The 57,671-nt window shown below is 54.4% G+C and carries 43 protein-coding genes (2 of these 43 cut by a window edge); 24 read left to right on the top strand and 19 right to left on the bottom strand.

Annotation, left to right across the window (positions count from 1 at the left end):
- The 6 genes from QQ91_RS18625 to QQ91_RS18600 all read right to left on the bottom strand — a co-directional run.
- Window positions 1-2,612: the 5' portion of a cation-translocating P-type ATPase gene (locus QQ91_RS18625; RefSeq protein ID WP_166277223.1), read on the bottom strand. The gene continues 190 nt to the left of window position 1, outside the view; 2,612 of the gene's 2,802 nt are visible here — the first part of the coding sequence; the start codon lies at window positions 2,610-2,612; the stop codon falls past the left edge of the window.
- 289 nt (window positions 2,613-2,901) lie between these two features.
- On the bottom strand, window positions 2,902-5,022 hold the full coding sequence (locus tag QQ91_RS18620; RefSeq protein ID WP_166277220.1) for a putative bifunctional diguanylate cyclase/phosphodiesterase: 2,121 nt from the start codon (window positions 5,020-5,022) through the stop codon (window positions 2,902-2,904).
- A 7-nt stretch (window positions 5,023-5,029) separates the two neighbouring features.
- On the bottom strand, window positions 5,030-6,136 hold the full coding sequence (locus tag QQ91_RS18615; protein WP_166277217.1) for a sensor histidine kinase: 1,107 nt from the start codon (window positions 6,134-6,136) through the stop codon (window positions 5,030-5,032).
- Between the two features lie 156 nt (window positions 6,137-6,292).
- On the bottom strand, window positions 6,293-6,682 hold the full coding sequence (locus tag QQ91_RS18610; RefSeq protein ID WP_166277215.1) for a hypothetical protein: 390 nt from the start codon (window positions 6,680-6,682) through the stop codon (window positions 6,293-6,295).
- Between the two features lie 49 nt (window positions 6,683-6,731).
- Window positions 6,732-8,432, bottom strand: coding sequence for a glycoside hydrolase family 13 protein (locus QQ91_RS18605; RefSeq protein ID WP_166277212.1), 1,701 nt, complete (start codon window positions 8,430-8,432; stop codon window positions 6,732-6,734).
- 146 nt (window positions 8,433-8,578) lie between these two features.
- Window positions 8,579-9,913, bottom strand: coding sequence for an HhoA/HhoB/HtrA family serine endopeptidase (locus QQ91_RS18600; protein ID WP_236095954.1), 1,335 nt, complete (start codon window positions 9,911-9,913; stop codon window positions 8,579-8,581).
- A gap of 280 nt (window positions 9,914-10,193) precedes the next feature.
- On the opposite strand from QQ91_RS18600, the gene QQ91_RS18595 reads away from it, so the two are divergent.
- The 3 genes from QQ91_RS18595 (at window position 10,194) to QQ91_RS18585 (ending at window position 13,800) form a co-directional block, all read left to right on the top strand.
- The gene (locus QQ91_RS18595; protein ID WP_166277209.1) at window positions 10,194-10,874 is read left to right on the top strand and encodes a response regulator transcription factor; all 681 of its coding nucleotides are present in this window, start codon (window positions 10,194-10,196) and stop codon (window positions 10,872-10,874) included.
- 3 nt (window positions 10,875-10,877) lie between these two features.
- Window positions 10,878-12,125 carry a sensor histidine kinase gene (locus QQ91_RS18590; RefSeq protein WP_166277206.1) on the top strand — a complete coding sequence of 416 codons (1,248 nt, stop codon included), beginning with the start codon at window positions 10,878-10,880 and terminating at the stop codon, window positions 12,123-12,125.
- Between the two features lie 445 nt (window positions 12,126-12,570).
- Window positions 12,571-13,800 carry a nucleotidyltransferase domain-containing protein gene (locus QQ91_RS18585; RefSeq protein ID WP_166277203.1) on the top strand — a complete coding sequence of 410 codons (1,230 nt, stop codon included), beginning with the start codon at window positions 12,571-12,573 and terminating at the stop codon, window positions 13,798-13,800.
- A gap of 310 nt (window positions 13,801-14,110) precedes the next feature.
- Here QQ91_RS18585 and QQ91_RS18580 read toward each other — a convergent pair whose 3' ends face one another.
- Entirely contained in the window at window positions 14,111-15,220 is a 1,110-nt protein-coding gene (locus QQ91_RS18580) for a trypsin-like peptidase domain-containing protein (protein ID WP_166277200.1), read from the bottom strand.
- 270 nt (window positions 15,221-15,490) lie between these two features.
- On the opposite strand from QQ91_RS18580, the gene QQ91_RS18575 reads away from it, so the two are divergent.
- Window positions 15,491-17,641: a Tex family protein gene (locus QQ91_RS18575; protein ID WP_166277284.1), complete on the top strand. Its 2,151-nt coding sequence runs from the start codon at window positions 15,491-15,493 to the stop codon at window positions 17,639-17,641.
- Window positions 17,642-17,672: 31 nt separating this feature from the next.
- Here QQ91_RS18575 and QQ91_RS18570 read toward each other — a convergent pair whose 3' ends face one another.
- From QQ91_RS18570 to QQ91_RS18555, 4 genes are all read right to left on the bottom strand, one after another.
- Entirely contained in the window at window positions 17,673-18,182 is a 510-nt protein-coding gene (locus QQ91_RS18570; RefSeq protein ID WP_166277197.1) for a cyclic di-GMP-binding domain-containing protein, MshE-related, read from the bottom strand.
- A gap of 227 nt (window positions 18,183-18,409) precedes the next feature.
- Window positions 18,410-19,627: an acetate/propionate family kinase gene (locus QQ91_RS18565; protein ID WP_166277194.1), complete on the bottom strand. Its 1,218-nt coding sequence runs from the start codon at window positions 19,625-19,627 to the stop codon at window positions 18,410-18,412.
- A 67-nt stretch (window positions 19,628-19,694) separates the two neighbouring features.
- The gene (locus tag QQ91_RS18560) at window positions 19,695-22,223 is read right to left on the bottom strand and encodes a glycogen/starch/alpha-glucan phosphorylase (protein WP_166277191.1); all 2,529 of its coding nucleotides are present in this window, start codon (window positions 22,221-22,223) and stop codon (window positions 19,695-19,697) included.
- Window positions 22,224-22,281: 58 nt separating this feature from the next.
- A complete protein-coding gene (locus tag QQ91_RS18555; protein ID WP_166277188.1) occupies window positions 22,282-24,693 on the bottom strand; it encodes a phosphoketolase family protein in 2,412 nt (803 codons plus the stop codon).
- Window positions 24,694-25,182: 489 nt separating this feature from the next.
- Between QQ91_RS18555 and pta the strand changes: the two genes are divergently transcribed.
- The 4 genes from pta (at window position 25,183) to tilS (ending at window position 30,001) form a co-directional block, all read left to right on the top strand.
- Entirely contained in the window at window positions 25,183-27,297 is a 2,115-nt protein-coding gene (gene pta, locus QQ91_RS18550) for a phosphate acetyltransferase (RefSeq protein WP_166277184.1), read from the top strand.
- A 556-nt stretch (window positions 27,298-27,853) separates the two neighbouring features.
- Complete coding sequence (locus QQ91_RS18545) at window positions 27,854-28,453, top strand: superoxide dismutase (RefSeq protein WP_166277181.1); 600 nt, start codon at window positions 27,854-27,856, stop codon at window positions 28,451-28,453.
- Window positions 28,454-28,565: 112 nt separating this feature from the next.
- A complete protein-coding gene (locus QQ91_RS18540; RefSeq protein WP_166277178.1) occupies window positions 28,566-28,832 on the top strand; it encodes a hypothetical protein in 267 nt (88 codons plus the stop codon).
- 203 nt (window positions 28,833-29,035) lie between these two features.
- Complete coding sequence (gene tilS / locus QQ91_RS18535; protein WP_166277175.1) at window positions 29,036-30,001, top strand: tRNA lysidine(34) synthetase TilS; 966 nt, start codon at window positions 29,036-29,038, stop codon at window positions 29,999-30,001.
- A gap of 366 nt (window positions 30,002-30,367) precedes the next feature.
- Here tilS and QQ91_RS18530 read toward each other — a convergent pair whose 3' ends face one another.
- Complete coding sequence (locus QQ91_RS18530) at window positions 30,368-30,823, bottom strand: CBS domain-containing protein (RefSeq protein ID WP_166277172.1); 456 nt, start codon at window positions 30,821-30,823, stop codon at window positions 30,368-30,370.
- Between the two features lie 106 nt (window positions 30,824-30,929).
- Window positions 30,930-31,160: a hypothetical protein gene (locus QQ91_RS18525; protein ID WP_166277169.1), complete on the bottom strand. Its 231-nt coding sequence runs from the start codon at window positions 31,158-31,160 to the stop codon at window positions 30,930-30,932.
- A 178-nt stretch (window positions 31,161-31,338) separates the two neighbouring features.
- Between QQ91_RS18525 and QQ91_RS18520 the strand changes: the two genes are divergently transcribed.
- Together QQ91_RS18520 and QQ91_RS18515 are read left to right on the top strand one after the other, a co-directional pair.
- The gene (locus QQ91_RS18520; protein WP_166277166.1) at window positions 31,339-31,749 is read left to right on the top strand and encodes a recombinase family protein; all 411 of its coding nucleotides are present in this window, start codon (window positions 31,339-31,341) and stop codon (window positions 31,747-31,749) included.
- A 181-nt stretch (window positions 31,750-31,930) separates the two neighbouring features.
- Complete coding sequence (locus tag QQ91_RS18515) at window positions 31,931-33,115, top strand: CBS domain-containing protein (protein WP_166277163.1); 1,185 nt, start codon at window positions 31,931-31,933, stop codon at window positions 33,113-33,115.
- A 49-nt stretch (window positions 33,116-33,164) separates the two neighbouring features.
- On the opposite strand, the gene hemH is transcribed toward QQ91_RS18515, so the two are convergent.
- Complete coding sequence (hemH, locus tag QQ91_RS18510; RefSeq protein WP_166277160.1) at window positions 33,165-34,328, bottom strand: ferrochelatase; 1,164 nt, start codon at window positions 34,326-34,328, stop codon at window positions 33,165-33,167.
- Window positions 34,329-34,624: 296 nt separating this feature from the next.
- On the opposite strand from hemH, the gene QQ91_RS18505 reads away from it, so the two are divergent.
- The 8 genes from QQ91_RS18505 to QQ91_RS18470 all read left to right on the top strand — a co-directional run bounded on the left by QQ91_RS18505 (window position 34,625) and on the right by QQ91_RS18470 (window position 42,986).
- Entirely contained in the window at window positions 34,625-35,182 is a 558-nt protein-coding gene (locus QQ91_RS18505; protein ID WP_166277157.1) for a hypothetical protein, read from the top strand.
- A gap of 44 nt (window positions 35,183-35,226) precedes the next feature.
- A complete protein-coding gene (locus tag QQ91_RS18500) occupies window positions 35,227-35,580 on the top strand; it encodes a hypothetical protein (protein ID WP_166277154.1) in 354 nt (117 codons plus the stop codon).
- Window positions 35,581-35,712: 132 nt separating this feature from the next.
- Window positions 35,713-36,660: an S-layer homology domain-containing protein gene (locus QQ91_RS18495; RefSeq protein WP_250833404.1), complete on the top strand. Its 948-nt coding sequence runs from the start codon at window positions 35,713-35,715 to the stop codon at window positions 36,658-36,660.
- A 73-nt stretch (window positions 36,661-36,733) separates the two neighbouring features.
- The gene (locus QQ91_RS18490; RefSeq protein WP_166277151.1) at window positions 36,734-37,543 is read left to right on the top strand and encodes an inositol monophosphatase family protein; all 810 of its coding nucleotides are present in this window, start codon (window positions 36,734-36,736) and stop codon (window positions 37,541-37,543) included.
- Between the two features lie 124 nt (window positions 37,544-37,667).
- A complete protein-coding gene (purC, locus tag QQ91_RS18485; protein WP_166277148.1) occupies window positions 37,668-38,399 on the top strand; it encodes a phosphoribosylaminoimidazolesuccinocarboxamide synthase in 732 nt (243 codons plus the stop codon).
- Window positions 38,400-38,548: 149 nt separating this feature from the next.
- A complete protein-coding gene (locus tag QQ91_RS18480; RefSeq protein ID WP_166277145.1) occupies window positions 38,549-41,041 on the top strand; it encodes a BamA/TamA family outer membrane protein in 2,493 nt (830 codons plus the stop codon).
- Window positions 41,042-41,279: 238 nt separating this feature from the next.
- Entirely contained in the window at window positions 41,280-41,771 is a 492-nt protein-coding gene (fabZ, locus tag QQ91_RS18475; RefSeq protein ID WP_166277142.1) for a 3-hydroxyacyl-ACP dehydratase FabZ, read from the top strand.
- Between the two features lie 255 nt (window positions 41,772-42,026).
- Window positions 42,027-42,986: a M15 family metallopeptidase gene (locus tag QQ91_RS18470; RefSeq protein WP_166277139.1), complete on the top strand. Its 960-nt coding sequence runs from the start codon at window positions 42,027-42,029 to the stop codon at window positions 42,984-42,986.
- Here QQ91_RS18470 and yaaA read toward each other — a convergent pair.
- Both yaaA and QQ91_RS18460 read right to left on the bottom strand, forming a co-directional pair.
- On the bottom strand, window positions 42,959-43,717 hold the full coding sequence (gene yaaA, locus QQ91_RS18465; RefSeq protein WP_236095953.1) for a peroxide stress protein YaaA: 759 nt from the start codon (window positions 43,715-43,717) through the stop codon (window positions 42,959-42,961). The genes QQ91_RS18470 and yaaA overlap by 28 nt on opposite strands.
- A 566-nt stretch (window positions 43,718-44,283) precedes the next feature.
- Complete coding sequence (locus QQ91_RS18460; RefSeq protein ID WP_250833403.1) at window positions 44,284-45,291, bottom strand: hypothetical protein; 1,008 nt, start codon at window positions 45,289-45,291, stop codon at window positions 44,284-44,286.
- 152 nt (window positions 45,292-45,443) lie between these two features.
- Between QQ91_RS18460 and QQ91_RS18455 the strand changes: the two genes are divergently transcribed.
- A complete protein-coding gene (locus tag QQ91_RS18455; protein WP_166277131.1) occupies window positions 45,444-47,315 on the top strand; it encodes an RNB domain-containing ribonuclease in 1,872 nt (623 codons plus the stop codon).
- Between the two features lie 45 nt (window positions 47,316-47,360).
- Window positions 47,361-48,728: a CHAT domain-containing protein gene (locus QQ91_RS18450; protein ID WP_166277128.1), complete on the top strand. Its 1,368-nt coding sequence runs from the start codon at window positions 47,361-47,363 to the stop codon at window positions 48,726-48,728.
- Between the two features lie 32 nt (window positions 48,729-48,760).
- On the opposite strand, the gene QQ91_RS18445 is transcribed toward QQ91_RS18450, so the two are convergent.
- Window positions 48,761-49,810 (bottom strand): alpha/beta hydrolase, encoded by a 1,050-nt coding sequence (locus tag QQ91_RS18445; protein WP_166277125.1) that lies wholly within the window; start codon window positions 49,808-49,810, stop codon window positions 48,761-48,763.
- 75 nt (window positions 49,811-49,885) lie between these two features.
- The gene (locus tag QQ91_RS18440) at window positions 49,886-52,423 is read right to left on the bottom strand and encodes an EAL domain-containing protein (RefSeq protein WP_201277183.1); all 2,538 of its coding nucleotides are present in this window, start codon (window positions 52,421-52,423) and stop codon (window positions 49,886-49,888) included.
- Window positions 52,424-52,965: 542 nt separating this feature from the next.
- On the opposite strand from QQ91_RS18440, the gene QQ91_RS18435 reads away from it, so the two are divergent.
- Both QQ91_RS18435 and QQ91_RS18430 read left to right on the top strand, forming a co-directional pair.
- Entirely contained in the window at window positions 52,966-53,340 is a 375-nt protein-coding gene (locus QQ91_RS18435) for an Npun_F0494 family protein (RefSeq protein WP_166277119.1), read from the top strand.
- Window positions 53,341-53,436: 96 nt separating this feature from the next.
- Window positions 53,437-54,990: a cobyric acid synthase gene (locus QQ91_RS18430; RefSeq protein ID WP_166277278.1), complete on the top strand. Its 1,554-nt coding sequence runs from the start codon at window positions 53,437-53,439 to the stop codon at window positions 54,988-54,990.
- Here the strand turns inward: QQ91_RS18430 and QQ91_RS18425 are convergent.
- Window positions 54,925-55,707, bottom strand: coding sequence for an ABC transporter permease (locus tag QQ91_RS18425; RefSeq protein ID WP_166277115.1), 783 nt, complete (start codon window positions 55,705-55,707; stop codon window positions 54,925-54,927). The two genes, QQ91_RS18430 and QQ91_RS18425, sit on opposite strands and share 66 nt — an antisense overlap.
- A 78-nt stretch (window positions 55,708-55,785) precedes the next feature.
- Here QQ91_RS18425 and psbP point away from each other — a divergent pair, with 78 nt between their 5' ends.
- Window positions 55,786-56,331, top strand: coding sequence for a photosystem II reaction center PsbP (gene psbP, locus QQ91_RS18420; RefSeq protein ID WP_236095952.1), 546 nt, complete (start codon window positions 55,786-55,788; stop codon window positions 56,329-56,331).
- A gap of 584 nt (window positions 56,332-56,915) precedes the next feature.
- A protein-coding gene (locus QQ91_RS18415) for a catalase family protein (protein WP_166277112.1) crosses the window boundary here: on the top strand, window positions 56,916-57,671 show its 5' portion. 366 nt of this gene lie beyond the right edge of the window; only the first 756 of its 1,122 coding nucleotides appear in the window; its start codon is at window positions 56,916-56,918; its stop codon lies off the right edge, out of view.

Below are 57,671 nucleotides of genomic sequence, written 5' to 3'. Positions count from 1 at the left end.
CCGATGAGATAGGGGTTACTCCAAAAGTTAATTTGAATTGTCATCCGGGTGGCTGAGCGCACCGCCAGGGCATGGCCCATTTGGGCCAGACAGAGGGTCGTAAACACCATGGTTTTCCAATTTTCGGGGTCACCGGTATACCCCGGTGATTGAGTGTAGCGAAAGGCCCAGCTCATCAGGGTAATCGTTAAAATTGACAGAACAATCCCAATGCGAATCATGTAAAACCCTAGGCCGCGGGCGAAAATACTCTCACGCGGATGGTGTGGCGGTCGCTGCATCACCCCATCCTCGGCGGGCTCCATCGCCAAGGCCAGGGCCGGGAGACCATCGGTCACCAAGTTCATCCAGAGGATTTGTAGCGGGGTGAGGGGAACCGTGCCGAGGCCGAGGAGAGGAGCCGCGGCAATGGTAAAGACTTCGCCAATGTTGCTGCCTAAAATATACTTGATAAAGCGGCGAATATTGCTGTAAATAACGCGTCCCTCCTCCGTCGCCGCCACGATTGTCGCAAAATTATCGTCGAGGAGCACCATATCGCTGGCCTCCTTGCTTACATCTGTGCCCGTGATGCCCATGGCAATGCCAATATCGGCCTGTTTAAGGGCGGGGGCATCATTGACCCCGTCTCCGGTCATCGCGACCACCGCTCGATGGCGCTGCAAGGCCCGAACGATTCGCAGCTTATGTTCGGGGGCAACCCGAGCATAGACATTAACGCAGTCCACCTGCTGCTCTAGTTCCTCTGGTGAAAGCTGTTCTAAATCGTGACCATTGAGGACCGGTTCTCCCTCCCGGGCAATTCCCAGGGACCGGGCAATGGCCATGGCGGTGAGCTGATGGTCACCGGTAATCATCACCGGACGAATCCCCGCCGCTTGGCAGAGAGCCACCGCAGCCTTGGCCTCCGAGCGGGGGGCATCTAACATCCCCACCAGTCCCAGCCAGATTAAGGCCTCACTTTCCCAGGCGGGATCATCCAGCGGTGGCAGCCGATGCAGGGACTCATAGGCCAACCCCAGGACGCGCAGGCCTTGACTGGCTAACTGGTTATTTTGAGCCAGGATTGCCTGGCGATCCGCCTGGGTAAGGGGCTTAATGCGATCGCCCACCTGGATACGGGTGCTGCGCTCTAGCACCAGTTCCGGTGAACCCTTAATAAACTGGGCATAGTCCTGGGGAAAGAGGGCCTGGAGCTGCGGATCCGCAGCATGGGTGGCACAGAGAACACTCATCCGCTTGCGTTCTGAGGAAAAGGGAATTTCAGCCTGGCGTGCAAAGGCACTGTTCCACTGCTGGGGATCAAACCCGGCCTTGCGGGCGAGCACCAGCAGGGCGCCTTCGGTGGGATCACCCAGGATGGACCAATCCCCCGCCTCTTTTTGCAGCGCGGCATCGTTGCAGAGGGCACCAGTCACCAGCAACCGCATTAAATCTGGGTGACGCTCTGGTTTAAAGGCATAGGTGTGATCGAGAAATTCGCCGCGAGGATCGTAGCCATTGCCGGTCACCTGCACGGCTTTTCCCGCCAGCTGCAATCGCTGCACAACCATTTTATTTTGGGTGAGGGTGCCCGTCTTATCGGAACAGATGGTGGTGACAGATCCCAGAGTTTCTACGGCGGGAAGCTTGCGAATCAGGGCCTGACGGCGCACCATGCGCTGGGTGCCCAGGGCCAGGGTTACCGTAATCACAGCGGGCAAGCCCTCCGGCACCACCGCCACCGCCATACTCAAGGAGATCTCCAGCAGCTCATCGATGAGGCCCAGGTTGCCAGTCTGCCAAATTCCCCCCATGACCACCAGCACCACCAGGGTTAGCGATCCGCCCACCAACGCATTGCCCAACTGGGTCATCCGCTGCTGAAGCGGTGTGGGTTCTGCTTCCACAGTTTGCAACATTTCGGCAATGTGGCCCAGTTCGGTTTGCATTCCAATGGCGGTCACCAGCGCCACCCCTCGACCCTGGACCACCTCAGTTCCCTGGAACACCAGATTGATGCGATCGCCCAGCACCGTTGCTTCGGGCAGGGTTTGGTCGCATCGCTTGCGGACCACCGCCGCCTCCCCCGTCAAGGCCGACTCGCGCAGCTCCAAATGGTTGGCGCTAATCAGGCGTCCATCGGCTGGCACGGTAACCCCTGCCTCCAGATGGATCAGATCTCCCGGTACCAACTCCTTCGCGTTCACCTCAATATCTTGCCCCCCGCGAATTACCCGCACCTGGGGCGAGGTCATCTGCTTGAGGGCCGCCAGGGCCTTTTCAGCTCGACTTTCCTGCACGTACCCCAACCAGGCATTCAGGAAAATAATGATAAAAATTGCAATGGCATCCTTGGGAAACTGCTGATCGCGCAAATCCAGGCCGGCCGAGATCAGGGCCACCGCAATCAACATCAGCAGCATGATGTTTTTGAACTGATCGAGCCAAATAGCCAGCGGCGATCGCCCCACCGCCTCTTCCAGCTCGTTTGGCCCATACTGTTGACGCCGCTGCTGCACCCGATCCAGAGGCAGTCCCTGATGAAGATCGCTATCGAGGGCCGCCACCGCCTCTGGCACAGTCAAGGCATGCCAGTCTATCGCAGCGGGAGAACGGAGCGGGGACTTCATAGGAAACACAAGCGATGAAAAAGAAACAGTGGCCGCTGCCACTGGACCCAGGGCAACGGGGCCAAGGGCGACCCGCCCAGCCTAGAGGGTAGGCTCAGATGTCCCCCATGATCCACTCCCGACCCCCCAACCAGAGGCCGCAGACCCGAGGAGCAAACATGGGGACTGCCCCACCCAGGATACAATTCGGGAGCCAGCCACCCTCCATTGTAGGTCTCTAAACTCCGAGACTTGCCAGTTTGAGGGGATCGGGTGCAACCGGGACCCCTGGGTTCACAGAGACCGGCAATCATTCGGTCGCTGGGGTCAGCGATCGCAACAGTGCTGAAATTTGAGCCGGACTCTGGGGTCGATGGAAAAGATACCCTTGACCCAAATCGCACCCGAGGGCCTGAATCATGTCGTACTGATCTTGGGTTTCAATCCCCTCAGCGATGGCGGGCAGATCCATGGCATGGGCCAGGGTCACAATCGTGCTAATTAAAAAGGAATGCTGTTCATCCTGGGAAAGGATGTCGACAAAGGAGCGATCAATTTTGAGGGCATCAATGGGAAAGTGGTGCAGATAGCTCAAGGAAGAATATCCGGTGCCAAAGTCGTCCAGGTGAATCTCCACTCCTAAACATTTCAGGTTCTCCAACAGTTGCTCTGCGGCCTCCGAATGCTCAATGAGGATGCTCTCAGTGATTTCAATCACCAGGGCACTCGGCGGCAATTGAGTCTCCTTGAAAATTTGCGTAATGGTTTCAAAGCAGTGGGCGTGGCTAAAAATTTTGCCTGAAAAATTCACGCTCACCGTGAGCGGACCACAGTCGGGAAAATCATCCCGCCACCTCTGCAGTTGAGCACAAGCCTGGCGTAAAATCCACAGATCGAGATCTTGAATCAGCCCCAGCTCTTCAGCTAGCGGAATAAAGCGATCCGGGGCAATTATCCCCTCGGTGGGATGATGCCATTGCATCAGCGCCTCAAACCCCACCACCCTTCGAGACGCCAAGGCCACAATCGGCTGATATCGAATGCCCAGCTCCTGATTGGCCAGGGCCTGGCGGAGATCGTTTTCCAAGCGGACGCGCTGAAGCAGTTGAGACTTCATCTGACTATTAAAAATGGTATAGCGCCCTTTTCCGGAGGTTTTAGCATGGTACATGGCAATATCTGCATCTCGGATCACATCCTGCGGATGTCGGTAGGCAGTTTCTCCATAGACAATGCCAATGCTGGCAGAAACGTAAAATTGCTGGCCACGGTATCCAAAGGGATCACCCAGGGTTTGCAAAATCCGAGCTGCCACAGTGCGCACCTGCGTCAGATCCGCCGCATGCTCCAGCAGCGCCGCAAATTCATCCCCACCCAGGCGGGCCACCGTATCGGAGGGACGCAAACAGCGCTGTAACCGTTCACCCACCTGCTTGAGCAGATCATCGCCCGCCAGATGCCCAAATCCATCATTGACCGCCTTAAAGCGATCAAGATCGATAAACAGCAGCGCATAGCCATCTGCCGGGTATCGAACGAAGCGCACCATGGCCTGTTCCAGGCGATTGAGGAGCAACTCCCGGTTCGGCAACCCCGTGAGTGGGTCGTACAGGGCCCGGTGAAGCAACTGTTTACGGTATTGGATGCGCTCTGAAATATCTCGAAACACCATGACAGCGCCGGAAATTCGGCCATCCGGCTCCAGAATCGGAGCCGCGCTATCGTCAATGGGAATGTTCTTTTGTGCGCGGTTGCGCAAGACCACATCCTCAGGTAAAGACACGGGGGTCCCGCTCACCAGAGCCTCCAAGGCAGGATTGGGAACAGGGATCTCCTCCGCATTGGGTCCATGCTGAAAACATTGAATGACCTGATCAATCGGGTAGCCCTCGGCCTGATGCTGCATCCAGGCTGTTAAGGTCTCTGCCACCGGATTCATAAAGGTAATGCGTCCCTCGGAATCGGTGGCCACCACGGCATCGGAGATGCTGTCGAGAATCGTTTTGAGGCGGGCCTTCTGGGACTGGAGGGCAAGCCGCATCTGATGCCGATACAGCCCCACCTGGATCGTGGAGTTCAAGCTCGGCTCACTAAAGGGTTTCACCAGATATCCCACTGGCTCAAGGCGTCGGGCCTGCTCAATCGTTTCCGGGTCAGTAAAGGCCGTCAGAAAAATAATCGGAATATTGCGCTGTTGCTGAATGCGCTCCGCAGTCTCAATCCCATTGAGCTCACCGGGAAGGCGAATATCCATCAGCACGAGATCACACTGAAGCTGAGCCAGACGGTCGAGCACGTCATGCCCCGATGCAAAAATATGAGGAACCTGATATCCAAGTCGCTCCAGGCGGCGCTGTAAATCCAGGGCCACAATGGCCTCGTCCTCAACCACAAGAACATTAATCTGGGATTGCTCACCGACATACACCATTCCAACCTCACCCTGCCACGACGGCCCCTGTGTGTAATGAACTCAGTTTGTTAGCCTTCGGAGCCGGAAAGATAATTTCAAAGCCGGTTCCTTCCCCCTCCATGGCTGAAATAGTCCCAGAGATTTGTTGAGCCAAGCCCTTCACCATGGCTAAACCTAGAGTTCGAGTCGCTTGCCAGTCAATGTCTGTGCGCATTCCGACTCCATCATCTAAAATTTGCAGCACGCAGGTTGTCTCTGGCAGCCGAAAAAAATTAACCGTGATTCTTCCCTGGTCTCGGCCCACAAAGGCATGCTTCAGGGCGTTAGAAAACAGTTCATTCACGATCAGCCCACAGGGGATTGCCGCGTCGATATCAAGGGCAATATCCTCTGAATTTAAACAGAAACGAACCTGGGGTAAGTTAACGCGATAGGCCGCAAATATCTGCTCTAAAAAATCTCGCAGATATTCCGCCATATCGATACTGGCTAAGTCTTTGGATCGATAGAGCTTTTCATGGATTAGCGCCATGGAAAGGATTCGATGCTGACAGTCCTCCATCAGACTTTTGACAGCGGTATTTTCGTTAGCAAAGGATTGCAAACTCAACAGGCTACTGATGATTTGCAAGTTATTTTTTACCCGATGATGAACTTCCTTCAACATCGAATTCTTTTCCGCCAGCGAAGTTTCCAGGGCCTGAGTTCGTTCGGACACTCGCTGCTCAAGTTCAGCCTTAGATTGGAGAAGTTCCGATTGACTCGGAAGCGATAAGGCCCCAGGAATCACGGGAATCAGGCTAAAAGCGGTGGCCAGGGAGATTAAGGCCGTGCCGCTTTTCACTAATCCGGACAGCCAATAGTTGGGAGACCACAGGGTCCAGATTGAGAATAAATGGGTGATCCCGCAGGCGGTAATAAAGGCCCCAAACAAAAAGAAAATCCAGGGATAGGGGACGTCTTTTCGCTGCCGGACAAAATAAACCAGCGCCATGGGAATGGAAAAATAAGAACAGCCAATCAGCCCATCTGAGAGAACATGGAGCCAAACCAGAGCTGGATCCCAGAGGTAGCAATGCCCATGGGGAATATAACTGGAGGCGACCAAAATTGAGACAAGATCGGAATACATCAGGGCTGCTTTGCTAAATTTGACATTTTTATCTGAGAAAAGTGATTTATGCCGCAGGAATTGAGTTTATCCTAGCAATAAGATCGGAAAAACCGGGGCTGAACAGCCCCGGCTCCTCGTACAAACCAGAAACGAGTCTAGGGAATGGGGATCGACTTAAGCAGAACTATCCAGGTCCATCAAGGTATTGAGCAGCAGGCGTTTGGCCTCCAGGCTCCATCCTAGGCGCTGCAGATAGATGGCGATCGCCCCACCCAGCAGGGTGGCCAGAAAATCCAGGGGCTGAAGCATGGAAATTCCCAGCAGCATCCCCAGCCCGGCAATCCCCCAAAAGGGAAGCGCGACGGTTTGGCGCTGGGTTTCCAGCAGCTTCATCAGACCACCGGTGGGTAGTTCTGCCTCAAGCTGCGCTTTGATCTGGCGCTGCTCAACCGGGGGCACCGAGAGGCCTATTTTTTGACGTAGCCTTTCTATTTTGCGCGCATCGGTGCTGTACTGGGTTAGCTCGTCTTGAGCCATCAGCATCAGGCGCTCGTACTGTCCCATCGAATTTTTATCCCGCGTTGCAAGGTCGTCCTAGCAATCCTATCCAAATTTAGGCGGTCCGCTGCTGAAAAAGAGAGACTTCGTAGGTATTCAAGGTGTCCGAGAGATCCACCATGGCCTCGGTGGGATAGTGGGTGGACAGCAGCACTCGCCAGGGGCCTGGGGGCAGTGGGTAATCGAGGTTCAGGGGTTTCTCAAAGGAAAAATTAATCAGCACCAGCACGGTTTCTGAGGCTAGCGATCGCAGGTAGGCCAGATGCTCATGGGGAAAGTGTACCAGAGTTTTCCAATCCCCCAATCGCAGGGCGGCGCTCTGGCGGCGGGTCTGGATGAGTCGACGGTAGAAATTGAGAATCGAATCGGGGTGCTGTAGCTCCGTCTCTACGTTGACCGTGAAATAGTTTTCATGGACCGGAAGAAAGGGCGTGGGCGTTTGACCAAAGCTAAAGCCCGCGTGGATGGAACGATCCCACTGCATGGGCGTTCTGGCACCGTCGCGGGGCAGGGGAGAATTTCCCACATCGCTGAGCATCACCGCCGCATCCTTGAGGAATTCTGGCGGAATTTCATCGTTGTCAACCATGCCCAATTCCTGACCATAGTAGAGCAGTGGCGTGCCGCGAATGGTGAGCAGCAACGTGGCTGCTGCCCGCGCGATCGCCCTTGAGTCCACACAGAGGCTACAGTCCACCCAGCGCGCGAGATGACGAGGAATGTCGTGATTATCGAGAAAATAGGTGGGCCAGGCACCGGGGGGGGTCAGGCGTTCTTGCTTTTCAATCAGCCGCTGCAGAAAGCCCGGATACCAGGGACTAAAGGGAAACTCAAAGGTAATGGGCAGGTGTAGCTCGTCATTGTCAACCCCATAGAAAATAATCGAGTCATAGACCGAGCAATCAATAAAGGTTTCACCAATCAGAAGGCGATCGTCATATTCATCGATAATGGCGCGGATATCCTGAATAATCTGGTGGTTATCGGGCAAATTTTTATCGTAGATATGGTGAAAGCTGCGATAGCCGGACAGGGCCGATTCTCCATATTTGAGGGGATTATCTCGGAAGAACGGGTCCTTAATAAATACGCTGGAAGCATCCAGGCGAAAGCCATCCACGCCCATATCCAGCCAGTAACGAACAATGTTGAAGACCGCACGCTTGACCTGGGGATTATGCCAGTTGAGATCCGGTTGGTTGACGTTAAAGGTGTGAAAGTAATATTGTCCACGGGCCTCGCAATATTCCCATCCACTGCCCCCAAAATAAGAAAGCCAGTTATTGGGAGGTTTCCCACCGGGCATGGGGTCTTGCCAGAGATACCAGTCCGCCTTAGGAGTGTGGCGGCCTGCCGCCGATTCCATGAACCAAGGATGCTTATTAGAGGTGTGATTCACCACCAAATCCAAAATGACGCGAATTCCACGGCGGTGAGCTTCGCGCAGCAGCTCTCGAAAGTCCTTAAGCGTGCCGAACACGGGTGCAATATCGCAGTAATCGCTAATGTCATACCCGTTGTCCACCATGGGGGAATGATTGATCGGTGAGAGCCAAATGGCATCCACGCCCAGGGAGGTCTGACTCTGAGGGTTTCCATCGTTCAGGTAGTCTAGGCGCCGAATAATTCCCCGCAAGTCACCAATGCCATCCCCATTGCCATCGGCAAAGGTGAGGGGATAGATTTGATAGATGACCGCACCCCGCCAAAAATCCGAGAGGGCATAGGGTGTAGACGTTTGAGCGTTTTCAACCATGGCAGACTCAACAAAGGAATATTCCCATTGTGATTCCCGTTGCGCCCTGGATTGATACTTTATTGCCATTTTTTAAGATGGCTGCGGCCTCCTAAACACGATGGGATGCTGCTCGGCATCCCATGTCGCAAACGGCTAGCAGCTAGCTAGCTGGGCAGCCGACCTGGCCTTACGGTCAGCGCCACTGACTGACCGCCGCGATTAATGTTCAGGGGCAGCGATTGACCAATCGTACTGTCCTCCACTAACCGTTGAACGCCCTCAGCTGTCTGCACTGGGCGATCGCCCAGGGACTGAATGACATCTCCCGTCCTCAGACCCGCCCGTGCTGCAGGAGAATTGGGCAAAACCCCGGCCACCAGAACTCCCTGGTCCACGGAAACCGGCAGGTTTTGATTTTCCGCCGCCAGCCGTTGGCGCAGATCTGGCGTGAGGGTGGCCATTTGAATCCCCAGATAGGGATGCTGAACTTCGCCGGTGGCAATGAGCTGCTGGGCAATTTTCTGAACAGTGTTGACCGGAATGGCAAAACCAATGCCCTGTGCCCCCTGGATAATGGCAGTGTTGACCCCAATCACCTCGCCGCGAGCATTGAGCAACGGCCCACCGGAATTTCCAGGATTAATGGCCGTGTCGGTCTGAATAAACTCCACCCGCTGATCGGGAATCCCCAACTGACCGCTGCTGCGACCCAGGGCGCTGATAATGCCCGTGGTCACCGTATTATCTAGCCCTAGGGGATTTCCAATGGCGATCGCCCATTCGCCGGGCTGAAGCCGTTGGGCATCTCCAAAGCGAACCGTGGGTAAGTTTTGAGCGTCAATTTTAACCACCGCAAGGTCAGTGACCGGGTCAGCACCCAGCACCTGCCCTGTAAAGCTGCGGCCATCCTTGAGAGTCACGGTCACCTCGTCGGCACCGTTAACGACATGGGCATTGGTAATGATTTCACCGCGATCGCTAAAGACGAATCCTGATCCCACGCCCTGCTGCACCCTTGGATCTTCCTGCCCTCGATTGCCGAGGAATTCGCGCGGCATAGACCCTTGAAAGCCCTTAGCCCCAGGTGTAGCAGCCTCGATCCGCACCACAGCCGGCCCCGCAGACTCTACAACGGTAGACACAAAGGTCTCTGGACCAGGATTAAAGCTTGAGGGTCGAGGGGCCAGGGGCGGCACCGAATCTGAAGCTGTTTCGACCCTGAAGGGGAAAGGGGTGCCGGTCGTTGCATAACCCCCCGCAACCATAAGACCGGCCCCCAATGCAACTAGGCCAAGCGCTGAAAAAAAGGTCTGCACCAGTGAGCGTGGGTGCGGGGCATCTACTCGGTGTGCCTCCAGATCAGCGTTAGCCCCATAGCCAAGGGAGATTTCTTGAGAAGCAATTTCAGGTGGAAATTCCGAGGCCAGCTCCGGTGACAGATGCATGGGTTCACCGGAATCAGGCGACCTCGTATCACGATGCTGGGACGATAGAGTCATAGAAAAAAATCTCCCGAAATCGGGACATCAACAATTACAATCAGTCCTTACAAAATGAGCTAGGAATGCCTTGACCCCAACAGATTGAGTCTGATTGATCTGGGCCAAGGCGTAGGAGAGAACAACACTTCCCGCAAGAGATAGTGGGGTATGCATCAATGAGGAACACTTGAAGGAAAAAACTTTCCTTAAGGGTAGAGAAGTCATCTCCCTCGAGAAGTGCGTATGGCCATAGGCTAAAAAAACAGTGTCAAGAACTTGTTAAGACGCGGGGGAATTTATGAAAATTTTGATTGTTGAAGATGACAAACGCATTGCCCAGCCCCTGGCTGAGGATTTACAGTACCAAAACCATGCCGTGGATATTGCCCTAGATGGTGAAATGGGATGGCATTGCACCCAGGCCACCGACTACGACTTGATTTTGCTCGATGTGATGCTGCCCAAACTGGATGGCATTGCCCTGTGTAAAAAAATTCGCCAGTCTGGATCCACCGCGTTTGTCCTGATGTTAACCGCTCGAGACACCACCGCCGATAAGGTCCTGGGGCTAGATGCCGGTGCCGATGACTATCTGATTAAGCCCTTCGAATTAGAGGAGCTCTCGGCCCGCATCCGTGCTCTCTCCCGACGCAGTCGAGAGGTGAGCCACCCCGTGCTGTCCCACGGGAAGCTGCAGCTCGATCCCGGACGCTGCACAGTGACCTACAATCAGCAGCCCTTGGACCTAACCCCTAAGGAATATATGATTCTAGAACTGTTTCTCAAACATCCCGGTCAGGTTCTAACCCGCTCCGCCATCTTGGACCGGCTCTGGAATTTTGATCAAGTCTCTGGTGAGCAAACCGTCAAGACCCACCTCACCAATCTGCGCCGCAAACTCAAAGTAGCAGGGGCCTCTGGAAAGCTGATTGAGACGGTTTATGGGCTGGGATATCGCTTAAATCAGCGGAAAAAGTAGGGCATGTTTGAACCCATTCGTACGCGACTCCTCCTCTCCTATTTAGGGGTGCTGGCAGGAATTCTGACTATTTTTTCCCTAGCGGTGCGGACCGTTTTTATTCGTAGCTTAACCGAAACCCAAATTGAAGAGATGTTCCTGCTGGCAAAGGCAGCGGCCACAGTCGCAGACTTTCGGGGGGGGCAGCTACGGATAACCGATGCCTTCACCGCCAGCAAGCTGACGGCCCGTAACGAAGCCCTAGAATGGTTCAATTCCCAGGGTCACAGCATTGGACATTCCGGCCAAAACATTATCCGTTCTCCACTCAACCCCAATGCCTCTGTGCAAGTGGAGCAGGTGCAGGGGGATTTTCCCCACAAGGTTCTGGCCGTTACGGTTCCGGTCACCACGGAAGGCAGTGAGATGATCACAGGGTTTGTGCGCGCGAGCCAGTCCCTGGAACCTGTGGAAACCGCGGTGGAGCAACTGGACCTGGGATTGGGTCTGGGTAGCCTGATTGCGCTTATGTTTAGCGGCATGGGCGGTTTTTGGCTGATGCAGCAGTCCATTCGCCCCATTGAGGCAAGTTACGAGCAGCTCAAGCAGTTTACCGCCGATGCATCCCACGAGTTGCGCAGTCCCCTGATGGTCATTACCAGCAACGCCAAGGTAGCGCTCAAATATCCCGAGGGCATGCGCGCCAGCGACGGCGATAAGCTGGAGGCCATCGTCAGCGCCAGTATGCAGATGGCTCAGCTCACGGAGGATCTGCTATTTTTAGCGCGGACCGAGAAAGCGCCCCGTCGGCATCGTCAACGAATAGATCTAGTGGCCATGCTGGATCATTTGCGTCACCTGTATCAATCCGAAGCGGACGCCAAGGAGATTCAATTAGCCTACAAGTCTGGGAACGGACCGATTGCGGTCACCGGTGACGAAGCCCAGCTAAAGCGTTTGTTCACGAACTTGATTGTGAATGCGCTGCGCTACACACCGGATCAGGGCAAAGTCACGATCCACAGCCGCACCACCTTGACGCAGGCCGTTGTCACTGTAGAGGATACCGGCATTGGAATCGCGCCACATCAGCTATCCAAGGTGTTTGACCGCTTCTGGCAGGCAGAATCCTCTCGCAGCGCCACGAGCGGCGGTAGCGGCCTCGGATTAGCCATCGCTCAAGCCATTGTTAACCGCCACGGCGGAAATATTAGCGTGACCAGCCAGATCAAGCAGGGGAGCTGCTTTACGGTTAAACTTCCCCTGGCCTGAACGTAAAAAACGCAGCTCTCAAGGAACTGCGCTATAGAGTGTGAGGATAAATACATCACCAGAGCCAATAAAGCCTGGTTGAAGTGGCCTCCGAAGACCAGTAGGCTCCAGGGAGTCACTGTTCTGAAGACCTGTTAGGGTGTGTCAGTTATTAAAGTAACAGCCAAATATCAAGAAAACGTCAAGACTTCAAGGGGGCATCCCCGCGCCTTTTTCGGGGTCTTAGGGGCATTCCTCCACTGGGGCTCATCCTGTTTTGATTGATCTTTGAGATATTCTCTAGGTGAACGATAAGGTAAGGAAACGTTTTTTGACCTGTGGCCCCGAATGTCTCGGCAAAGCTGATGAATAAATCGCCTAGTCTACCCCTGACGCTTGAGTTGGAGCCTAGGGTTTGTAAACTGGCCTCCTTCGACCCTCGGTTCTGGAAGCGGCCTCAACTTCTATGAGTATCTCCCCGACCCCCTTGTCCTCGCCATCTCCACTCAGGGGTGAGATCAGGTTACTCCTGGCCTGTGCGGGTCTGCACCTGGTCCCGGACCATCGCACCACCATTGCGGCCCTCTTGGATCAAGGGCTGGATTGGGAGTATGTGTTACGGACTGCGGCCCGGCATCGGATCACGCCGCTTTTGTTTCAGGGACTTGCCCAAGGCTGTCCCGAGCGGGTGCCCAAGGCAATTACGGCCTACTTGAAGCAGCGCTATCACCTGAATCATTTGAAGAATCTGTTTCTGACCCATCAACTCAAGGGGCTGCTTCAGCTTTTCCAGCAGCAGCAAGTTCCGGTCCTGGCCTATAAGGGCCCGGTCCTGGCGCAGATGGCCTACGGAAACCTGGCTCTGCGCGAATTTTGCGACCTGGACTTACTGGTGCATCCTGATCAGTTTTGTACTGCTCAGGCGGTTTTAGAAGGGGCTGGCTACACTCAGATCATGAACTTAAGCTGGGAAAATCAATATGCCAGCGCCGATCAGCAGGTCAATATTGATCTGCATCGACGCCTGTGCCCTGACTACTTTTATCTTCCCGATGAATTTATCAATCCCCAGCAGGACCGGCCCAGTCTGGAGTCCTGGTTTTTGCTGCTGTGCATTCAGATCGGGAAAGACTGCTGCCACTGGAAGCTTTGCCTGAGTCAGCTGTTTGACCTAGCCGAGTTGTGGCGATCGCACCCGGATCTGGAATTTGCTTTGGTGCAGGAACAAGCCCGCGCCCTGGGCTGCCATCGCCTACTCTGGATGTCGATTTGTCTGATCCAGGAGGTACTGGCCTTTCCGCTACCGCCCGCTGTTCAGGCGCAGCTGATCGATCAGCGAGTGGCCCAGGATCTAGCGCAGCAGGTCCAACAAAAGCTGTGGTATGAGGTGGATCATCCCAAACCGCGCCGCGCCGAAGTGGGATTTTGGGAGTTTTTCCGGGATTTAGACCACAGGTTTTATCTGCGGATTCGGGAGCGCCCCCGCGATCGCCTCCGGTACGCCTGGCACTGGCTGTGGAAGTTTATTCGCTTTAGCCTCACCCCCAACCAAGCCGACCGAAATTTAGTCCGGCTGCCTCCCTATCTCTCGTTTTTATACTGTCCTATCCACGTCATTCGCTTGATTTTGAAATATGGCTGGTTTAAGGCAGTGGCCAGGGCAAAGCGCGATCGCCACCATATCCTGGGTGTGTAGAATCCTTGGGCCTAGGGACCGCTGTGCGCTGGCCTCAGGAATGAATCTCTTCGCCTCCTGAATACACCCACCAAGCCCGCTGCCGCAGGGGCAAGGACGACTTTTGGCGTGAGATCAGGCTGAGGAGGTCAGGAGATCCAGGCTTTACGCTACGTGATTTCCGTGGGCAACGGGGAATAGAAAATGCCTGGGGAGTCGGGGTGACGGGGAGTTCAGTCATGAATTCTAGTCAACTGGCACTGAAGCAGGAAATCCTTGATGTGAACCAGGGAATCTTCCTCTGACCTTTCAGGGTCAGAGAGAGAGGATGTCAATCATCCAAAACTCGTTCTGATCCTGAAACAATCATCCACTGATGGTCAAAGCGCTCCCATTCATAGGTTTCCTGGCGGCGAGACACCCCGCGCAGGAGTCCTGGCCACAGGGACCATTTCACGGTTTCCCTGTGGGTCACGAGGGCGCGATTGGGATCGGGGCGATGGATGGAAATTTCGTCAAAGAGAATGGTCCAGGATTCGCCGCGGGCCAGAGACCTTTGATAGAACTCGGTGGCACCCACCAAGCGGGCATTGTAGTCCTGGACTTTGCCGGTGCGGGTTCTGTAGCGAAACCGCTCCTTGTGAATAGGCATGAAGCTATAGAGACTAAGGGCATCGCGCTTTTCCAGGAGACGGGGCAGGGCCGCATAGTAGCGATCTAGAAACTGATCAAAGGTATCGGCGGGCGCCGGGGGATCTTCCGGGGACAAGACAGGCACCGCAATCGGCAGCACCGCGATCGCCGTCTGAATGGGAATCCCCAGGCTCAGTCCGGCCTTAACGGGCACCCCCTGCACCACCTGCTCCGCCAGGCCATGAATTCCCACCAGTTGGCCCTGCTGATTGAGAATGGGTCCGCCGCTCATCCCCGTCTGGGTGACATTGTCATCAATCAGGCCATAGCCACGCTCGTAGGTGCCTTTTCCAGTGACCACTCCCTGGGTAATGGTGAAGGTGGGGCGAGTAATGGCCAGTCCCGTCTGGGGAAATCCCGCCACGTAAATCCGATCCGTCTCCACCAGCGCATCCGAGTTTCCCACCACTGCCAGAGCATAGTCCGGGGCCTCTGGGGCGACGGCAAACCACAACAGGGCCACATCTAGCCCCGCGAGCAAAACCATTTCCTGGACCACCCCCCCATGGAATCGACCATCGCTGGTCACCGCGTAAAGTTCCTCACCGGGCTGGGTGGCGTCCACCACATGCTTCGCCGTCAGCACCGCATAGCGATTTCCCTGGCGCTGTAGAAGCACCCCGGAGCCCGAACTGCCGGCCGCCTGAATTTGCACCGTAATCGCGGCGGCGCGATCGCGAATCTCCCGACCCGAGAGTGCCCGAGCCCTCCTGGAGAGGGCGATGGCCCCCAGCCAAGCCGAGGCCATGAGAAAGAGAAAGAAACGGCGCTGTATGAATTTTCTGTGGGTATCGCTCCCAGGGAGAGCCTTGCTAACCGGCAACCCTACCCAGCGCCATCCTACCCTAAGCGGTTCCCCGATGTTGCTCGGTCTGAAACTCCCTGTCAAGTGGGACACCTGGGTTCAACAGCCCCCCTTTGTAACCCCCATTCGTAACCCCTATAACAGCTCCCATCCATGGCCTACATCAACGGCCTACAATGGACTAGCTTTTTGTCAGATGCACAGCATCAAACCATGGTCAATCTTGCTCACCTTATTGCCCAAGAACTTCAAGTTTCAACTCAACAGGTCCACAGCGCCCTAGCCCTCTTGGCGGAGGGGGCAACGGTTCCCTTCATCGCCCGCTATCGGAAGGAGCGCACCGGGGGCTTAGATGAGGTGCAGCTTCGCGCGATCGCAGAGCGCCATACCTATCTCACGGAACTCGAAGACCGCAAAGGGGTGATTCTGACAGAAATTGATCATCAGGGCAAACTGACCCCAGCCTTGCAACAGCAGATTCAGGCCTGTCGGCAAAAAACAGAGCTGGAGGATCTCTATCTTCCCTATCGACCCAAGCGCCGGACTCGGGCAACCATGGCCCGCGAGCAGGGCCTAGAGCCGCTAGCGCGGCAGATTGAGGCGCTCAATCAGCGGGGCATAGCCGCCCCACCGTTCAAAAGCCTGGCCAGTCCCTTTGTCCAAACCGATCGGGGGGTGGACAGCGTAGACCAAGCATTGCAGGGAGCTGCCGATATCCTGGCGGAGGAATTTGCGGATCAGGCCGATTTGCGGGCTAAAATTCGTCAATTTTTCTGGCAATCTGGGGATTTTACGGCGAAAATTCCTAAAAAATATCCAGAAGGATCCACGAAGTACGAAATGTATCGCCAGTTCCGGGTCCGAGTTAGCCAGATCTCGGCCCACAATTTACTGGCGCTGTTTCGTGGTGAAGCCGAGGGGATTCTCCGCGTGGATCTCGACTTTGATAGCGATCGCCTCCTGACCCAGCTAGAGCAGGACACCCTCCAATCCCAGCAGATGGAGGTGCGACAGTTCTTCCAGGCCATGATTCAAGATGCCTTTCAGCGATTGCTCAAGCCAGCCTTGGTGAAAGAAATCCGCAGCCAATGTAAAGCCCAGGCCGATGAGCAGTCTATCCAAACCTTTGCGGCTAATCTGCGCGATCTACTGCTGGCCAGCCCAGCGGGAATGAAACCCACCTTGGGCATCGACCCTGGGTTTCGAACCGGCTGCAAGGTGGCCGTGCTGGATGCCACCGGGCAGTTTATTGACTATCAGGCCCTTTTTCCGCACCAGGGGCCACGCCAGCGCCAGGAAGCTGCCACAACGCTCCAGCGGCTCATCACTGACTATCAAATTGAGCTGATTGCCATCGGTAACGGCACCGCTAGCCGGGAAACCGATGCCTTTGTGGGAGAGGTTCTCTCGTCTCTATCCTCACCGCCAACCCAAGTGATGGTGAATGAATCCGGAGCCTCTATTTATTCTGCCAGTCCCCTGGCCATCGCTGAATTTCCCGATCTAGATGTCACCGTGCGCGGCGCCATTAGCATTGGCCGCCGTCTCCAGGATCCTCTAGCGGAGCTGGTCAAAATTGACCCCAAATCCATCGGCGTGGGTCAGTATCAGCACGATGTCGATCAAAAGGCCCTGCGCCGCAAGCTCACCGAAACCGTGGAAAGCTGCGTGAACTATGTCGGCGTGGACCTCAACACCGCCTCTCAAGAGCTACTCACCTATGTCTCAGGCATCACCCCCACCCTGGCCCACCAGATTATTGAATATCGAAACCAGCATGGCGCCTTCGGCGATCGCCAGCAGCTGCTCAAGGTCAAAAAGCTAGGTCCCAAAGCCTTTGAGCAATCCGCCGGATTTCTGCGCATCCGCCGGGGATCTAACCCCCTCGACAATACCGCCGTTCATCCAGAAAGCTATGGAATTGTCGAGGCCATGGCCAAAGATCTTCAGCTCTCCCTCGATCAGCCCACCGCCATCGCCCAGCGCCTCCAGGGTCGATCTTTAAAAGCCTACCTAACCGACACCATTGGGGAACCGACACTGCGGGATATTTTAGCTGAGCTGGAGAAACCCGGACGCGATCCCCGGGCTGAGTTTAAAACGGCTCACTTTCGAGAAGATATTACTCGCTTGAGCGACCTCCAGCCGGGGCTACGCCTGGAAGGGGTGGTCACAAACGTCACCAACTTTGGTGCCTTTGTAGACATCGGGGTCCACCAGGATGGCCTGGTGCATATCTCCCAAATGGCCCATCAATTTGTGCGCGACCCCAAGGAGATTGTAAAGGTGGGGCAAGTGGTCCAGGTCACGGTCCTGGAGGTCAACGCAGCCCTGAAGCGGATTGGATTGTCCCTAAAGGCTTAGAGCCCTGGGAAAAAACCAGGGCAGAGCCCCCCTACCAGTAGCGCTGCAAGGGATGAAAATTCTCCTGGCCATAGAGGTCCACCGGATCTAAAATTTGGGGCTGAATCCAAGTTTGTTCAGGATCGACGCCCACCGATACAGACTGGTGGGGAAACAAATGGGTCAGGAAAAAATCCAGGGTGCCCTGCTTCACCAAACCCAAGAGCACCGCCGTTGTCCCAAAGCGACAACCCACATGGGTCTGAGCCCAAAGAATTTGATCAATCTGCCCAGGATCAATCAGGCCAGCCGCCACAAAATACTGTCCCAACGGATAGCGCACCGTCTGCTCACACAGAAAACGCCACTGCTCAGCGAAAAATTCCACCGTTTCCGGCTTGGCCCAACCATGCACCACCAAGATTTCACCCAGACGAGAGGTAAAAATCTGACGCTCATAGAGCGCCACTTGCAGCTTGGCCTCGGAAATCAGGTGGGCATCCAGCAAAATCTGCCCAATCCTTCTGTTGGGAGCATTAGACCGACTCAAAAGGGCTGACATAAGCATTGTAAAAAATGGGACACCAAACCCTAGCCAGACTCTACCCCCAAGCGCTGTTAATGCACAGAGTTTTAGCGACCAGGATATCTAAATTTATCTTTTCAGAGAATAAACTGTCTACCCGAATCTTTTCGTGGCGTTCCCTAGAGGCAGGAGGGTTGGCCCACCCATGAATTCTTGGCGGCTCAAGCCCCAGGCAGCCCCTGCAGGGGGGCCGGGATTAACCTCTAAGGCTGGGTTGGGAAAAGTCGATGGCAAGCCTGAGCAATTGCCCAATTTTCCTGGGCTTCAATCACAAAAACCTGTATTTGGGAGTTGGGATCTGCAATATTTTGATTGACCAGATTCGCCTGGTTCTTTGCCTGGTCCAGCCGCATCCCGATAAACTCCAGCGCTGCACAGACTTGCGATCGCAAAGCCGATGCATGTTCGCCAATCCCTGCGGTAAACAGGAGCGCATCAAGATGACCATTCAGGCTCATCAACATGCGGCCCATTTCTGCTTTCAGCCGATGCAGATAGATCTCGCGGGCGAGCTGAGCCCGCTGATTGCCCTGGGCGACGGCAGCCTCGATCTGGCGCCAGTCCGAGGAGACGCCCGAAATCCCCTGCAAACCCGACTCCTGATTAAGCAAATGGTCGAGGTCTTCAGCCGAGGCACCCTGACGCATCAGGGCGATCAAGATACCCGGATCAATCGATCCAGAGCGAGTGCCCATCATCAACCCCTCCAGGGGAGTAAATCCCATGGTTGTATCAACGCTGTGGCCGTTTTGCACCGCCGAAAGTGAGCTGCCGTTGCCCAGGTGACAGATCATCAAGCTTAAATCAGCCAGATTTTTGTCCAGCAGCATTGCGGCTTGCCGAGCGCAGTATTCATGGCTAATTCCGTGAAACCCATAGCGTCGGATACCCTGGTCAATCCAGCCATAGGGACCGGGATAGATGGCGGCTGCGGCTGGAAGCTGTCGATGAAACGCCGTATCGAAGACGGCAACCTGGGGAGTCTTAGGGAACAGGGACTCGGTTAATTGGATGCCGGCCAGATTAATAGAATTGTGAAGGGGAGCCAGGGCAGTGAAGCGATCGATCGCGGCCTTAACCGAGTCATCAATAACAACGGGGCGCTGGTAGGTTTCGCCCCCATGAACCACCCGATGTCCAATGCAGTCCACGGCTTCTGGCCCGCTCAGGACCCTATGGGCACCGTCCCATAGGGTTGCCAAGAGCTGAACCAGCGCCTCGCTAGGGTCCTCAGCGACAAGGCGTTGATCTCGGATCCCTGGCCCCGTTTGAAGGGTGAGGGTAGCGGTGGACTGCTGGGCATGCCAGTCTAACTGAGCTGACCAGTCCGGCGTTGGCGGATGCCTGGGCAAGGCACCGTCTAGGGTATAGAGACTGCATTTATGGCTACTCGATCCGCCATTCACCACCAGAATCTTCATCCTACTTTTGCATACCCCAATCAGGTCACCCTACCGCCTCAAACCACTGGAAAGCCATCGAATGGACCTAAGGAACCCTCAACCCAGCCTCCGATTGGCTATAGGGCTGGAGGTTAATCGGAACCGACTGAACCTGCCAGACCTGGTGAGCATACTCTCGGATCGACCGGTCAGAGGAAAACTCACCCATGCGTGCAGTATTCAAGATGGAGCGCCGAATCCAGGTCGCTTCATTGAGAAAGGCTTGGCTCACTTGTTCCTGACAATTCAGGTAAGACAGATAGTCGGCCATCAGAAAATAGGGATCGTCGTTCAGCAAAGACTGCACCAGGGGGCGAAACAGGTCTCGATTGCCCTGGGCAAAGAAGCCAGACTCAAGGCGATGAATCGCCCGGTTTAATTCGGGACTGTGGTCGCAATAGCGGCGGGGATCATAGCCCTGGGATCGAAGTTGCGATAGCTCCTCCACCTTGTGTCCAAAGTGAAAGAAGTTCTCAGATCCCACGGCCTCTCGAATTTCAATGTTGGCCCCATCCAAGGTGCCAATGGTTAAGGCCCCGTTGAGGGCAAACTTCATGTTGCCTGTGCCTGAGGCTTCTTTGCCCGCGGTCGAAATTTGCTCGGAGAGATCCGCTGCCGGGTAGATGGGTTGGCCGTTGGTGACGTTATAGTCCGGGAGAAACACGACCTTGAGGCGATCGCCCACCGCCGGATCTCGGTTGATCACCTCCCCAACAGCAGTAATCAGCCGAATGATCAGCTTAGCCTGGACGTAGCCGGGGGCAGCCTTCCCCGCAAAGATAAAGGTGCGAGGCACCAGATCCAGACTGGGATTCTGCTTCAGGCGATTGTAGAGGGTGATAATGTGCAGCACATTTAAGTGCTGCCGCTTGTACTCATGAATGCGCTTGACCTGCACATCAAACAGAGATTCCACGTTCACCTGAATCCCAGTCCGCTCCAGAATACGCTGGGCCAGAGCTTGCTTATTGGCTTGTTTGACAGATCGCCAGGCAGCGCGAAACTCCGGATCCTCTGCCAGGGGTTCCAGGTCTCGGAGGTCCTGAAGATGAATGATCCAGCGATCGCCAATCCTGCGCGTAATTAACTGAGCGAGTCTGGGATTACTGAGAAGCATCCAACGCCGGGGCGTCACCCCGTTGGTGATATTCAGGAACTTTTCAGGCCACAGATCGTAGAAGCCGCGCAGGACCGTTTTCTGGAGGAGCTGGCTATGGAGGGCTGCGACCCCGTTAATGGCATGGCTCCCGACAGACGCTAAATAGGCCATCCGCACAGACCGAAAAGGCTGATCAGCAATCAGCGAGAGTTGCCCCATCTTTTCCCCATTGTCCGGGAACTTGAGGCGCACATCCTCTAAAAAGCGGCGGTTAATTTCCATAATAATTTCCAGATGACGAGGCAGCAGCTGTCCCAGCAGATCCAGGGACCAGACCTCCAGAGCCTCCGGGAGCAAGGTGTGGTTGGTGTAGGCAAAGGTTTGCTGCGTAATCGTCCAGGCCAGGTCCCAGGGAACGTGGTGATCATCGACGAGCAGGCGCATCAGTTCGGGAATGGCGATGGCGGGGTGGGTATCGTTGAGCTGCACCGCAAACTTTTCGTGGAAACGCTCTAGTCGTCCTCCCTGGGCAAGGTGGGTGCGAATTAAATCCTGGAGGGCACAGGAGACAAAAAAGTATTGCTGCTTAAGGCGCAGCTGCTTGCCCTGGATCGGCTCATCATTGGGATAGAGGACCTTGGTCAGGTTTTCCGAGATGACCTTTTGATCTACGGCCCCATAGTAGTCACCATGATTGAAGACACTCAGGTCAAAGGATTCCGGAGCCTCTGCCTTCCAGAGCCGTAGCGTATTTACCGTGTTGACTCGATAACCTGGAATTGGCGTATCGTAGGGGATGCCTTTAACGGTTTGGTGCGGTATCCAGCGCACCTGGTAGCACCCTGTCTCATCGGTGCTGGCCTCGGTGTGGCCCCCGAGTTTGACAAACACCGCATCTTCAGGTCGGGCAATTTCCCAAGGATTGCCCGACTGGAGCCATTTATCCGTAATTTCCGCCTGCCAGCCCTCGCGAATCTCCTGGTCGAAAATTCCAAACTCGTAGCGAATACCATAGCCGATGGCGGGAATCTCCAGAGTGGCCAGGGAGTCCATAAAGCAGGCGGCTAGCCGCCCCAAACCACCATTGCCAAGCCCCGGCTCCTCCTCGCAGGCCAGGAGGGTTGCTAAGTCTAACCCCGACTCTGCCACGGCCTGCTGCACCGTCTCATAAAGGCCCAGGTTCATGAGATTGTTCCCCAGATGAGGGCCGGGCAGATATTCCGCCGAGAGATAGATCACCTGCTTGATCGTGGGCAAGCGATGGGTGTGGGTCGAGGCCATCCAGCGCTGCATGAGGCGATCGCGCACGGTATAGGCCAGGGCAAGATAATAGTCGTTCAGGGTGGCCCCATCGGGCGGTTTACCCAACACGTAGTACAGATTATCGGCCAAGGCGCGGCGGAGGGTGGGAATCGTCACTCCGGTGCGATCATCTTCGATTTGAATCGCAGGTGGGATCTGGGAGGAGGCTGTCATAGGGGGCGGCTATTTGCATAAATGGACGGAGGGATCATCACCCTTCAGCCATGATCCCTCAGTCAAAGGGCCAAGTCCATTGGGTCATTTCGGGGCGATCGACACCATGGGTGTAAGCATGGTGGAGGTGGTCAATTATTTGATTTTTCATACGCTCCTTTACGTAGGCGGCAGCAGAGCCCAGCTTGGGCACCCGATCAATCACATCAATCACCAGGTTAAAGCGATCAATCTGGTTGCGAATGGCCAGTTCCAGAGGAGTATTAATATTGCCCTTCTCCTTGTAGCCTCGAACATGAATCCGCTCCTGCCGGGTGCGACGATAGGTCAGTTTATGAATGAGCCAAGGATAACCATGGAAATTAAACACCACGGGTTTATCCGGGGTAAAGAGGCTATCAAAATCACGGTCCGAGAGGCCGTGGGGATGCTCACGTTCGGGCTGCAGTTTGTAGAGATCGACCACGTTAATAAAGCGGACCTTCAGATCGGGAAACTCTTCTCGCAAAATCGCCGTGGCGGCCAGGGACTCCATGGTGGGAATATCGCCGCAGCAAGCCATCACCACATCAGGAATATCCGGGGCCTTGCCCTGATCATCATTGCTGGCCCAGTCCCAAATGCCGATGCCCTTGGTGCAGTGCTTCACCGCCTCTTCCATGGATAGATACTGCAGGTGCATCTGTTTATCGGCCACAATCACATTCACATAGTTGGTACTGCGCAAACAGTGATCGGTGACCGACAGCAGACAGTTCGCATCCGGGGGCAAGTAAATGCGGGTGACATCGGCACTTTTATTGGTGACCAGATCAATAAACCCAGGATCTTGATGACTAAAGCCATTGTGGTCCTGCCGCCACACCAGGGAAGAGAGCAGGATGTTCAGTGAAGAAATGGGCGATCGCCAGGGGACTTCTTGCTTGCAGATGTCCAACCATTTGGCATGCTGATTAAACATAGAATCGACCACATGGGCAAAGGCCTCGTAGGTGTGAAACAGGCCATGACGTCCGGTGAGCAGGTAGCCTTCTAACCAACCCTGGAGGGTATGCTCACTCAGCATTTCCATCACCCGGCCCTCCGGAGAGAGCCATCCCCCATCAGCATCCTCCGGCTGCCTCTGCGCCATCCAGGTCTTGGGGGTAACCTCATAGACCGAACTTAAGCGATTGGAAGCGGTTTCATCGGGACCAAACAAACGGAAGGTGTGAAGATTACGACGCATCACCTCCCGCAGATAGTCTCCCATAATCTTGGTATTTTCAACTTCTATCCGACCGGGATGGGCGAGATCCACGGCAAAGTCGCGGAAATTGGGCAGGTTGAGTTCTTTGCGAATCAGCCCGCCATTGGCCACCGGATTGGCGCTCATGCGGCGCTGCCCAACGGGCGCTAGGGCCTTTAGCTCGGGGATCAGCTTGCCTTCAGCATCAAACAGTTCCTGAGGACGATAGCTGCTGAGCCAGTCCTGGAGAATTTGCAGATGATCCGGGTTGCTGTGAATTTGACTCACCGGGACCTGATGCGATCGCCAGGTTCCCTCTACCTGGTGACCATCCACTTCCCTAGGACCGGTCCATCCCTTGGGCGATCGCAAAATGATCATCGGCCAGCGGGGCCGCTGGGCCTCACCGCTGCGCCGGGCTTCGGTTTGAATCGCTCGGATTTGGTCAATACAAACATCCAGCGTGGCTGCCATCATTTGATGCATGGCGGCGGGGTCGCTGCCCTCCACCAGGTATGGCTCATAGCCATAGCCCACAAATAAGCTTTCCAACTCCTGGGGTGAAATCCGGGCCAGAATTGAAGGATTGGCAATTTTATAGCCATTCAGGTTCAAAATGGGCAGCACAGCCCCATCTCGCACCGGATTGAGAAACTTATTGGAATGCCAGGCCGTGGCTAAGGGACCGGTTTCGGCTTCTCCATCTCCCACCACCACCGTAGCCAGCAGATCGGGGTGATCAAAGACCGCACCGTAGGCATGGGAAAGACTGTAGCCTAGCTCACCGCCCTCATGGATAGATCCGGGCATTTCTGGAGTGCAGTGGCTACCGATCTGGCCTGGAAAGGAAAACTGTCGGAAAAATTCCTCCAGACCTGCCACATCCTCACTCTTATCTGGGTATATCTCTGAGTAAGTCCCTTCTAAATAGACAGGGCCCAATACACCGGGGGCCCCATGGCCTGGGCCAGCAATGAAAATAGCGTTGAGGTCGTGCTTTTTAATCAGCCGGTTTAAGTGCACGTAGGTGAAGCTGAGGGCAGGAGAGGCCCCCCAATGGCCCAGAAGACGACGCTTCACATGATCGGGCTGGAGGGGCTGATGCAGGAGGGGATTGGCGCGCAGATAAATCATTCCCACAGCCAAATAATTACAGGCGCGCCAGTAGGCATTGAGCTGATCTAGTTCACTTTGGGTGAGGGGATTGGCCTTAATCTGATCAAAGCTTGACGTTTGAACCATGCAATGGTCCTCCCTGGCAAAACTGCTTCAAGTCTAGGACCCAACTCCTGACTTTGCACGGAGGATCGTCTCTGCTTCACCCAAAAGAAAAAGTAATTGGGAATACAAGCGCCCCCAATCAAGTCGCTCCCGTTTCCCCTCGACTATGCATGCAAAGGGTTGAACCACAAGGGATCTACCCATCAGGAGCCACCGCTCAGGGGTTCACAAAACGTGAGGATTTCCCTCCCTGGAATTGATAGTCAGGATTGGAGAATCCAATAGGAAACTTGCCTCAGCGGTGGACATCGCCCATGGATATCGCCCATGGATATCGCCCATGGATATCGCCCATGGATATCGCCCATGGCGAACAGACGCAGGGGAGTAATCAATGTCTATCGTTCTATACTAAGCGGATTCCCCCCTCCATCGAGATCGGGGTCTGCCAAGATTACCCTACCCTTCATGCAAGCTGGGGCTGCCCCTCACAAGGAAACTGAATCACTCATGAGTCAATCCCTCTACATCAGTACCACCGAAGCGGGGAGCGGGAAAGCACTGATTGCCCTCGGCATGATTCATCTCCTGCTGCGACAAACCTCAAAGGTCAACTTCTTTCGCCCCGTCATTCAGGAGCGACCGTGGGATCGCGGACTGAGCCCAGATCCGCAGGCCGATGAAGATATTGAACTGATGCTGCGCCACTTTAATCTGCCCCAGACCTACCCCGAATCCTATGGGTTAAGCTCTCGTCAGATTAATACGTTGATGGCTCAAAACCGCATCAACGAAGCGTTAGAGAATATCATTGCCAAATTTAAGCACCTAGAGCAGCAAGGGGGGTTTGTCCTCTGCGAAGGCTCGGACTACCTGGGGGAGGGATCAGCCTTTGAGTTTAATTTAAATCAGGAAGTCGCCAAGGCGCTGGGCGCCCCGATTCTGGTACTGGGCAATGCGGACCATCGATCCGTCGCAGATACCTTGCGCCCCCTTAAGATTGCCGTGGATACCTACGAACGGCATAGCTGCAATGTGGTGGGGATTCTCTTGAACAAGGCCAGTGCCGATCAGGTGGAGGCGCTACGGACTGCCCTGGTGGAAAGCTTTGGAGCCTCGCGCTACGTGCTAGGAGTGATTCCCTACGATCGCCGTTTGAGCTGTCCCCGCGTTCGAGACATTGCCCAACAGCTCCAGGCAGAGGTCATTTATGGCCACGGGGCGCTAGACCGGCTTGCGGCTCACTTTGTCGTGGTGGCAATGCAGATGCAGCATGCCCTTGGCTGGATTCAGGAGGACAGTTTAATCATCACGCCGGGCGATCGCGGAGATGTGATTGTGGGGATGATCCAAGCCCACCAGTCCCTCAATTATCCCAATTTAGCCGGTATGTTGCTGTCCACAGGCCTCAAGCCCGATCCGGCCATTACCAAGCTTATTGAAGGATTGGCCCAGCCCTTACCAATTCTGTCTGTGAAAACCGACACCTATCAAACCGTTTCCCAAATTCGCGAAATTCACAGTCCCCTGCGGCCCGACGATCGCACCAAAATCGAGTTAAGTATCCACACCTTTGAGCAGCATGTGGCATGGCCCCGTTTACAGGAGCGCATCAGCCTGGTCCCCCCCCAAGAGCCGACGCCGCGGATGTTCAACTACAATCTGATGCAGCAGGCCAGGGCAAAACAGCAGCATATTGTTCTTCCCGAAAGCCAGGACCCCAGAATTCTGAAGGCGGCGGCCCTACTCCAGTCCCAGAATTTGGTGCGGCTGACGCTGCTGGGCCAGCGGGAAGACATTGAGCGGTTAATTAAACAGCAGGGGATTGCCCTTAATTTAGAGGAGGTCAACATCATTCATCCGGCTGAAAGTCCCTGTCTAAAAGACTATAGCCAAACCTTTTACCAGCTCAGGCAGCATAAAGGTGCCACCCTGGATATTGCCCATGATTACATGCTCGATGCCACCTACTACGGCACGATGATGGTCTATCGGGGCGATGCAGATGGAATGGTTTCCGGAGCAATCCACACCACCCAACACACCATCCGGCCAGCACTTCAACTGATCAAGGCCAAACCTGGGGTCTCCCTCGTGTCTTCGGTCTTTTTAATGTATCTGGAGGATCGGGTGCTGGTGTATGGGGACTGTGCGGTCAATCCTACCCCCAATGCCGATCAGCTGGCAGAGATCGCCCTGGCTTCGGCCCAAACGGCTCAGGCCTTTGGCATTGAACCTCGCCTGGCGCTCCTGTCTTACTCCTCGGGGGAGTCAGGGCAAGGGGATGAGGTGGACAAGGTGCGCCAGGCAACTCAAATTGCGCGGCAACGCCGCCCTGATTTGTCCATTGAAGGTCCCATTCAGTACGATGCGGCGGTCGATCCGGCGATCGCGGCCCAAAAGCTGCCGGGTTCAACGGTGGCCGGACGCGCTACGGTTCTGATTTTCCCGGATTTGAACACCGGAAACAACACCTATAAGGCCGTACAGCGGGAAACAGGGGCGATCGCCATTGGGCCAATTTTGCAGGGCTTAAAGCGCCCCGTGAACGATCTCAGTCGCGGCTGTTCCGTAGAAGACATTGTCAATACGGTGGTGATTACAGCGATTCAGGCTCAGACTTAGGGCAGAGCTTGCCCAAGTTCAATCGCACTTTGGCCTAGCGGCTTCCGAGAATCGGCCCATCTCGCACACGCTGGCGCGATCGCTCCATTCCTCCTTTCGTTGGCCATGAGCCTCAGCCAGAACCTCAGCGGAGTGCTGCAAGCCTGTGCATATTTTGTGGCGAACAGCACCCCTCCCCAGGATCAAAGGCGTGAAGGATCTGAAACACCACGGCAGCGGGCAGAGTGCCATATGCCACATCTCCTTTCATTGCCCTTTAAGTCTATTCCACCTCCCCTGATTCCAGGATCGTCTAAACTGGCGCAAACAGTATCAAATAGAGCGAATACGATGATTTCTACGGAAGGATTATGCCCCTAAGGGGTATAGATATGCAGAGAGCGATTTGATACGGTGAGACGAGTGAATCACAACTAAGATTTTACACTTCGCGTTTTGTGTGGTGTTTTGTGTAGTTTAACGACTCCATGAGTCTCATTCCTGCGAATTGTTAATTTTTTCTCTGTTCATTCCTCCAGAACATCTATTCCGTTTTCTTGAGAGAGGCATCCGAATTATGGCTTACGAACTGCCAACCTTACCCTACGCTTACACTGCTCTTGAACCATATATCTCAAAGAGTACCCTGGAGTTTCACCACGACAAGCACCATGCGGCCTATGTCAACAAATTTAATAGTGCGATTCAGGGGACTGAGCTAGAGGACAAACCCATTGAAGAGGTCATTAAAACCGTGGCAGGCGATGCTGAAAAGACTGGCGTTTTTAATAACGCTGCCCAAGCATGGAACCATACCTTCTACTGGAACAGCATGAAACCTGGGGGCGGAGGGAGTCCCACCGGAGACCTGGCAAAGAAAATTGAGGCTGATTTTGGTGGCTTTGAAAAATTTATAGATGCCTTCAAGGACGCAGGCGCGACTCAATTCGGGAGTGGATGGGCATGGTTGGTTCTAGATCAGGGCACTCTCAAGGTAACCAAGACGCTGAATGCGGATAACCCCCTCACCCATGGACAGGTTCCGCTGCTGACCATGGATGTCTGGGAACATGCCTACTACCTGGATTACCAGAACAAGCGTCCCGATTATATCGGAGCCTTCTTAGAGAGCCTAGTGAATTGGGATTTTGCAGCTCAAAACCTAGCGACGGCCTAGGCAATCCAGCCGCGGGCCGGTTCCTGTTTCTTCCTGGCTCAGCTGAGACCTGTGATCAACAGCTCTGTTTCACTGAGACAGAGCTGATTATTCCCTTTGATCCCATTGAATTATGATCCTAGATCCTGATTTCCCGCACATTATCTGGTCCTTTACTTATCGGGGATGGCGGCTAGAGGTTGACCAGAGTGAGGACAACGGTCAGGTCCTGTATGCTGTGTGGGCCATTCACGAGAAGGGCTGCGCAGTCGCTGTTCCCTGTGCCCTCACCCAGTCCGATGCGATCAAGAGGGCGAAGCGATACGTCGATGCTCGGCTGAGCAACGCTTGGATCAATCTTGAGGGCAATCTTGAGGGCGATATCGAGGGCGATCGCTGATTGTGGCGTTGGGTGGGTTAAGCTCCCTATATTCTTCGGGAAGGTCGCCAAGCGCAGAGGCCATTCCGGTGGAGTATTGTCTCGAGTGAAGTATTGTCTCGAGACAAAATTCAGAACACCCTCCAGAACACTCTCAACACGCTTCAGGAATGGGCGAGATCCCGCTACAGTATCCTCAATACCTCTCTCCATCCTTTCCATCCATGGTTTGGACCCCTCTCCACGCTTACCTCCATACCCTCCTGCGCCAGCATCCCTACCTCCCCCCGCGATCGCGCCTGCTCCTCGGGTTTTCTGGTGGCCAGGATTCCCTATGCCTATTGCAGCTGCTGCGCGACCTGCAACCTAAATGGCATTGGGATCTGGCGATCGCCCACTGCGATCACCGCTGGCCCCCGGACTCCCATCTCAATGCCCAGCATGTAGCGCAACTGGCCCAAACCTGGCAGATCACGCTCCATTCCTTCCTTGCCCCCAAACGTCTCAAGGGCGAAGCCGAAGGGCGGACCTGGCGCTATCAAGTTATGAGCGACTTGGCCCAGCAGCAAGGCTATACCCATCTCGTTACCGCACACACCGCCAGCGATCGCGCTGAAACCCTCCTCTATAACCTGGTGCGCGGTAGCGGCATGGATGGTCTTCAGGCCCTTCTCTGGCAACGAAAGCTCACGGATATCGTGACCTTAGTACGCCCGCTGCTGGCAACGACTCGTGCCCAAACCCAAACCTTCTGCCAGGAGCTCAACCTGCCGATCTGGAATGATAGTATGAACCAGGATTATCATTACCGGCGCAATCGCCTGCGCCTGGATGTCCTGCCCTATCTACGAGAACATTTCAATCCCCAGGTTGACCGGGCGATCGCCCAAACCGCTGAACTTCTCCAAGCAGACGTCGAGTACCTGGAGAAGCAAGCTCAGAAACTTTTCATTGCTGCCCTCAATCCAGAGAACGTCAGGCAGATTGATCGCCAGAAACTGGCAGAGGCTCCCCTATCGCTCCAGCGTCGAACCTTACGACTGTTTCTCAATCCCATTCCGGGGCTGAACTATACCAAAATTGAGCAGGTCCTCCAGCTCCTCTACGGCAACCACCGCGATCGCACAGAATCCTTAGGAGGAGGATGGAGTGCCGAAGTCTTTCACCGCTGGATTCAGCTCATCCAGTAGCCCCTGCCAGCTTATTCGCCTGTTTTAGGAAAGCTTAAAACATTCTGATGAAATTGGATTTCCGAATATATACTGACCCCCGGCTTTGAGAAGATGGGTAACAATAGAGCTATCAGCAAACTCATTGATCACAAGGTATTTTCCATGTTTTCTGAGCCCACTTCACTGAGCTTCTTATCCACCATTTTCAGCGAAATTATTATTGCAATCGGCCTATCTGCTTATCTCGTATCCGATATAAAGCGCAAGCAGAACCCATAACGCTGCAGTCCAATGGACTTTTGTCTCTCCTAGAACCCTTACTCGCCGCCAGGGAGAACAACTACAGGAGATCGACGACCTATATTGACCGCTTCAGTTCCTCGCCTAGATGTCATAGCATCGAGCTTCTAAGGCCTCAGGAAACTCTTCACAGTACATCTCAAACTGACTCTTTGGATTTTCTACAAAGTCACTCTTGCGTAAGATATCGGTAACCGACACAATTCCCATCAGCCCATCTTTAATCACTGGTGCGCGGCGAATCTTGGCCTGAGAAAACAGCCGTGCCACATACTCAACCCCAAGTTCTGGATTAACCACCACACAGGGCTTGGTCATCACCTCAAACACCCGCATTTTGCGCGGATCAAGTCCGTGGGCTGCCACCTTGTAAACAATATCAGTCTCAGTCACCATTCCGTAGGGATCAGCATCATGGCGAGGCTCGACAATTAAAGCCCGCAGCCCTTTTTGCTTCATCTGGTCCACCGCTTCAGCCACCGTAGCCGACCCGCTAATGGTAGCCACATCGCGGGTCATAATTTCTTCAGCTCGCATCATTGGAGAAATTTTCCTTTTTATTTCATGGGTGGGTCGAACAATCCCTGCAATCTATCCTGACATCGATGACTGCATCTTTGACTGCAAAGCATGACCGAGCAACGGATTACTGAGGGGAAGAAACCGCACGCGTCAGGTTGGTAATCGGCGCATAAACCTGCGTCAGCTGATTCTCGCATACGCAGAGCACCATCAGGTAGTCACAGTGCGGGCATTCCGTCCGAATACACTGGGGCCTCTCCTCTCTGTGGGGGAGTGAGGCAAGCTCAATGGTGATGAGCTGTCGCTTCGCCAAACTTCCACAGGTGGGGCAATGGACAATTTGAGTCTTTTGCATGTTAATCCTCTCCGCCGATAAACTCCGTCAATCCCTCACCCATTCCACACACGCCACCCAAGTGATCCATGTCGATACAGAACGTGGCAGGAGCGCCAGCATTCAATCACAGGGAAATCGGGTAGGGTAGGATACAGACATCGGTTGGTAGTATAGTTTGTTGGCAAGATATCAGGCCATGGGTGAACATCTTGACCGCCACTCCCTTTGGGAACGCCTTGAACAGGGGCGTCAGGCAAAGGCCGCCAAGGGAGGCTACGCAGGCTACGGTTCGCCGCCCTACGGTCAACGGGTTGAAAACGGCGAACTTGTAGAGGATCCCAGCGAAGGCCAGGTCATTGAGCTGATCCGCCGTCACCATAAGTCAGGGAAATCGCTCCAGAAAATAGCAGATTGGCTCAATGAGCAGGGATACCGAACCAAAAGAGGACAACTCTGGCGACGCATTTCGGTAAAACGCGTCCTAGATCGCCTCTATGGACGGATGTCTCGACTCAGCCACCTTGAACCCCCATCCCTCCGTTCTCAACCCCAGACCTCAGAGGACAAGGCATTTCCACATCGAAAGACTTTGCCCCATCAGATCTAAACCGTGAACAAACTCCCCAAACTCAGTGCCACACTCCGCAACCGTCATCGCTGATGCCAACGCATCTCCAACCGACCCCTGCTCCTCAGCTCCACCATAAACTGTTAGAGCCTATAATATGAGGGATATCCAATCTTTATATTGTTTCATCTCTTTAGATAAGCCAGGGTAATTTCATCACATGTCGTCTCAGCCAGATTTGACTTGGGCCCCCAACCTGCAAGACGCCATTGATCGTCAGCCCTTGATCTTGCCCCCCCATGCTCCCCTTACCGAGGCCATTGCCCGAATCAGTCAGGCCCACCATAACCGCTGCTGCCTGCGCGGGAGCGATCCCGTTGAAGACTTCCAGCCCTCCTGCACGAGCTGCGTCCTGATTGTGCAAAACCATCAGATTCAGGGAATCATCACGGAGCGAGACATTGTGCGACTCACCGCCGAAGCCAGGGATTTGCAGTCAACCCTCGTCTCCCAGGTCATGATTCAACCTGTGGTCACCCTTGCCAAAGACACCCTTCAAGATATTTTTGCAGCCCTGTTTCTGCTGCGACGCTACCGAATTCGCCATTTGCCCATTTTAGAGGCCCAGGGAAAACTCTACGGCGTGATGACCCATGAAAGCATCCGTAAAGTTCTGCGGCCCGCCAACCTGCTTCAGTCCCGGCGGGTGGCCGACGTCATGACGCCCCAGGTTATCCACGCCTCACTGCACACCTCCGCCTTTCAGCTTGCCTGGCTCATGGCCGAACACCATGTCAGCTGTGTCGTGATTACCACGCCAGACGGTCAAGGCAATCCCAAACCCGTCGGCATTGTCACAGAGCGAGACATCGTGCAATTTCAGGCCCTTGGCCTCAATCTTCTGAAGACGCAAGCCGCACAGGTCATGAGCACTCCCCTGTTTTTACTCAGCCCCGAGGACTCCCTTTGGAAAGCGCACCAGGAAATGCAGCGACGGCACGTGGGGCGGTTGGTGGTTTCCTGGAATTGGGGTCAAGGCTTGGGAATCATCACCCAAACCAGTCTGCTACGAGTCTTCGATCCCATGGAACTCTATGGGGTGATCGAAAACCTGCAGCAAACCCTGCACCAGCTGCAGCAGGAGCAACTGGCTTCCCGCGGGAAAAATCCCCCCATGGACATGGCCCCCGCATACCCAGCCATCTCAAACAACACTGCGCCCCCTACACAGAAATCGGCGCTCAGCACAGGAGGCCATAGATCGCCCCCCGAACTGCAGATCATTCACCGCGCTTTGAATGCTCTGGCTCAGAATCAACATCTGCAAGCCAAAGACCTGAAACAGCTACACCAGGCTCAAGCCGCAGTGGCGGCCCTGGACTCCCGGTTAGGGCGCAACCGATAGAAAGCCTCCCTGGGTTCCGGATCTAAGTGTTTGCCCATCCTCAAACCTTCTAAAGCAGGCCCAAGCTATGGAGGGGACCATGCCCACTGAACAGTTCCAGCATCAGCGCTAGGAACCCAATCATCGCCAAACGCCCATTCCAACGCTCCGCCGCGTTCGTCAATCCCCATTCCCAACGCTCTTGGGGATAGAGCTTGACGTTGTTTTGGGGGCGCATCACCTCTGAAAAGTGGATGGGAGTCTGCTGACGTGCCTCAATCACCATGTTGGCCAAGTCATCGATAAACTCAGGATTGGTATTGAGCGCGGGCACCCGTCGGAAATTTTGAATCCCAGCTTCCTCTGCCACTTCTCGATATTCAATATCAATTTCCTGCAGGGTTTCAATATGCTCGGAAATAAAGCTAATGGGCACCACCACAATTTCTTTCACGCCCTGGTTGCCTAGCTCTTGCAGCATATCTTCGGTATAGGGCTGCAGCCATTCCACTGGGCCAACCCGGCTCTGGTAAGCCAGCACGTGATCGTTCGGACGCTGAAGGGTTTTCAAAATTGCGTCGACGCAGCCCTCAATTTCCTGCTGATAGGGATCGCCAGCCTCCTCAACATAGCTCACCGGAACCCCATGGGCACTGAAGAAGATGACTGCCTCATGGGGGTTTTCACACTGATCCAGCTCTTGCGCAAGCAAATGAGCCATGGCTTGCACGTAGCCTGGTCGATCGTACCAGGACGGAATCACCGTGTAATTAATTTGCTTGAGGGCTTCATCCTGGGTCCAGAGGTCCTCTAACAGCCGAAAGCTCGACCCACTGGTGCTAATGGAAAACTGGGGATAAAGGGGCAAAATGACCAGGTCGCTAATGTCGTCGGCCTTGATCCGGTCCACAGCTTCTTCAGTAAAGGGATGCCAGTAGCGCATCCCGATGTAGACCTGGGCGTCATTCCCCTTGGCCCTTAAATTCTCGGCTAGGGCATGGGCCTGCTCCTCCGTGATGCGTCTTAGGGGCGACCCTCCCCCAATTTCCTTGTAATTTTCCTGCGATCGCTTGGCTCGGCTGGTTGCAATAACCCAAGCGAGAGGTTTTTGGAGCCAGGAAAATGGCAGTCGAATGATTTCAGGATCCGAAAAGAGGTTGTACAGAAACGGGCGAACATCGCTGGGCTGTTCCGGTCCACCCAAATTTAGTAGCAAAACCCCGACGCGACCCATAATTTAAAATTTCCTAAACATTCGTGACACGCATTCTCATAATTTTAACAATAAGTGCGGATTTGATCTGTCCTTCCCCTTAACAAATCAAGCGACCTTTGTCTATGGTGGCAAGATAAGGGGCTAAAAGCCTATTTTTTAATCGTATTCAGGTTAATTTCCGAATAATACACCAAAAAAGATAAAGGCATTCCTTTGCATTTTTTTTTAATCCCATGGACTGATTTGATTTTAGAGGGCAGGCATGGTAGGACGGTCTGAATCTGGGTTTTGCCCTTCGTAACTCTTGCAAGAAAATGTCAAAACACCTCCAGAGCAGCCTTGCTCTCAAATATCTATTTCTCTACAGTTTGCTGGGCTACTCTGCGTTTCTAGCCACCCAGGGGCAGGTGAATGCCTCCGGAGCCATCCTGGGGGGCAGCGTTGCCCTCTACAGCCTGCAAAAAAGCAGCTGGGATCAATCAGAAAATCAATCAGAGGAAACCGAGGAACTCCAGCGGCAGCTTTTAGAAAGGCAGCACGAGCTGGAATATTACAAGTTCAAGCTGATTGAGGCGGATGTCCGATCGGGCTTTCAAAACCTGGTGAACCAAAACAAGCTGGAAATTCACCATTTACAAACTGAAAATCATGACGTTGCCGAAACGCTTAACCATCAGCAGCAAGAGAATCAGTCTAAGGCCCAAACCATTTCATTTTTGGAGTCAGAAAATACCCGACTCAAGGAGCAAATTGCCAAGATGGAAAAAGATCGGCTCTTAACCTTGAAGCGATCCCTGAAGCAGGACCCCCTGCTTCGCCCCCAGGAAGAAGCAGCACCCGATAGCAACAGCTCTCAGCCCCTGTCACAATAGCCAGACCAGGGATCAGCAAACCTAACCCATACAGCAAGCACACCATGCCAGATTCCAATTCCATCCAGGTTGCCGGTGACCTCAATGCCACCCATTTGATCCGCCAGTACGAAGACGAGTATCGAGCCATGCGGTCAACCCTTAAGCTTGACCAACAGCAGCAGCGCCTGCGTCAGCAAAAAGACATTTCTCCCGCTCAAATCTTTATTGGGATTTTTCTGTCCCTCAGTGCAGTGTCCACCATTTTGGGGGGAACTTACCTCGACTCTCAGGTCCAATGGGATCCTCAAAGGTCAGATCGCACTCCAGCAGCTGAATCTTGGGTCTTTCCCGTGTATTTCATGGCGGGAATGTTTTCAGTTTCCAGCATTCTGGTGTTTCGCAAAGCGGTTCGCTAAGGAGTCAATCAGGATGGGCCTCAAGTCCGGCCCTGGCCAGGGCCGCGTTTTTTTTCGCGTTTTTTTAGAATCCTCGACTCAGCCTGGTTGCAATTCGCTAGAGTAAATTTAATTCCATGGTCAAGTAATTTTGTGTTTGTAAGTCAACTGCATCGGTGGATGCTGCTGGTCGTCATCGCGGGCGCTCTGATTGGATGCGACGGACAAAGCCTGGAAAAAGCACTCGCTCCCGATCCAGAAACACAGCGCTGGAATAGCCCATCGCCTGAACTCACCTCGCCCCAACCCGCCGCCAAAGAAACGCCTCAACCCAAGGTAACCGTTACGCCCACGCTAGAAACACCCCAGCAATTTGTGGATCTAGAGTCGGCACCTAGCAATCTGCGCCCTCTCATTGAAGACTTAGCCCGTCTAGAGTTGCTCAACCCAGGCAGCCAAACCAATGCGGGAGATCCTTTATTTGAACCCAACCAGCCCATTGATCGCGCCACCTTTGTTCGCTGGCTGGTCCAAACGAACAATCGGCTGTACCGCGATCGCCCCACACGCCAGCTTCGCCTGGCAGAGGCAGAATCGGCTCAGCCAGTCTATACGGACGTGCCTCCAACCCATCCAGACTTCCCCTACATCCAGGGCTTGGCGGAGGCAGGATATTTGCCCAGCCCTCTCACGGGAGATGTCAATGAAAAAACCTTCCGACCCGCTGCCCCCCTAACTCGAGAAACGCTACTCAACTGGAAAGTTCCTGTGGATCAACAGAAAATTCTGCCCACGGCCACGGCGGCAAAGGTCAAGGAACTCTGGGGATTTAAAGATTCAGATCAGGTTTCCACCCCTGCCGCCAGCGCCATTGTCGCCGATCATGCCAACGGCGATTTAGCCAATATTCGTCGCATGGTGGGGGCTTCGCTGTTGCTTCAGCCTCAGAAGCCAGTCACTCGTGCGGAGGCGGCCGCCGCCCTGTGGTACATCGGCACCGAAGGACAGGGCTATTCTGCCAAGGAGGTGCTGCGGGCTGAGGTGCAAAGCGCCAGCAGCCCCACCCCACCGGCAGAGATCAGCCCCTCTGCTAGTCCTTAAAAGCCCCAGGGTGAAACCGCTAAAACACTATAAAATGACGGGGCAGACAGTAGGGTAGGTCAATGGGAGGCCCATGGATTGGGAACAGGTTTTTCACTTTGCTGAAACAATCACCCGCGAAGTTGGCGGACAAATTTTAAAGGACTACGGTCAGGTCCAGGCCGATGAAAAGTCTGACGGCAGCCTCGTGACTCGCTGCGATCGCTGGTCCGATGATCGAATTCGCCGCGCCCTTACCCAAACCTTCCCCGACCACGGCGTTCTGAGCGAAGAAGTCAGCCACATTTTTCCCGTCCAGGACTGGTGCTGGGTTGTAGATCCCATCGACGGTACCACCAACTTTACCCGAGGCATTCCGCTCTGGGCCATTTCCCTGGGCCTGCTCTACCAGGGCACCCCCGTATTTGGCTACGTGTACGTGCCCCCCCTGGATCACGCCATCTACGGATATTGGCAAGCCCCCGGCCAGGAAGATGGAGCCTTTCTCAACGGCCATCCCATCCACACTAGAGCGGCGGCCCCTGCCGCCAATCAATGCTTTAGCCTCTGCGCTCGCAGTATTGGCCTGCTAAGGCGTCCTTTTCCCTGTAAGGTGCGAATGTTGGGCGTAGCCAGCTATAACCTTTTGGGGGTAGCCCTCGGTTCACTGGTTGGGGCAGTGGAGGCCACTCCAAAAATTTGGGATATCGCCGGGGTTTGGCCCATTCTTCAGGCCGCAGGTGCCAGCTGGATCCCCCTGGATGACCAGCCCCCCTTTCCTCTGATGCCTGGACACAACTATCGCGATCGCCCCTTTCCGACCCTGGTCGTCAACCAACCAGATTGGATTGATCAGTTTCAAACCTTGATTCAGGCAAGCCGCGCCCCTGCCCCTGAGTCCTGATCCGCGAGATCCCAGGCAATACAATCTCACTCGGTCTCGCTCAAACAGTCTCAAAAGTGCCATAGTGCCCGCCGGGATATTCTGGATCTGTACCATACTAGTGAACCGGGTTGAGTAGAACGCCATGGCCACAGGGAAAGCACTATACGAAGGCAAAGCGAAGATCATTTATGCAACGGATGATCCTCACATCTTGTTAGCGCAATACAAAGACGACGCCACCGCCTACAACGCTCAAAAAAAAGGGCAGATTATGGGCAAAGGTCGGATGAACTGTAGCATTGCCACCCATTTATTCCAGAAACTGGAGGCCTCTGGTGTCGCAACGCACTTTATCGACCAGCCAGCCCCTGACCAAATGCGGATCAAGGCGGTCACCATCATTCCCTTGGAAGTGGTTGTCAGGAACATTGCAGCCGGGAGTCTCTGTCAACAAACAGGGTTGACCTTGGGCACAGAGCTTCCGAAGCCCTTGGTAGACTTCTACTACAAAGATGATGCTCTGGGAGATCCCTTTCTCTCCCGCGATCGCATCTTACTTCTGGAAGTCGCAACCCTCGAGCAACTGGACTGGATCACCCAAAGCGCACTGCACATCAACCAAATTTTGATGGAGTTTTTTCAGCAGTGCGCCATCACGCTAGTAGATTTCAAGCTGGAGTTTGGCCTGGATGGCCAGGGCCAAATCCTGCTTGCCGATGAGATTAGTCCTGATACCTGTCGCCTGTGGAATCAAGCAGAAACCGATCCCGATCGCCGCGTTATGGATAAGGATCGCTTTCGTCGAGACCTAGGCGAAGTGGAGTCAGCCTATGCTCAAGTCATGGAACGGGTTTTAGCTCAACCCGTCCAGTAAACCCTCTGTCGCGCTCGCTGGCTCGTTGAGCCGCGATCCCCTGGCAGGGCGTCCCTCAGTAGGCTAAAATACTGCCTGCTTCTGAGAAAAATGTGGGTTTCCAAGATGACACGGGTCATCTATGGGTGTTGAGTGGAGTGAAAAAAAAATTGAAAAATAAACTTCTGTCGCCCATTCTTGGGTTGAATATTCTTGGTTCAGGTCTTTTCTTCTGTCTCGTTCAGCCCCCTGCAGAGGCGGCATCATCCGACTTCCAACCCGCGGCGATCGCCCAGACCCAGAGCATTCCCCTCCTGGCCCAAGCCGATCTCGCCCCCCCATCCGAGGACAACTCAATCCCTGAAGCTCCCGCACAACCTGATAGCGAGCTAGAAATGAACGGGGTCAACTCCACCGAGGCACCGGGCGTTGAAGAGAATACCCGGCCCAATGGCTCAGTCGAAGAGAATGGCGAGATCGAAGATCTAGATTCAACCGGCGAAGATCCCCCAGGGACACCTCCTCCTCCCCTGGATACGGAAGATCCCCTCTCTCCCCCCCCGGCAGGAGATGTCCCCCCGGCAGGAGATGTCCCCCCGGCAGGAGATATCCCCCCGACACCGGTACCCACAGTTCCTCCCCCGGTCAGTCCCGGTCAAACTCAGGAGAGCGGCACACCTGAACCCCTGGTCCTGGTGTCTGAGGTCGCAGTTGAAGGCACCCAAGATCCTGAGTTGATCACTGCTGTCTACGAAGCCATCGCCACACGTCCAGGTGGAACCGCCACGCGATCGCAAATTCAGTCGGACATCAACGCCATCTACAACACAGGATACTTCAGCAATGTGCAGGTGGCCCCCAGCGATACCCCCCTGGGGGTGCGGGTCACCTATTTTGTGCTGCCGAACCCCGTATTGCGATCGGTTCAGCTAGCTGGAAACAAAGTGCTCACTGAGGAGGAGGTCGAAAAAATCTTCGCCTCGCAATATGGTGAGGTTCTCAACCTCAACCAGTTACAGACAGGAATCGACGAAATTAACCAATATTACCAAGAGAGCGGCTACGTTCTCGGACAGGTGGTGGGCGCCCCTCAAATTGATGCAGACGGCACAGTCACCCTCCAGGTTGCCGAAGGCGAGATTGAAAGCATCGCCATTCGCTACCAGAATGAAGAAGGTGAACCGAAAAAGGGGAAAACCAAGGAATACATTATTACGCGGGAGATGCGATCTCAGCCTGGAGAAATCCTCAACCGCGATAGGCTTCAGGCCGATCTCCAGCGAATTTTTGCCCTGGGCCTTTTTGAAGATGTGCAAGTGGCCCTTGAACCAGGAGAAGATCCGCGCAAGGTGGTGGTGAACCTGAATGTTCAAGAGCGCAAAACCGGTAGCTTTTCTGCTGGGGCAGGCTTTAGCTCCAGCAGCGGATTTTTTGGAACCGGTTCCTACACCCAAACCAACCTTCTGGGCCGCAACCTCAAGCTTAACGCCCAAGCGCAGGTAGGCACCCGAGAATTTCTGTTTGATATTGGCTTAACCAATCCCTGGATTAAGGGCGATCCCTACCGCACTTCCTATACCGTCAATGGCTTTAACCGTCTCACCCTCCCCTTGGTGTTTGACGGTGGCGTGTTTGACAACACCACCTTCATTAATCCCGCCGACCCCAATCTCAACGTCAACAGTCCTGCCTGTAGCGAGGTGGTAAACCCCGGCATTAACAGCCCCTGTGATGTGCGCCTCCCCGGCACGATTGATCCCGATACGGGCGAATTTATTCGCGGCGGTCGCCCCAGAATTAATCGTCTTGGGGGAGGCGTCTCCTTTACACGACCGTTCACGAAAAATCCAGATAAGCTGCCGCGCGCCTGGGTTGGCTCAGTGGGAATTCGCTACGAGCGGATCTCAGCACGAGATTCTGATTTGGACTTGGCTCCCGTTGATGAACTGGGCAAACCGCTCACCTTCAGCGGCGTCAAGGAGGCGCGAGCGGCAGGCTTTGACATCAACCAAGATCTGACACCCGCGCAGATTGCAGCCATCCGCGCCTTAAATTTAGACGCTCAAGATGACCTATTGAGCGTTCAATTTGGCATTGCCCGAGATTTACGCAACGATCCTGTTGATCCCACCAAAGGAAACCTGATTCGAGTTGGACTTGAGCAAACCGTGCCAATTGGGTCCGGATCCATTGCCTTTACCCGTTTGAGAGCCAGCTACAGCCAATTTTTTCCAGTCAAACTCCTGAGACTTGCCAAAGGTCCCCAAGCCTTAGCGTTCAATGTCCAAGGGGGAACGATTCTGGGCGATCTTCCGCCCTATGAAGCCTTTAATTTAGGAGGCAGCAACTCAGTGCGGGGCTTTGACGACGGCGATGTGGGCAGCGGCCGCAGCTTCCTGCAAGCCACTGCCGAATATCGATTCCCGCTGATTGATTTTCTCGGCGGCATTGGCGGGGTTCTCTTCGTCGATTACGGGACGGTCCTGGGCAGCGATAGCGAAGTCCCAGGGGTCCCCAGCTTAATTCGAGGCAAGCCCGGAGACGGATTCGGATTCGGAGCCGGAGTGCGTGTCAAAACCCCCATTGGCCCCGTGCGAATTGACTACGCCATTAATGATGAAGGGAGGGACCGGGTTCATTTTGGATTCGGACAGCGATTCTAAGCCTCCCAACCCAAACGGGCCAACCCATCAAGGCAGCATTCAGGCTAGATCCTTTGAATCTAGCCTACTTTTGGAAGTTCAGAATGTTCATCCAGCTCCCGTGTTGAGCATTCTGATAAGGTGATAGTCTAGTGTATGCTTACCTAGGTGTAACCCCGGATGCATGCCAACTGGATCAGCGCAAGACTAAATTGCAGCCTCTTTTGGCGGTATCGATGACGTAGTGTACGAGTTGACTATGCCTACCCTAACCAACCCACCTCTATCAACGATCGCGGAGGATGTGGCTGCTCACCCACAAACCTTAAACGTCGAAGATATTTTAAAGCTACTTCCCCATCGATATCCTTTTCTCTTAGTTGACCGCATTATTGAAAATACGCCGGGGAAGCGGGCTGTCGGGGTCAAGAATGTGACCATGAATGAGCCGTTTTTTCAAGGGCATTTCCCAGGTCGGCCCATCATGCCTGGGGTACTCATTGTTGAGGCCATGGCTCAGGTGGGAGGTCTAGTGCTGCTTCAAATGGATGACCTGCATGACAAGCTTTCGCTGTTTGCTGGAATTGATAAGGTCCGGTTCCGTCGTCCGGTGGTTCCTGGGGACCAGTTGATCATGACAGTGGAGCTGCTCTGTATTAAACAGCGACGCTTTGGCAAAATGCAGGCCCGTGCGGAGGTGGATGGACAGTTGGCGTCCGAGGGTGAGCTGATGTTTTCGCTGGTTGACTAAGTCCTGGTAGTTCCCCCCGAATTCATGCCTGGAGGAATTCCCAGTGGATGAGTTTTCGCACAGAGGCTCGTTTTTGGCTGCGGGGTTAGACCACAACCGCTGCCAGGAGTCATTGGGAAATATCGGTTGGCCAAGTATCGCTTGGAAGGCATGGGTTGGAACATTAGGCATGACTTTTTCCAATCAACTGTTGTCCCGATGGTCAGGATTCTAGCTAACCTGCTGCCTCAATGGATTGAATGTCGAGGAGTGAGGTTGAGTCTGTTCGTTCTAGCCGGTTTCCTATTCCTGGGAACGCTAGGCAGCATGGGTCCAGGGCAAACCGCCAGCCATCGCTGCTTGCTGGATATTTATACCTCGCTATTTCCAACGGTAGGGGTGGACGGCGCCGGAACCCTCGCCTCAGTGTTGCCAGCCGCCAAGCAGATTGGGCTGAATCCGGCTCAAACTTACTACGCTGTGGCCTATCAAAGCGCTCTGGTAGAGCAGGCACGCTTTACCCCGATCACTCCGCTACAGTACGGGCATCGGCAAACGGTGCCAGCGGAGCGATCGCAGCTGCAGCGATTACCGGGGGCAGGTCCCGGCCAACGGGATGAATATTTAAGGCCAGAAGCCGCCCAAGCTTGGTTTCAAATGCAAAGGGCCGCCCGCGCAGCGGGGATCCAACTGGCCATTGCCGACTCCTACCGAACCGAGGCTGAGCAGGCGCGCCTCTTTGCCCGGCAAGTTCAGCGTCGCGGCAATAGGGTAGCCGCAGCCCAATGGTCCGCACCACCAGGCTACAGTGAGCATCACACCGGCTACGCCCTAGATCTTGCCGGCAGCGATATCAGCGGCCTATTGCATCCGGTCCAAGACCGCGCCGTTTGGCAGTGGGTGCAGCAGCATGGCCCTGCCTACGGGTGGGAAATTAGCTTTCAAGCTGGTAACCCCTTTGGAATTACGCCTGAACCCTGGCATATTCGCTACCTGTCAGCGCGATCGCGCTCTGCCCTAGGACTGGCCCCGGTCCCCCCGGTTCAGCTTGAGGCCCTTACAGCTACTCTCCGGCAAAGTCTCGTCACCCATCCCCCAAATTTTGCAGCCGTTGACCGCAGTCTGGGGATGCATGTTGGCTTACAAATTGCTCCCCGTGCCTCTCAGCTGCTCAGCGCAGTATCTGCCTGCCCCCCTCTGGATCCTCGTCACCCCCGGCAGAACACCCACTCATAATCGGAGGAAAGCTGCGGGCTGAAGCGATACCCTTCCACCGCAAACTGCTGTAACTTCTCAGGCTGCTCAATGCGCTGGCGAATCGCATAGTCCACCATTAATCCCCGCGCCCGCTTGGCATGAATCGCCACAACTTTATATTTCTCAGCTTTTTTCTCCCTAAAAACCATCGAAATCACGGGATAGTGCAGGGCCGCTGGGTCAACGGCCTTAAAGTACTCGCTAGACGCCAGGTTAATTAAGCAAGGATAGTCATGATCGGACAAAGCCCCCTTGAGTTGTTCAGAAATGTGACGTCCCCAAAACCCATAGAGGGTGTTGCCCTGGGCGGTTTGCAGCTTCGTGCCCATTTCTAGGCGGTAGGGCTGAATCAAATCCAAGGGCCGTAGCACGCCGTAAAGTCCCGAGAGAATCCGCAAGGACCGCTGGGCAAACTGCAAGTCTTCCCGCTCATAGGTGTCAATATCGATGCCCTTATAGACGTCTCCTCGAAACGCAAACAGCGCCTGGCGCGCATTCTGGGGCGTAAACGGGGTTCGAAAGGCCTGAAACCGCTGAAAATTAAGCTGCGCCAGCCTGGGACTAATCTTCATCAGATGACCTAGATCTTCAGCACTCAGCGCCCGCAGGGAATCCACCAGAACTTGACTCCGATCTAGCTGTTCGGGGATGGAGAAATCTTCCCACGGCTCCCCCTGGAACTCTAAGGTCTTAGCTGGCGATATCACCATTAACATTCACACTACCGTCCCAGAGATCAACACTCTTTAAGATTTACCTCAGCACCCTGCACCCTCTCCCCCTGAACGTAACCAATGGGGCTAGCGGGTGGGCTTGCAAGAATATAAACCAAAATCATTGCAACATCTTTAACAAAGTGTTACATTATTTCACAAGAGGTTACAAACTCCAGAAATTGATTTGAGCCGTTCAGCTGGGTTGGCGAGCGTTGCCCCACAGTGGGCACTCAAATGGTTCTCGGTTTTCCTTGGGTGTGACAAACGTCCAACAACCTTCTTAAAGCGTCAAGCTGGGGCTTCTCCTCCCCAAGATACACAGCAAGTTCTTCTCCCTGACCTACCGGTCAGGGATTTTTTTTCCTGCCGTTGGGCGGGCGCAGTAAAAACCGACAACCTCCTTTGAGCTTGTCGGCAAACGTGTGTTCCCCATTGAAAACTCAGCTAACACCGAGTTGTTCATACTATGGCACGCTCAACGGCCCGTCCCTAAGCGTCGTATCACCTAGGACAGGTGATCTTGATCACAGTCCCTGGAACCACACCCGCAGTAGGGTCCCTCAAAATCTAGCGGAGCAGGTTAAGGCCGGTTGAATCTGATGGGAGAGGGTCTTCGCCACAAAGGGCTGTTCAGAATCCTGGGGCTGTACCTGAATCAGGGTAACGTCCGCAGGTTGCTGAAAATCACCCCAGGCATTTAATCGCCAAAGGTTGGGGGCGATATCTGCGCCAAAGGTTTTATCCCAACAGTAGGGAAACGTATCCCCGTGAAGCAGCAGAACTGGCTTTAGACGCTGGTCAGGGTTCCGAAACTGCGCTGCAGCCTGAACGAGCTGATGGCGATAGGGTTCATAGGCATCACAGACACGGGGGGTGGAGGAACAGTCGGCTTCGGCGGCGGGCTGGGTGATATCTGCCTGCATGACCACCACCACCGCTGCAGCCTGTTGGCTCGTCGCTTCCGCAAAGCTGTCCTGAAGCCAGTGCTGGTTCCGTTGATCTCGAAGATCGACTGCGGCCATCGCTTGCTCAGGGTCGTCTTTTAAAATTTGGGTGCGGCCATTGCTGGTTCCCACCACATGCAAGGTGACGAATAAAACATTCTGGTGCCACCAGCGGGCATTTTCGGGCTGATCGATCTGGATTTCGCCCTTTGAGGACAGGCCCACAGTTGGGGAAAAGAAAATCTGACGTAAATAATCCAGTCGATCTAGTTCAGATTTAGGCTCCGCTAACCCTTGGCGATCGCAGTCGGTCCAGTCGTTATCCCCTGGCGTAAACCACACCTGGGCATGCAGACCATAAATCTGGTCCCGAGACTGCTGCAAGAGGGGATCAGTACAGGATTGATTCCCCGGCTTAAAATCCCCATAATGCACCAGAAAGGGCACCTGGGCCGCAGTAATGGCCTCCTTAATCTCACCGCTCAGCAACGCAGACTCTTGCGGAGAATAGGGCATATCACCCACCGCCACAAATTGAAAGGGGGTAGCAGTCGGCTGGGCCAACCCCTGATGCTGGAAAGCCCCGCCGACCATTCCTGGCCCACAAGCACAACCCGCAATCATTCCCATCGCCCATCGCCCCAATCTGAGCACCGCTATGAAACCTCGTTTTGATTCATTCTCGTTTTATTGATTTACTAGCGTTATCTTAGCTTGGTCAGATCGGAACTAAAATCCAAGCTAAAATCTCGCTAAGCGTGGTTTCTTTGTCACACATGCGAAAGCACTTCTTTTCTCGGTCTGCCCTTGACCAAGCCAAGCAGATTGCCTTTGCGCCTGACCTTTGGAATCGTCCGCAGTTTCCAGGCCTCACGATTGACGGGCCGGAATCGCGGGATTTGGACGATGCGATCTGGGTTCAGGATCATCCGCAAGGGGTGGTAATTTCGGTGCATATTGCCGATGTGTCCGAGTTTATCCCCCTTGATTCTCCCCTAGATAGAGCAGCGATCGCCCGGACCCAGACTCGCTATCTTAAGCAAGGGAGCGATCCCATGCTGCCCAAGCTGCTGTCGGAAAATCGCCTCAGCCTTTTAGCCCAGCAGCCCCGCCCCACCCTCACCGTCAATATCACCCTGAATGTTCACGCACAAATTCAGGCAGTTCAGGTGTTGGAGTCCTGGGTCCAGTCCCTGGATCAGATGGCCTATGCCCAGGTGGACCGCATCCTGAATCAGCCCACCTCGCCCTTCTATTCCTTCTTTCACACCTGTCTCACCTGGGCAGATCGGCTTTACCAGCAGCGCACCGATCCCGAACAGCGCCGCAACCCGGATATGCCCGCGGGTGCCTGGTTAGATGAAAATGGCACCTGGATTATCAGTGAAGGGAGCCGCTATCATGCCTATCGGATTATTCAAGAGTTTATGATTCTGGCCAACCGGGCGATCGCCCATTGGCTAGCCCAGCGAGGGAGCCCAGCACTCTACCGGAATCACATTCCCAACACCGAGATCTTTGATCCAGCCTCCCTGTTTGCCCAACTCCGTCAGCAGAACTGGAGCGGCGATCTGCACCGCCAGCTTCAATGTGACTTATGCCGAGCTGAATATCAAGTTCAGCCCGTGGGACATTTTGCCCTGAAGCTATCGGCTTACTGCCATTTCACCTCCCCCATTCGTCGCCTTGCCGATTTAATTAACCACCGCATCGTGAAGGCGCAGCTGAAGCATCAACCCTTGCCCTATTCCACGCAAGCCCTCACAAAGCTATGTGAGCAGATTGAAGCGGTGAACCAGGCCCAAGCAGACGAAACGAAAGCCTACTTTAAAACCCAGCACCTGGCCCGTTTCGAGGCGCAGCTGAACCAGCCGCAGCCACTGGAATCCATAGAGGATCGAGAGTTTTCGCGACTGCTGCGCCATGCGATTACCACCCATCAGCTCAGTGCCCTCACGGGGCTGGTGGAGCAACGCCTGGCGCAAGGTCATCTTTCCGTTGAAGATCAGTTTGTAGTGCTCCTGCTCGGTCAGGATCGATCCCTCAAGGATCGAGTCTTTCAAAAACTGACCCAGCAAGTTTGTGATGCTCCCAGCATTATTTCCATCGCCCAGACTCAGCTTGAAACCTGGGAAAGATCCGAATACGTGCAGATGAACAACGAGTCTCCCTTTGCCGTTTGGCTGGAGGTGACCCTGGAGGGACAACGTTGGACCACAGCACAGGGCAGTTTTGCCCAGCGTAAGCAACAAGCGCGACACCAAGCCTGTTTAATCTGGCTCCAAGCCTACGTGGAGAATCAGTTAGTGCCGCCCGAAGCACGTTGCTGGGAACATCTGGCTGTCCCTGTCGCCCAGACCGTACCGACTGTGTTGCCGCCCGCATCCCCTCAGCAAAATGCCGTGAGCTGGCTCAACGAACTGTGTCAAAAATTTCAATGGGACAGCCCCAGCTACAGCTTCCTCACAGAAGAAAACGGTTTTTTATGCGAATGCCAGGTGGAAGCCGCCCAGGAGATTGTCTTGGGGTTTGGCAGCGGCAGCCGTAAAAGTCTGGCCAAGCAAGCCGCCGCTGATCAGGCCCTCCAACAGCTCTACGCTGCTCATTGCGCCGACAAAAGCACCGCGCCATCGCCCTCCGCTCGCTAATCACGTCCGCTAAACTAGGGTTTAAAGGCCTACCCTGGGGGCAACATGAGTCACGCAAATCGCGGTCATCCCATTCCCCTGCGCCTGGGACTGGGAATTCTTGGGGCAATCTTCCTCGCACAACGCGGTCCGGCTGCGGCCACTCCTTCGCCGCAGGCTACCCGCAATTTTCTGACCATGGAACGGAGTTTAGAGCAGGATTTTGAACGCTACTTCGGGGAAGATCTCGCCACCGTTACCCAAACGCCTCAAGCGGTTGCCGGCATCCTCGCCGAGCGGGCAACCCAAACCCAAAGTCGGGCGGCAGTGCTTTGGGTGATCCCGCGCCTGGACCATTTGCATCTGGTGTTGCTCACCCCTGACGGAGATCCGGTGGTGCGAGATCTCGACCATGTGCCACAGTCCTTACTTTTAACCACGGTCCGCACCTTTCAAAAAGAGATGGCCGATCTCAGTCAAGATCCCCGCCGTTCCCAGGCTGCACAACAGCTCTACGACTGGATCATTGCCCCTTTTCAGGACGACTATCTAGAACCCAATCAGATTGATTCCCTACTATTTTGCTTGGGTAATGGCCTGCGCGGATTACCCCTGGCAGCCTTACGCAACGAGTCTAGCTATCTGATCGAACAGTACAGCGTAACCAGTATCCCGGCTTTTAATTTAATTCAAACCCAATACCGTCCCATTCGCCGGGGGGAAATTTTAGCCGCGGGTGCCTCCCAATTTCAGTCCCTCGCTCCTCTGCCAGCCGTGCCCACCGAGCTAGAGCGGGTGCAGTCCCAGCTCCGGAACAGTCCCATCAGTTCTCAGATTTGGCAGGGGCGATCGCTACTCAATCAGCGCTTTACCCTGAGTAATGTGGAAACGGAACTGCAGCAGCATCCCCTCAATATTGTGCATTTGGCCACCCACGCAGAGTTTAAGCCAGGCCGTCCCCAACAGTCCTTCATCCAGTTTCACGATCGGCGCCTCAGACTGGATCAAATGGATGATCTGGTATGGCCGCCCACCCTGGATTTACTGGTTCTGAGTGCCTGTAAAACCGCCCTGGGCGATCCAGGCGCTGAGTTGGGGTTTGCTGGCGTTGCCCTGAAGTCTCGAATTAAGTCGGCGATGGGAAGTCTTTGGCAGGTCAGTGATGTGGGAACCCTGGCGCTTATGGATGAGTTCTACCACTATTTACCGCGCACCCCGACCAAGGCCCACGCGCTCCAGCAGGCCCAACTTCAGCTGCTGAAGGGCAAGGTTTACGCTAATGAAAGTCCCCTTTTACCCGCTGCTTCCCAAGGTCGAAGCGGATTGGGACCAGAGATCACCGCCGGGTCACCGGATTCTCCAGCCCCCCAGACCCATGAGTTTTCCCACCCCTACTTCTGGGCCGGATTCACCCTGCTGAGTAGTCCCTGGTAAAGCCGACTCCACAGCACCGGGGGACAGGTGCTCTAGCGAATTTGGAGCTGATTTGCATTCATTAAGAGGCGGTAACGATTGGTTTCTGCCACAAACTTGCGGCCGCGAATTTCATCGGGGATGTTCCCAGCCAAGACCTGCCGCAGGTCCTGCAATACTCGCTCCACCCGGATGTGGTAACTATGCTCGCTTGGTTCGCTCAACCGCGATACAACATCGGTGCAGTCAATGGGATAAACATTGCGCGGCAATGTTTGGGGATGCAGCGGACCGTCACTGCCTAATCGCGGGGGATTTCCCTTAATGCGATCGCTTGCCCACAGCGCCAGATCTTCTCGGTTAAAGTAAACGCTGGTGCGGCGGGTCAACTGGGTTAGCAGCCCCAGCTTATCGTCAGACTCAAAGGCATCATCGTCCTCATCCGCCGCCATCAGGATCATTTGATCAAAGAGCCGCGGCAGGCGATCGCCCCTAAAACTGCGGAGATCTTGCAGCGCATAGCGCAGAACATAGTTCCCCATACTGTGGGCCAGTAAATGAATTCGGCGAGGACAGCGCTGGGTACCGCCGTGAATAAAGTCGGCTAGCTTCAGAAAACCGCGGGCAAAGGCTGCGCCGGAGGCACGGGCATCCAGGCGATCGTTATGGTAAGCAATGCGACTTTGGGCGTTTGCCCCCGACAGGATTGTTTCTCCATCTGAGGGCCAGGAAAACAAACACATATTCAGCCGCAGTCGAGGCTCCGCAGCATTTTTGGGGGTTGTGATCTTATGGTGAAGCTGAGCTGCCGCCGTGAGTGCTTCTCGAAACGAAGTATTGAACCCATGGATAAACAGAATAGTGTCCTCAGCAGCGGCCTGCATTTCAGCCTGCACCTGACTAAACACCTGCACACTACCCAGCACCGGTTCGCGGGCTGCAAGGTTTTCAGGGGCCACCTGAATTTCGTACTGATTAAAATTCTCGCCTTGAACTTCAGCTCGACCAAAGCGGAGATTATCCAGCCCCTCCTCGCTAAAGCGCGGCCCAAAGTCATTCCCTGGCAACAGCTGTCGATTGGTTCCAAAATAAATGGTGGTCAAGGGACCGATCCCCCAGCAATTGAATCACAACGGGGCTATTATCGAGAACCACTGCCGACACAGCAGTGCGCTCCATCACAGGGCAGGATGGGGAACAGACCGCTGATCTTTTGTCCCGAGCAGGGATAGAACCGCATCAGGCTCCATGGGTCGCGCAAAGTGGTAGCCTTGGGCATATTCACAGCCCATGGCCTTCAGTAACTGAGCCTGAGCCTGGGTTTCTACACCTTCGGCGACCACATCCAGTCCCAGGTTGTGGGCCAGCGTGACGATGGTTTTCACAATCTCGCGACTGTCCGGATGCCCCATCTTCATGACAAAGGATCGGTCCACTTTCAGCGTATCAACGGGGAACGTCTGCAAGTAGCTCAAGGAAGAATATCCCGTACCAAAGTCATCCACACTGAGCTGAACCCCTAAATCTTTGAGCTGGGCAAGTTTATCAGCGACCAGATCCGGCCGTTTCATGATCACCCCTTCTGTAATTTCCAGCTTGAGGCTACCTGGAGGTAATGGAATCTCCGTGAGAATCTGTTGAAGATAGTTTACAAAGTCTGCATGGGCAAATTGACGGCTGGCAATGTTCACGCAGACAGACAGGGGAGCAGGTGCCAGCTGCTGCCACTGCTGAAGCTGCTGGCAAGCCTCCCGCAACAGCCCATATCCCATGGGAATAATCAGGCCGGTGTCTTCGGCCAGGGGGATAAAGTCCGAAGGCGGCACCAAGCCCCGCTCTGGATGAAACCAACGGACTAATGCTTCAAAGGATCGAATCTGGTGGGTATTTAAATCAATAATCGGTTGATAGTACAGTTGAAACTCTTGACGCTCAATTGCCCGGCGAAGATCATTTTCGAGCTCAAGCAGTGCCACAGCCTGAGTATGCATAGCGCTCTGAAACACAATGTAGCTATCTTTGCCCTCCTGCTTGGCCTGATACATCGCGGCATCCGCATCCCTGAGCAGATCTTCAGGTCGCTCATAGTGCCGGTGGCCCAAGGCAATGCCAATACTGACCGAGGTAAACACTTCTCGACCCGCCAGATCAAAGGGCATTGCTAATATTTGCTGGACCTTTTGGGCCGCGGCGATCGCACCATCAACCCCCTCCACATCCTTGAGCAATATCACAAACTCGTCTCCGCCCAGCCGCGCTACCGTGTCTTCAGATCGGAGACAATTCAGCAGCCGCTTCGATACCTCCACAATCAGCTTGTCGCCCATCATGTGCCCCAGGCTGTCATTAATCACCTTAAAGCGGTCTAAATCCAAAAATAAAACCGCGCAGCGATCCTGCTGATGTCGCTTGCATTTTTTTAGCGCCTGACTAACGCGATCTAGCAGTAGCACTCGATTCGGCAAGCCAGTCATGGCATCGTAAAAGGCATCGTGGAGCAGCTGCTCTCGGGCCAAATGGTACTCTGTAATATCAGTTTGGGACCCGGCCATCCGCAAGGGCTGATTCTGGGAGTCAAACACCGCCATGCCGCGACTGCGAACGTAGCGGTAGTCCCCATTTTTATGCAGTAGCCGAAATTCGCATTCAAAGTACGGCTTTTGCCCGGTCAGGTGGCGTTCAATTTCGGTTTGCACTCGACTTTGATCCTCGGAGTGGATCCGCCCTAGCCATTCCTGAATCTGAGTTGAGATTTCGTCCTCAGCATAGCCAATCATGGCCTTCCAGCGCGGAGACAGATAAACGGCATTCTGGTTTAAATCCCAATCCCACAGTCCGTCATTGGCCCCGCGTGCGGCTAGCGCATAGCGCTCTTCGCTTTTGCGGACAGCCCTTTCCATCTGCCGCCGTTGGGTAATGTCAATGAGATAGCAGCGAATCAATTGACTTTGGGGAATTCCCTGAATGGACTGTTCATAGATACGCCCGGCCACCTCAATTTCCCGAGTTCCACAGTAGTTAGCGTTTTGGAGCATCAGCTGTCGAACCCCCACCCGCGCCGGATGATCGGGCTGGTCTCGAATGCCTGAAAACTCCTGGTCTGCCGCCGGATTTAGATAGGTAATCCCCCCATGCAAATCCATTTCTACAATGGGATGGGGTGCCATTTCCGGAAATGAAGACAGGCGCACCAGCACCGCCTCACTGTACTGCTCTTGTTCAGCAGAGTCTAAAAAGGTACTGTCTATGCGTCCTTGCGCCGCAGAAGGTGACTCATCAGACGGCAAAGCGTTCAAGTCGGTGTCGGTTGCCTGAATCTGATGATAGGTCGCATGGATGGAGTTGCTAATTGCAATCACATCGCGATCACGGAGATCTCGAGAATAAAGACGTTTACCATTGACCCAAATGCCATTTTGGCTGCGTCGTCCCTGAAGGTTTCCGTCAATGATCCTAAAAAAACAGTCCCCACTTTGGGGTTTGGGAATTCGCAACAAAATTGCATGTTGGCGAGAAACCAATTTATCCTCAACCACAATCGAATTAGCAGGATGTCGTCCCAGGGAGTAGGTGGCTGCATCCAGAGTAATGACGCGCTCCTGGTCTCCCTCGCGCAGAACCAGCAAATGACGCATGGAGGAGGAGGTCTTTGCCCCACGGGGGAGATCCTCACGTTCTGAGTTGGCCGGTCGTCCCAGGGTGAATAACTCACTCATGTCCAACCGATCAATCCCATGATCTGGCTCCCGAGAAGACCAATCCGCCATACAGGTGTTCCTAAAAGTTAATCTTTGAATCTGGCCTAAATATCAGACCCATTTTGTAAAACCATCTTTCAAATCGAGGACTCCCCCAATCCGTTGAGATTGGAGACCCTCCTTGTCCTATTATTGAGAATTCGCCGCCAGGACCCTAGGGGAGAATTACGGATTTTTATTCTTTGAATGTTTAAGTCTTCCCCACTCTTCCAGTATTTTCACGCAACCCCAGACCTGTATTTAAACGAAACGGCGACCCCATAACCGTATTTATGCGGATGCCCCCGGTTTGATCGGTGGCTTGCCCATATCCACTGCCCGCGCGCCCATGCACTCCCCCGATCGCAGAGGGCGGGTCAGGGCAATCGCCCACCGATGATGACCTAGGCAGCACGCTTGGGCCAAGCGCTGGTTTCTACCAAGGATCGGTGCAAGCGTTACAATGGCTTTACAATAAAAGGCCCCACGGATGGCCGTCGTTCTGTCCTTCAAGCGTTCGCATGGAATTCCCCCGTAAGACCCTAACTCGAGCCAAACGAGCGATTGCCTGTAGCCCCTTTGAGCTAAAGCTGTTTACCCAAATGCGCCGGAGCAGCGTTTCCCTGGCCGAAATTTCCGGTGACTGCGGTTACTTTAATCAGTACACCCGCGCCCCCATCCCGGAACTGAAAGCCGAGCAATCTCTGCTCTGGCTGATCCGGGTAGGCGTGCTGCGCCGCGAGGTGGATGGTCAAGGATTGACTGACAGCTTTCGACTCACGCCCCTAGGCCGCCAAGTCCTGGATCTCTGGCGCGGTTCCCCAGCAGTTCCCCGGCCCACCTGGAGCGATCGCCTGCGCAATTTATGGACCCAAGCAGTTCACCTGGCCTTTTAATCTCCTGGTTAATTCATGCCCGGCTGAACAGAGACCTGAATTTAGACCTGATTTGATATCCCCTATTAGCTTGATCTCCCCTTGAAAGGATCCCTCATGGTGGTGGGAACCACCTCCCACGCTGGCAAATCTCTGCTCACGGCTGTCCTCTGCCGCCTGCTGTCCCGTCAGGGTCATCGAGTGGCGCCGTTTAAAGGACAGAACATGGCCCTTAATGCCTACGTGACCCAGTCCGGGCACGAAATGGGCTACGCCCAAGCCGTTCAAGCCTGGGCTGCTGGGGTTGACCCCCAGGTGGAGATGAACCCTATTTTACTCAAGCCCCAGGGAGACATGACCTCCCAGGTTATTCTGCAAGGGGAAGCGGTAGGCCGCGTCAATGCGGCTCACTACTACCGCGATTATTTTGATCGCGGCTGGGGGGCCATCACCCAGAGCTTATATCGCCTCCAGCAAACCTATGACTGGATTGTGTGTGAGGGAGCTGGCAGTCCCGCTGAAATTAATCTCAAGCACCGCGATTTAACCAATATGCGGGTGGCTCAACACCTCAATGCCGCAACAATTTTAGTCGCAGATATCGATCGCGGCGGCGTGTTTGCCCATATCGTTGGCACCCTACAACTGCTGGATCCTGAGGAGCGATCGCTGATCAAAGGCTTTGTGATTAATAAGTTTCGCGGTCAGCGATCCCTGCTGGAATCGGGCCTGAACTGGCTGGAGGAGCATACTCAGATTCCCGTCATTGGGGTGATTCCCTATCTGTCTCAGGCCTTTTCCGCCGAAGATTCCCTGAGTTTGTTTGAGCGCCGATCTTCCCAATCCCGATCAGAGTTAACCATTGCCGTCGTGCGCTTTTCTCGAATTGCCAACTTTACGGATTTTGAGCCCCTCGAGGCCGAGCCTGGAATTGATCTACGCTACGTGCAGCCAGGGCAATTCCTGGGCCAACCCGATGCGGTGATCCTACCGGGATCGAAAACCACCCTCGCGGATCTCCAGGATCTGCATCACTCTGGTTTAGCAGCTCAAATCCAGGCCTATAGCGCCGCTGGGGGCATGGTTTTCGGTATCTGTGGAGGTCTGCAAATGCTGGGCGATCAGGTCACTGACCCTGAAGGGCTCGAAGGCAGCATTCCCCAGATTCCGGGCTTGGGCTTGCTCCCCCTGACCACCCAAATGCATTCCGAGAAAGTGACGTGCCAACGAGAGGTTCAGGCCCAGGAATTTCCCCAGTCCTGGGGGTGGTCCATGCCTCCAGATCGATCGGTGCGCGGCTATGAAATCCATCAAGGGCGAACTCACCTCACCCAAGACGAAGCGGTGGTCGCGCTCTTTTGTGATGGGAGCTTAGGCTGGGCCAGCCGCGATCGCCGGGTCCTCGGGACCTACCTCCACGGAGTGTTCAACAATGGACCCTGGCGGCGCAGCTGGTTAAACCTGCTCCGAACGGCGAAAGGATTCCCCCCCCTGCCCACAGATATTCCAGATTACGAGCAGCAGCGGCACCAGCACCTAGATGCCATCACCGACGCAATCGCTCCCCATCTAGATTTAGAACCAATCCTGGCAAAGGCAATGGCGTTAGCTAGAGGCACTGGTGTAGAACCGCAGCGCAAATTGCCAAAACCCATGGGAAATCCACAGTAGCGCCACTGCCAGCAGCCCAGACCCAGCCAGCCAGGGCCATTGGGATCGATTCAGCATCACTTGGGCCGGTACGGTGGTTAAAAATGCCACGGGCACCACAAAGGTAAAAAATACGCGGTAGGCCTCCGGGTAAGCCACCACTGGATAGCGGCCCGCCTCCACCAGACCGCGCAACACCTCGGTCACGTTGTAGATTTTTACAAACCAGATACTGGTCGCCCCCAGGATAAACCAAAGGCTGTAGAGACTGATCAAGCCGAAGGTCAAGGGCACCAAGCTCCAGAGATATTGATACCAGTCTAGCTGCAGCTGCTGTCCCGCGTAGCCCACCATCATCCCGCCAAATAGCAAGTCCGGCAGCCCCCAGGGAGAAATGGTATAGGTTGAGAGCCAAAATTGACTGCTAATGGGTTTAAGCAGAATAAAATCCAGGGTTCCCTGCTGCACATGATTCACAATTCGATTGAGATTGGGCACCAAAAAGGTAGCTGAAAACCCTTGCAGCAGCGTAAAAATGCCCAGCACAATCAGCGCCTCTTCCCAGTTCCAGCCCGCAAACCGATAGCCAGTTCGATAGAACAAAAACAGGCCAAATAGGCTCCCCATTAAGTTCCCCAAGCTGCTGATTGCCGCCAGAACAAAATTTGCGCGGTATTCCATTTCCGCCGCAATTGCGGTACTCCAGAACAGCCGCAACAATTGTAAATATCGCTCCACGCCGCCCCCGTTTCCTTCGGTTCCTTAACAGGTTACAGTGTGAGCAGTGTAATCAGACGATGGATTTAGGCAAGACTCATGATGTGGAAAAGGATTGTGGCGATCGCGCTGGTGTGTGTCAGCCTCACCCTTCAGGGCTGCGTGGCGGCAGGCGGTGGTCTCAAAGCCTACGTCAATGAGCGCAACGGCTATGAATTCGTCTATCCCAACGGCTGGGTACAAATCCAGGTCAACAATGGACCTGATGTGGTCTTCCGAGATCTCATTGAAGAATCGGAACTGGTGAGCGTGGTAGTCAGCAATCTCACGGGTAATCAAACAAAACTCAGCGACCTGGGAACCCCCAATGAGGTTGGCCTGCGACTGGCAACCTCTGTCTTAGCCCCTCCCGGATCTAACCGACAAGCCCAGCTCCTTTCCTCCAGTGAACGGGTACTGGGCGATCGCACTTACTACAATTTGGAATACTATATTGACCTACCGAACGCTGAGCGACACAACTTAGCCAGCGTTGCCATCAGTCGGGGCAAGCTCTTTACCCTGAGTGTCTCTGCCCCTGAATCAGACTGGTCAAAACTGGAAGCCACCTTCAAAAATGTTGCCAACTCCTTCGCCGTTTACTAGCCATTGACTCGGGAAAGCAACTCTTCCCTCTCCAACTGGTTAGAAAAAAACACTCTGCTGAGGCAGAGCGTTTTTTAGCACATCTATTTAAGTTAAGGTTCCCCACAGTTTGTACTCCTATTGTCCACATTTCCATCGCCGCAGCCCAGCGTCACCTTCCCGGAAAGTCTCCAGATTCGTTCCTTAAATTGCGGAACATTTCCAATAATCAGCCCCATCCTGGCAAACTTCTCCCTAGGCTTCCCTCTCAACTTGACATTAAACTTAATTTTTTCCAAAAAATAAAATCAATCTCGGCGCCTCCCTCCCCACGAAATTCCCAGGTGTCGTGCAATCATTGCCGCAACCACTGGATAAAGCAAGCACCAGATAAAGCGAGCACCAGATAAAGCGAGCAAAGAACTCCCTGGCCGGATCTGCCCCCAAAAAGGCCTCACCGCCGTTCTAGGAAAACCAAAGTTCTTATTTAAAAACCAGATCGGCTCAACAAATCCGTGAATAATGATGGAGTAGGCCACTGGGTTTCTTGTCCTCCCCCAAAACTGACCCAGTCCTTGACGGTAGCCTATCTTCTATAAGAGCCAATGAGCAACAAACCAGAACTGGGTCAGGAATATCCACTGCCCAATGAAGCTGCAGATATTCAGCGGATTACGGAAATCAGTGCTCAGCAAATTCAAGATCAGTACAGCCAAGAGGGTTCCCCCGCCAGACGGGACCAGCATCCTAAAAACCATGGGGTCGTGTGGGCCAACTTCACCATTGACCCCGATCTCCCGGCAGCGTTACGCGTCGGTCTTTTCAAACAGCCGGGAAAGTGCTTTCCGGCCTGGATCCGCTACTCAAACGGTCAAGCCATGGACGATCGCCAAGGGGGATCCCACGGCATGGCCATAAAGCTTATGGCGGTAGAGGGGACCAAAGCCCTTGAGGATGACAGCCAGACCCATGACTTGGTGATGATTGATCACCCTGTTTTCTTTATCCGCACGATTCCCGACTACGTGGATCTGTTCGAGCGATCGGGTCAAATGAACCGGACCAGTGCCTCCCCCGGCAGTCGCCTGCAGGCATTTTTCCCCTTTTTCTTTCCCAGTTTGTGGCCGGGAGGATGGCGCCTGCAGGAACTCAGACGCTTCCTCGTCCTGGGGGGCCTCAAAAAAATCATTAAACCGGCCAGTCCTCTCAACTGTTCATACTTCAGCGTCACGCCCTATCAACTCGGCGCAGGCAAAGCCGTTAAATTTTTGGTCAAGCCCCACGCCAACAATCGACCCGATGGCGTGGATCAATCGACCCCTGATTATTTGCGCCAGGCCATGATTAAAACCCTGAGCCAG

It is taken from the genome of Lyngbya confervoides BDU141951, from assembly GCF_000817775.3.
Lineage (GTDB): Bacteria > Cyanobacteriota > Cyanobacteriia > Thermosynechococcales > Thermosynechococcaceae > Lyngbya > Lyngbya confervoides.
The sequence above is the reverse complement of the archived record's forward strand: the minus strand, read 5'-3'. Positions and strand labels throughout refer to the sequence as shown.

Bases quoted from the DNA above. Each gene is read 5' to 3' on its own strand.
- QQ91_RS18620 (WP_166277220.1), bottom strand. From the start codon at position 5,022: ATGGTGTATGTCGGTGAGCAATCCCAGATTAATGTTCTTGTGGTTGAG.
- QQ91_RS18615 (WP_166277217.1), bottom strand. From the start codon at position 6,136: ATGTATTCCGATCTTGTCTCAATTTTGGTCGCCTCCAGTTATATTCCC.
- QQ91_RS18610 (WP_166277215.1), bottom strand. From the start codon at position 6,682: ATGGGACAGTACGAGCGCCTGATGCTGATGGCTCAAGACGAGCTAACC.
- QQ91_RS18605 (WP_166277212.1), bottom strand. From the start codon at position 8,432: ATGGTTGAAAACGCTCAAACGTCTACACCCTATGCCCTCTCGGATTTT.
- QQ91_RS18600 (WP_236095954.1), bottom strand. From the start codon at position 9,913: ATGACTCTATCGTCCCAGCATCGTGATACGAGGTCGCCTGATTCCGGT.
- QQ91_RS18595 (WP_166277209.1), top strand. From the start codon at position 10,194: ATGAAAATTTTGATTGTTGAAGATGACAAACGCATTGCCCAGCCCCTG.
- QQ91_RS18590 (WP_166277206.1), top strand. From the start codon at position 10,878: ATGTTTGAACCCATTCGTACGCGACTCCTCCTCTCCTATTTAGGGGTG.
- QQ91_RS18585 (WP_166277203.1), top strand. From the start codon at position 12,571: ATGAGTATCTCCCCGACCCCCTTGTCCTCGCCATCTCCACTCAGGGGT.
- QQ91_RS18580 (WP_166277200.1), bottom strand. From the start codon at position 15,220: ATGGCCTCGGCTTGGCTGGGGGCCATCGCCCTCTCCAGGAGGGCTCGG.
- QQ91_RS18575 (WP_166277284.1), top strand. From the start codon at position 15,491: ATGGTCAATCTTGCTCACCTTATTGCCCAAGAACTTCAAGTTTCAACT.
- QQ91_RS18570 (WP_166277197.1), bottom strand. From the start codon at position 18,182: ATGTCAGCCCTTTTGAGTCGGTCTAATGCTCCCAACAGAAGGATTGGG.
- QQ91_RS18565 (WP_166277194.1), bottom strand. From the start codon at position 19,627: ATGAAGATTCTGGTGGTGAATGGCGGATCGAGTAGCCATAAATGCAGT.
- QQ91_RS18560 (WP_166277191.1), bottom strand. From the start codon at position 22,223: ATGACAGCCTCCTCCCAGATCCCACCTGCGATTCAAATCGAAGATGAT.
- QQ91_RS18555 (WP_166277188.1), bottom strand. From the start codon at position 24,693: ATGGTTCAAACGTCAAGCTTTGATCAGATTAAGGCCAATCCCCTCACC.
- pta (WP_166277184.1), top strand. From the start codon at position 25,183: ATGAGTCAATCCCTCTACATCAGTACCACCGAAGCGGGGAGCGGGAAA.
- QQ91_RS18545 (WP_166277181.1), top strand. From the start codon at position 27,854: ATGGCTTACGAACTGCCAACCTTACCCTACGCTTACACTGCTCTTGAA.
- QQ91_RS18540 (WP_166277178.1), top strand. From the start codon at position 28,566: ATGATCCTAGATCCTGATTTCCCGCACATTATCTGGTCCTTTACTTAT.
- tilS (WP_166277175.1), top strand. From the start codon at position 29,036: ATGGTTTGGACCCCTCTCCACGCTTACCTCCATACCCTCCTGCGCCAG.
- QQ91_RS18530 (WP_166277172.1), bottom strand. From the start codon at position 30,823: ATGATGCGAGCTGAAGAAATTATGACCCGCGATGTGGCTACCATTAGC.
- QQ91_RS18525 (WP_166277169.1), bottom strand. From the start codon at position 31,160: ATGCAAAAGACTCAAATTGTCCATTGCCCCACCTGTGGAAGTTTGGCG.
- QQ91_RS18520 (WP_166277166.1), top strand. From the start codon at position 31,339: ATGGGTGAACATCTTGACCGCCACTCCCTTTGGGAACGCCTTGAACAG.
- QQ91_RS18515 (WP_166277163.1), top strand. From the start codon at position 31,931: ATGTCGTCTCAGCCAGATTTGACTTGGGCCCCCAACCTGCAAGACGCC.
- hemH (WP_166277160.1), bottom strand. From the start codon at position 34,328: ATGGGTCGCGTCGGGGTTTTGCTACTAAATTTGGGTGGACCGGAACAG.
- QQ91_RS18505 (WP_166277157.1), top strand. From the start codon at position 34,625: ATGTCAAAACACCTCCAGAGCAGCCTTGCTCTCAAATATCTATTTCTC.
- QQ91_RS18500 (WP_166277154.1), top strand. From the start codon at position 35,227: ATGCCAGATTCCAATTCCATCCAGGTTGCCGGTGACCTCAATGCCACC.
- QQ91_RS18490 (WP_166277151.1), top strand. From the start codon at position 36,734: ATGGATTGGGAACAGGTTTTTCACTTTGCTGAAACAATCACCCGCGAA.
- purC (WP_166277148.1), top strand. From the start codon at position 37,668: ATGGCCACAGGGAAAGCACTATACGAAGGCAAAGCGAAGATCATTTAT.
- fabZ (WP_166277142.1), top strand. From the start codon at position 41,280: ATGCCTACCCTAACCAACCCACCTCTATCAACGATCGCGGAGGATGTG.
- yaaA (WP_236095953.1), bottom strand. From the start codon at position 43,717: ATGGTGATATCGCCAGCTAAGACCTTAGAGTTCCAGGGGGAGCCGTGG.
- QQ91_RS18460 (WP_250833403.1), bottom strand. From the start codon at position 45,291: ATGATTGCGGGTTGTGCTTGTGGGCCAGGAATGGTCGGCGGGGCTTTC.
- QQ91_RS18455 (WP_166277131.1), top strand. From the start codon at position 45,444: ATGCGAAAGCACTTCTTTTCTCGGTCTGCCCTTGACCAAGCCAAGCAG.
- QQ91_RS18450 (WP_166277128.1), top strand. From the start codon at position 47,361: ATGAGTCACGCAAATCGCGGTCATCCCATTCCCCTGCGCCTGGGACTG.
- QQ91_RS18440 (WP_201277183.1), bottom strand. From the start codon at position 52,423: ATGAGTGAGTTATTCACCCTGGGACGACCGGCCAACTCAGAACGTGAG.
- QQ91_RS18435 (WP_166277119.1), top strand. From the start codon at position 52,966: ATGGAATTCCCCCGTAAGACCCTAACTCGAGCCAAACGAGCGATTGCC.
- QQ91_RS18430 (WP_166277278.1), top strand. From the start codon at position 53,437: ATGGTGGTGGGAACCACCTCCCACGCTGGCAAATCTCTGCTCACGGCT.
- psbP (WP_236095952.1), top strand. From the start codon at position 55,786: ATGATGTGGAAAAGGATTGTGGCGATCGCGCTGGTGTGTGTCAGCCTC.